Source organism: Candidatus Caldatribacterium saccharofermentans (genome assembly GCF_050267035.1).
In the GTDB taxonomy this organism is placed as follows: domain Bacteria; phylum Atribacterota; class Atribacteria; order Atribacterales; family Caldatribacteriaceae; genus Caldatribacterium; species Caldatribacterium saccharofermentans.
This window is the reverse complement of record NZ_CP187957.1, coordinates 1635005-1691705: the sequence shown is the minus strand read 5'-3', so window position 1 is coordinate 1691705 and position 56701 is coordinate 1635005. Positions and strand designations below refer to the sequence as shown.

Sequence of the window (56701 nt, the reverse complement as noted above, 5' to 3'; positions counted from 1 at the left end):
ACCCGGAGCCCATCTTCAAGAGAAGGTGTGGGCGCAGTACCAGCAAGGACCGCGCGAATGAAGGCCTTGAGTTCCTCAAGGTACCCATCTTTGAAACGGAGTGCCCATCCCGCCTGGGTGTCCCGGATGGCTTTCTTCTCAGGCGTATAGAGGACGGGACCTCTCCCCTCCGTCTCCCCAACCCGAATCATGCCCTTTGTCCCCAGAATCTCCATCCGGGCGTCATAGGCATACCCTACAGGGCATCCTCCGTCAACCACCCCGAAGGGACCGTCAAGAAAGGCCATGGTGAGAAGGTAGTGGTCGTAGAAATCGGGGAACTGTGTTCTGGCCTCCGGGGACTTGAAGTTCTTCGCCTCCATGAAAACCCGCTCTGGTTTTTTCTGGACAAACCACAGAACGGCATCGATATCATGGGAGGAGACTTCAGCAAGCATCCCACCGCTTCTTGCCCGATCCCAGATCCAGGCCGGCGGAAGACCAGGACCTCTCCCTGTGGACTTCACAAGGACCAGGTCGCCAATGAGTCCCTCCTGAACCATCTCCCAGGCCCTCCGGATCTCCGGGTCATACCGGCGCATGAAGCCAATCTGGAACTTCACCCCCGCCGCTTCCACTGCCCTCTTCATGGCCAGGGCCTCTTCGAGATTCTGCGCTAGAGGCTTCTCGCAGAAAATGTGTTTTTTCGCCCCTGCAGCCTTCTCAACGATATCCCGGTGGGTGAAGGTGAGAGAGGCAATGCACACCGCATCGAAGTTCTCCTTTTCAAGAGCTTCGTCAAAAGACGTGTACCAGCGAACCCCAAGTTCTCCGGCCGCTTCTTGAGCTTTCGCCGCATCCACGTCCACCACCGCTTTCAGCTCCCCTTCGGGGATGTAGTGGACGAGGTTGCGCCCGTGAACCATTCCCGCCCGTCCTGCACCGACAAGAACAAAGGTGACCTTCTCCATGCTCTTCCTCCACCTCTAATCTCTCGTAACTCTTCGCCGCCACTGGTCAAAGACCACAACCGCCACGATGAGGAGTCCGTTCACCACTCTCTGCCAGAAAGGCTCAACGTTAAGGAGATTGAGGCCATTTGAGAGAACTCCCATGAGGATAGCACCGATCAAGGTTCCGAAAACCGACCCCTTACCCCCAAAGAGATTCGTCCCTCCGATGACCACTGCAGCAATGGTCTGGAGTTCCAGGCCCTCAGCCATCAGGGCATTGGCCGAATTCATCCGGCCCACAAGCACAAGACCGGCAAGACCACAGTAGAGCCCTGAGACTCCATAGACAAGGATTTTGATCCGATCCACATTGATCCCTGCCGCACGGGCCGCCTCCCGGTTCCCACCCACCGCATAGAGCGAACGTCCAAAGGTGGTCCGGTTCAGGATAAACCAGGTAATGGCCACAACAAGAAGGGCAAACACCATGGGAACCGGAATGCCCTTGATGTCCCCGCTCCCCAGCCAGACAATGCTTTGCGGGAGATATCCCGCAAGCTTCGTCGCCGTGAAATGGGAGGGAACGGGAAGACCACCGGTGATAAGGAGCGCAATGCCCCGTATGGCGCCAAGCATACCAAGGGTGGCGATGAAGTCAGGAATTCTCCCCTTGGCAATGATGACACCGCTGGCCAGCCCCGCCAGGGTGGCAAAGAAAACTCCAAGGAGCGCACCACTTACAAAGGGCCACCCCCAGTAACTCATGGCCACTGCCGCAAGACAGCCTCCCAGGGCAAGTACTGAGCCAACGGAGAGGTCGATCCCAGCGGTGATGATGACCATCGTCTGTGCCGAAGCCGCAATGAGCACCACAGCCACCTGTCGGAAAATGTTCAGCCAGTTGCCCAGGGTGAAGAAGTGTGGCGAAAGGATGGCAAAAGCCGTACTCAGCACCACAAGCCCAACCAGTGACCCACCCTTCAGAAGAAGGCTCACCAGAGCTCGGGACAGGCTCTCTCCCTCCCGCCATGCAGGAATTGCTCTATTTTGAGGCAACGCAGGCACCTCCTTCAGGAAACTCCACTGGCCACAGCAAGGAGCACGGTTTTATCGATACCATCCGTGCGCTCAAAAATCCGCACAATTCTGCCACCTCGCATAACCGCAATCCGGTCTGCCACCTCGAGAGCCTCCACCGGTTCGGAAGTGATGTAGAGAATGGTCAGTCCCTGGCGGGCAAGGTCCCGCACCATGGCGCGGATTTCAAACTTGGCCCCTACGTCAATCCCCCGGGTGGGTTCGTCCATGATGAGGAGCTTTGGTTTTCGGGCCAGCCACCGGGCAAGGAGCACCTTCTGCTGGTTCCCTCCACTCAGGTACAGAACCTCCCGAAAAACATTTGGGGTTTTGATCCGGAGAGAGCGGACGAAGTCTTCCGCAAGACCCACCTCTTCCCGAAGGCGGAGAATACCCCTTCGGGAAACCCGGGAGAGAATGGCCAGGGTGATATTGGCGAAAACAGGGAGCTCATACACCAGAGCCCGCCGGCGGTCCTCAGGAAGGTACCCGATACCAAGGGCAATAGCCTCCTGAGGGCTCTTGGGTTGTACGACTTTGTCCTCAAGCGTCATTTTTCCTGCCGTTCGCTCAAGGCCGAAAAGCCCTCGTGCCAGGGTTGTCCGACCCGAACCGATAAGACCAAAGAGGACAAAAACCTCTCCCTTCCGGACTTTCAGATTCACATCTCTGACAAAACCCCCTGACGAGAAGCCTTCGAGGGCAAGCATCACCGCTTCAGTGTGGTCTCCTCCATGACCTGTCTCAAGCACCTCCACTGACTTCCCCGTCAGGTACTCAAAGAGCATCCGCTCGTCAAGGCGACGAGCCTCTTCGGTGACGACCTTTCGACCATCTCGAAGGACCGTCACCCGATCGGCAATGCGCAGGGCCTCGTGCAGTTTATGAGAAATAAAAATAATGCCGATGCCGGTCTTTTTAATCTCGGCAACCAGCTCAAAAAGGCGGTTGACCTCGTCCTCGCTGAGGGCCGAGGTCGGCTCATCTAGAAGAAGAATTCGCAAATTCGGTCGGCTTACAGCTTTGAGAATCTCCACCGTTTGCTGCTCGGCAACACTCAAAGACCCAACAGGGGTGCGGGGATCCTCCCGGATACCGAAGCGCTCGAGGAGATGAGCGGTTTCGGAGAAAATCGTGTTCCAGTCGACTTGAACACCCCGCCTGGGCCATCTCCCCAAGAAGATGTTCTCGGCGATACTCAGGTCAGGAACAAGGGAAAGTTCCTGTTGCACCAGGACAACACCGGCATTCAGGGCATCCCGGGGGGAGAGAAAATGCACTGACTTTCCGTCAAGGAAAATCTCTCCGGCATCTCTGGGAATAATACCGCTTATGATTTTCATCAACGTGCTTTTCCCGGCGCCGTTTTCCCCCAAAAGGGCATGAACCTCCCCCGGAAGCACATCCATGCTCACCGTATCGAGTGCTTTCACCCCGGGGAAGGATTTGCTGACGTTGCGGACCTCAAGAATCGGCGTTTGCGGCATCACCATACCGTGTATCCCCCATCAACACTCAAAACCGCACCGGTGGCATAACCAAGAAGAGGAGAAGCGAGAAAGAGAATAGCCGCAGCAATCTCTTCGGGCTTGCCGAGCCTTTTGAGAGGCCGAGAATCCTCAAGACTTTTTCGCACTTTCTCCGGATCTCTTTCCTTCCTGAGCGCTTCCTCTACAAGAGGAGTGTACGTCGTTCCCGGACAGACGCAGTTCACTCGCACGCCATAGCTGGCAAAGTCCACCGCGCAACTCCTCGTGATGGAGATGACTGCAGCCTTGGTGAGGTTGTACACCATCTGGTTCGGGATGGCTACAAGGCCAGCCTCAGAAGCCACATTCACGATAACGCCGCTTCTTCTCTCCACCATTCGCCTCCCCACACTTTGGGTGCAGAGGATCACCCCTTTGACGTTCACGTCAACAAGCCTTGCAAAATCCTCCTCGGTGAAGACCAGAGCGTCGCCCTTGGCGTAGACCCCGGCGTTATTCACCAGGATGTCGATTTGGCCAAAGCGGTGCAGCACCTTTTCGACCATCTGGTCCACGCTGTCTTTTTGAGATACGTCCACCTCGACAAACTCGGCGACAAAGCCCTGCTTTTTGAGGTCCTCCTCCAGGGCTTTCCCCCTCTCCGGGTTCGCCTCAGCGATAACAACCTGAGCTCCTTCCTGGGCAAAAAGCCGAACCGTAGCCTCACCGATCCCTGCGCCGCCACCGGTAACGATGGCCACTTTCCCGCCGAATCCAAGGTCCAAGGGGTTTCACCTCCTGAGGAAAGGGCCCCCAAAGGGGGCCCGATCTCTTACTTTTCGAGGTATGCCTTCTTGATGGCTTCCCAGTCAATGGGCTCAAGATAGGGATTCGGGTAGAACATGTCGGCGTTACCCTGCCATTCAATCCGTGGACGGATATCCACAAACTGCGGTACCTGATCCTTCAGGCCCAGAGCAAGCATAACCGCGTATTTTGTTCCGTACCAGCCCCACTCAGGGAAGCCGTGCCAGGTCTCAGCAATGAGCCGTCCTTCGCGGATTCGCTCCACGGACTCAGGTGTTCCGTCGTTAGTGAAGACCTTGACTTCAGTTCTTCCTAAGCGCTCGCAGGTAAGCATGGCACCGAGACCCATTTCATTTGAAGCTGCCCAGATGAAATCCAGCGTCCCTTTTGGATTGGCCGAGAGGATGTCCTCGGTAACCTTAATGGCCTTTTCCCTGTTCCAGTCTGCAGGGAGAGTGGTGACGATTTTGATTCCCGGGAACTGGTCGATGACGGAGTGGAATCCCCGAAGCCGCGCGGTGGAGAAGAACCCTCCAGCAATGCCCTCGATGATGGCACCGGTAGCCTGGATTTTGTCCTTGAGGTTCTCGATGACCTCCGGGGTGTAGAGCTTCTGCCAGAACTCAAGGTCAAGGAAGGTTTCCGGTGCAACGTCCACTTTTTCTCCCTCACCCAGGACTCCCGGTCCGCCAAAGTAATCCACCACGGCGTAGGCGGAAATCGTTCCTGCCACCGTGTTGTCAAAACCAATATAGCAGTCAACATCTACACCTTCAATAGGTTCTAAGAGGTTGACCACAATGACCGGGATGCCGGCTTTCTTGGCCTCCTGGAGGGCCGGCTTCACAACCTCGACCTCAATTGGTGAAATGGCGATAACATTGACTTTACGCTGGATGAAATCCTCGATGATAGCTATCTGGTCTGCAAAGGCCGTGTGTGCAGCAGGAGCACGGGTGACAATCTCGACGTTGATACCGTGGTTTCGGGCATCCGCTGCGGCTTTCTCAAAGAAGTCGGTGGCCGTCTTGAACACTCCGGTAATGTCTGGCGGAGTCCAGCCGATGGTGATTTTGGGGATATCCTTACCCCACACTCCAAGGGCCAACCCAAGCACGAACACCAGCACGAATACAACGCCCAAGCTTCTCCGCATACCAAAACCCCCTTTGTGCGTTTATTTTTTGCCCCCAGAAGGGGCAAAATGCCGCTTCTCCAGTGCTTTCAAGAACGCCAGACCTTCTCTGAGGAGCACATCGCTTGAGGGAACCATTTTCCGCCAGACACAGGTTCCGGCCCGCATGGAATCGGAGACCTCTGCAAAAGATTCCATCCCCACAACACCCCGGTAGTCCCCCTCGGCAAGAGCCCGAAAGATGCCTTCCCAGTCAACGGTCCCGGTCCCGGGAATCCCCCGGTGGCTCTCGCTCAGGTGGTAGTGGCAGAGGTACGGAATTGCCTTCTTCGTGGGAGTATAAAAATCGTTCTCCTCGATGTTCATGTGGTACGAATCAAGGTGAATCCTCATATTGGGCTCGTCGATCATCCTGAGGAGCTCAAGCGCCTGGTCACAGGTGTTGATGAGAAAGGTCTCATACCGGTTCACAGGTTCAATCCCCACAAGAAGCTGAGCATCCTGAGCCCACTGGGCCACCTTCTTCAGGGCTTCCGCAGCACGTTCCAGATATTCCCGACCGGGGATGGTCGCAATGCGCTTTCCCAAAGCTGAGTAGATCACCCCCGAAAAGCTCAAAGCCCCCATCTCCGCCGAGACATCCACGCACCGCTTGAGGTATTCAAGACCCTTTCTGCGTACCGCCGCATCAGGAGAAGAAACGTCGGTCTCCTCAGAGAGCACCGTGGAGGTCACGATTCGCAAGCCAAGCCGTTCTGCTTCTTTTCGAATGCTCTGGGGGTGAACAGACTCGATATCCATGAGGGGGATTTCAATGGCATCAAAACCGAGTTCCCGGGCCCTGGAAAGAAGAGGAAGGGACTCTTCGGTCCATCGAGACGTCCAGGCATAGGCATGAACCGCGTACAGTAATCTTCCCACAGGCATCAGCTCCTCAGCACCCTCACCCGCACTCTCCCCTTGTCTCCCCGGAAACGGGAGATGAAGAGGTCAATGGGGCGGTCGTTGACATCGTAGGTGATGTTCTCCATAAGAAGGACCGGAGCCTTGGGTTCAAGGCCCAAAAGCTCGGCATCCCGGTCGGTGGCAAGGACTGGTTCCAGACTCACCTCTGCCCACTGGGGCTTGAGGTTGTAGCGTTCAGTGAGGAGACGGTACAGCGAGCGGTCGGTGAGGTCTTCCTCCAAAAGCCCGGGGCAGAGGTGGTGGGGGATGTGGTTCTGAACCCAGACCACAGGTTCATCCTCCACGAAGCGGAGGCGCTCGATGAAGATGACCTTCTCTCCTTCTTTGAGCTGCAGTGCCCTGGCAATGCGTTTGGGAGGATCCTGGAGTTCTTTGCGGAGGACTTTGGTCTTCAAGGTGTAGCCTCGCTGGGCCATGTCCTCGTAGAAGGTGACAAAGTGCTGGATGAACCCGTACTCGAGCTTGGGCTTGGCCACAAAGGTCCCCCGACCCTTCTCCCGGGTGAGGAGCCCTTCATAGACCAGTTCCTTCAGGGCCTGACGGACGGTGGGACGGCTGATGCCGTACTTTTCCGAGAGCTCCCGCTCAGAGGGGAGCAAATCCCCGGGGGCAAGGACGCCTTCCTCAATTTGCTCCCGGATGATCTCCTTGAGCTGGTAGTAGAGAGGAATGGGGACTTTTCGGTTGAGGGTAGACACGCCTCCACTCCTTCTGTCGATACGTTCGTATGCTAAAAGGTTAAATGGTATTTACCGAAAGAGATTATACCCTTCACGCTCTCCTTCGTCAACCTCTCCTCCCTTATTCGGGAAGGCGAAAAACGGTTTCCTCAATGGTTTTCAAAAAGTGAATCCCCCGCAGAGCAATCTCGTCGGGCTCGGCGAATTTCTTCTCTTCAGAGCCCGGAATATCCCCACCCAATCGATATGGTCATCTCCAGGAATACCCCTTGGCTGGCACGGCAATGGCAATGGAAGAGGAGGTCGGGGAGTCAGGGTGATTTCAACGCCCTCAAAACCCATTCCCCGAAGACGGGGCAAAAGCGAGAAGACACACTCTTCTTGCACTTCGGGAAACCACATGTGGGAAAAGGCTCCGTACTTCATGGCTTCACTTCACCACTCGAATCCTTTTTCGGTCCATGGTGGCAACGGCCACCCCAACAGCAATGAGGCCAAAAATCACCATCTGGATGTCCCGGCCCAGGGCCAGCATCAACATGCCGCTTTGAATCCAGGTGATAATGATGACCCCAAGGAGCGTGCGATGTGGACCTCCCATCCCTCCGGAAAGCGCCGTGCCCCCGGCGACAACACTGGCAAAGAGAGGAATGGACATGTCAGAGCCAATCAGCATGGATCCCCCACCAAGCTGAGCCATGTAGAGAACCCCAGAAAGGCCAGCGAGGAACCCGCTGAGCATAAAAACATAGACCCGCTGACGCTCAACGTTGATCCCCGAAAGCCGCGCCGCGGTGAGATTCCCTCCAATAGCATACGTTCTCCTCCCAAAAGGCGTGCAGAGGGCAACAAAGGTGCACAGAGCCCAGATCCCCATGGCCCAGTAGAAAATCGAGGGTAATCCAAAAATAAAGGTTGTGGCCAGTGCCCGAAAGCGCTCATTGTACATGATATGGAGAAAGCCTTTCGAGAGATAGAGACCAATCCCCTCAACAACAATGGAAACCCCCAAGGTGGCCATAAAGGAGGGGACGTTGAGATAGGCAAGAAGAACACCGTTGAGCAAACCAAGACCTGTACTCACAAGGAGCGCAAAAGGAATGGCCCAGAAACCGAGCTTTTCAATGTACATGACACAGAGGAGTGCGGCAAGCTTCAGCACGCTCGGTACCGAGAAATCAAACGACCCCATCATGATGACAAAAGTCAGGCCACAGGCGGCAATGAGAAAATACGACATGGCATACACCAGAGTCACAAGGCCTTCGTACCTCAGGAAAGTCGGGTTCACCGCCTGGAATCCCAGAATGATGATGCTGGCAACAAGAAGCGGCCATAGCGTCCCGGCGTTCTTTTTCATCCATTCCCGGGAGAATGTTGCAATCACTGTTCTCCGCCTCCTCAGGTGATTTCAACACCCCTGAGACCCCGTGCTCCCACGATAATCGACACGATGAGGAGGATACCTACAAGGAGCTGAAGAATCTCTGGATGCAGAAGGGAAAGGTACAGCCCCCGGTAGAAAACGCTGAAGGTCAGAGCCCCAAGAAGGGTTCGCTGTGGTCCCCCGCTCCCCCCAACAAGAGGTGTTCCCCCAAGGACAATGGCTACAAGAGGCCAGACGACGTTTTTGAGGTTGAGCTCCACCGGAACCGAGCCCCCAAGGTGCTGGAAGAGCACAATGGTTCCAAGTCCGGTGAAAAACCCACTTAAGGTGAAGGCGAGGATTTTGTACTTCTCAACCGGTATCCCCGCAAGCTTTGCCCCTTCTTCATTCGAACCAATGGCGTAAAGGTAAAGCCCCACGCGAGTTCGGACCATGAGGTAGATGGCGGCTCCAATGAGGGGAAGGGACCAGAGGAATGCCGTGGGAATGTAGGGCACAAGGGAAGCAGTGATGAATTCGTACCCCTTGACGGTCCGCGAATATCCCCCAGAGAGCACCGCGGTAAGCCCCCAGTAGACCACAAGGAGACACAGGGTCAGAATGAAGGAGGGGACCTTTCCCCTGGCATGAACCACTCCTACCAGGAATCCGGTTCCAAGGCCAAGAAGAGGAAAAACGCAGATGGCAAAAAGCCCAAGAACTGGAGTCAGAAGCCAGACAAGCACTCCTCCAAGCATCCAGATTCCCACGTACGAGAGATCCAGAGATCCCGTCACCACCACCATTGAGGGACCCAAGGCAAAGAGCACAAGCGTCACGAACTGCTTAAGAATCGTGGTGAGATTAAGGGTAGTGAGGAATCGCTGGGGATAGAGGAGGGAGAAAAGCACCACAAGCCCCACAAGGACAATGGCTACCGGATGACGCACAAGAAGGAGAAAGGGATACCACACCCGCCTAGTCTTCACCATCTCACCCCACCGTCACTTCCTGGAGTTCCTCCGCGCTCACGGTCCTCTGCACCCTCCCACCCCGCATCACCAGGACCCGGTCGCAGAGGAGGGCGTACTCTTTGGGGTCATCGCTCACGAGAATGAACGAAATCCCCTTCTGCTTCATCTCAAGGAGCACTTCGTAGATATCCTCCCGGGCCCCCACATCAATACCAATCGTGGGGTCTTCAAGAAGAAGGATGTCGGGGCTTCGCTCCAGCCATTTCCCGACCGACACCTTCTGCTTGTTCCCACCGCTCAGAGAGTAACATTCTGCGTGCACACCGGGAGCCTTGATTTCCAATTTTCCCATCACCCCTTCGGCAATGCTCCTCTCCACCCCAAAACGAATCACAGGGAAAAACTTCCCGAGAACCTTCTTGAGATTCACGATGGAGATATTCTTGGCAATGGACCAGTGGAAGAAGAGTTCCTTCCCCGCTTCTCCTGAACAGTAGCCTACACCCCGCTCAAGGCGGACATGGGGAGGTTCACCGGAGAAAGCCTCCTGCCCTTTGATGACCAGTTTCCCACCATCGAATCCAAGAATCCCGGCGATAGTCCGCAGAACCTCGCTTTTCCCGGAACCCGCAGGCCCAAAGAGACCAAGGCACTCTCCTCTGCAAAGCTCAAAGGAAACGTCGTAGTAGCATCCGCGCCTTGTCAGTCCCTCTACTCGCAGGACCACCTCAGAAGACACCGTCTTCTTCCGGGCCTCAAAGGTGTACGCCAGCGATTCTCGTCCCACGATGGCTCGGAAAAGGTCCTCTTCGGTCACAGCGTCTTGAGCAAGGTCGTAATGGGCGACGAGCTTCCCATCCCGGAGGACGTACACCCGGTCAACGAATTCCATGACCTCGGGGATAATATGGGAGACGAAAATGAAAGAACAGGTCTCCTTCATTCGGAGAATGTTCTGGAAAAGTTCCCTCCGTTCCTCAAGGGTTAAAGGAGCAGTGGGCTCGTCGAGGATAATGACCGGAGCTACATCTTTCCCCCGGCTTTCAAGGCGCACCCCAAGAACCGCCCGGGCAATCTCCACCATTTTCTGGGTCGCCAGAGGGAGTTCATACATAAAGTCCTCAACGTCGCAGACAACGTGGAATTCGTCAAGGATGTCCCTTGCCTCCCGTTTCATCCGCTCGCTCTGCAATCCCCACGGTCCCCGGTACTGCTCCTCGTGCCCCAGGAAGAGGAACTGGTACACCCGAAGGTGAGGGATAACCCCCCGCTCCTGGTAAACTATGGAAATTCCCCGCTGTGCCGCCTCTTTGGGATTCCGGGGAAAAGGAACCTCTTTCCCCCCAAGGAGGAGTATACCCTGGTCCGGAGCATGGACCCCCACGAGAATCTTCATGAGGGTGGATTTTCCCGCACCGTTCTCTCCCACCACGCCGACAATTTCGCCCCGGTACACCGCGATGCTCACTTCATCCAGAGCCCGCACCACGGTATCGAAGGTTTTAGAGACATTCCGGACCTCAAGAACAGGAGTGTCGTTTCGCCTCATCGTGCAACCTCGACTGGAGAAAAAGGAAATGGAGAAAAAGGAAAGAAAGCCCCTGCCTGCTTGCAAGCAGGCAGGGGGGTGAACTTCACTTCCAGATAGGATCCCACTTGAGCTCTGGTGGAAACTTCTCGATGTACTTCTGTGCCTCTTCCCAGGTATCGGCCCAGCTGAAATCGAGGAAGAAATCGTAGAGGGCGGCAACGTGTTTCCGGAAGGCTTCCATGCTTCCGAATTTCTCAAGCTTTGCCGGGAAGTAGTAGTCGTGCTGGCCAAGGCGTATGTCTGCACCTGCGTGGCGGTCATAGGAGAGGCCGAGTTCCTGACACTTGGCAATGGAAAGGAGACGGAAATCATACGGGTACTCGGGCTTGGGCTCTTTCATCTGCCGCAGGATTTTTTCCAGGTTCTCCTGAGTTGGTGCAAGGTAGAAGTTCGGGTGCCAGATGAGACGGGCATCCCGGGCGAGCTTCTCTACTTCACCAGGTCTTCCATAGGTATTGATTCGCGGTGCCTGCAACATCTCTTCAGGGAACGGGTACCAAGCACCCACACACATATCGTAGAGCATGGGAACCATCCGTCCTGCAAAGTAGGGAATGTCAAAACCAGCAGTAACCAGGAAATTCCCCTTGAGGATTTCCTCAGCTGTGGTCATTTCCATGTCTCGAGAAGCCGTGAAAGGACCAATGGCGATGCCACGATCCTCCAAAGCCCGCAGAGCTCCCATGGTCTGGGAATCATTGGCACCCCACAGACCCTCATAGTCCTGGCGCACAGCAAGCGCTGCTTCGGCTGCTTTCCGGCCCCCTTCATACCACCATTCACCGTACTGGTGTCCCAAAAGCTGCATTTCAGGATAGAAGCTCCAGGCCATGAACACTCCAAGGTTAATGTAGACGGTGGAGACAGTGGCCACCGTTTTGTGAGCCTGGTGGTGGAGGAGCTTAGTCCTTCCGTTCTGGCGCATCTTCTCAAAGAGAATCATGAGGGGGAAGAAGGTCTGCTCATCCGAGAGGGGCGTATTGTCAATAACCCAGCGGGGACCGAGGTCTCCCGGATACATCTCACCGGTATACCCGAAGAACGTGGCCATGAACACGTTGTGCTCGTTGCAGATTCTGGCAAGCTCGGGCATCACCGCAGCTGAAGGGCAGTTGTAGATGATGGCCTTGGCCCCTGCGGCGATCATGCTTTCTGTGGTCTCAATCCAGGCGGCATCAGTTTCTGCCACCGCACCGATGAACTCAAGGCCAAGCTGCCGGCATGCCTGCTCAACCGCCTGGTAACATATCATGAGGTACTCCTGAGCAAGGCCCCAGGTGATGTATCCTATGGCGAACTTCTCTCCCGGCTCGGCGTTTTTGTACCGCTGGGCGAGCTCCATGCGCTTCTCATCGAGTCGCAATTCTTCCTGGGCAAGAGCACAATGCACAACGCTTATACCCACGCTAACGACCACAAGGAGCACCAGAAACCGCGTCCACCGTCGCACTTTCAAACCCTCCTTTCAAAAAATGGATTCACAAGGTGAGGGATCATTTTGATCCATCATCCAGGTCCTGCACCCACCTCCTTCTCGCAAAAACAGGAGACTCAATAATGACAACAGCAACCTTTTTCCGGAAATACTTTATCGCGAACAGGCGAAATTGTCAATAAGATGTATTAACCTTAAAACCAGAAAGGGGCTTTCGTCTACCTGCGTATTTGCACTACTGTCTCTGGAAAGGCGTTACTTTATTTATGAAGCGCAAGAGAGAGGAAACCACAGAACTTGGAAAAGCACAAAAAACCCGGATGTTTTAAAAGAAAAGAGAAGGAAGGACCTTTGGGTTTTCCCAAGCCATGCAGCCACCACAGGCCCGAATTCCGCTTTCAGCTCCTCAGCACCCTCACCCGCACTCTCCCCTTGTCTCCCCGGAAACGGGAGATGAAGAGGTCAATGGGGCGGTCGTTGACATCGTAGGTGATGTTCTCCATAAGAAGGACCGGAGCCTTGGGTTCAAGGCCCAAAAGCTCGGCATCCCGGTCGGTGGCAAGGACTGGTTCCAGACTCACCTCTGCCCACTGGGGCTTGAGGTTGTAGCGTTCAGTGAGGAGACGGTACAGCGAGCGGTCGGTGAGGTCTTCCTCCAAAAGCCCGGGGCAGAGGTGGTGGGGGATGTGGTTCTGAACCCAGACCACAGGTTCATCCTCCACGAAGCGGAGGCGCTCGATGAAGATGACCTTCTCTCCTTCTTTGAGCTGCAGTGCTCTGGCAATGCGTTTGGGAGGATCCTGGAGTTCTTTGCGGAGGACTTTGGTCTTCAAGGTGTAGCCTCGCTGGGCCATGTCCTCGTAGAAGGTGACAAAGTGCTGGATGAACCCGTACTCGAGCTTGGGCTTGGCCACAAAGGTCCCTCGACCCTTCTCCCGGGTGAGGAGCCCTTCATAGACCAGTTCCTTCAGGGCCTGACGGACGGTGGGACGGCTGATGCCGTACTTTTCCGAGAGCTCCCGCTCAGAGGGGAGCAAATCCCCGGGGGCAAGGATGCCTTCCTCAATTTGCTCCCGGATGATCTCCTTGAGCTGGTAGTAGAGAGGAATGGGGACTTTTCGGTTGAGGGTAGACACGGTCAACCCCCTTTACATTTTGAATATTTTTGCAGTATTGTAGCAGAATCTCTCATATCGTGCACTTAAGCCACCCACCATCCACGTAGTACGTGGAGCCCACACAGTAGCTTGCAAGAGGAGAACACAAAAACACGTAGAAGTGGGCAAGTTCCTCCGGAGTGGCAAAACGCCCGATGGGGGCATTGTCCTTCGCAATCCGGTCAAGGTACTCTTCCGGAGTCATGCCCTTTTCTCTGCTCACAATCTGGGCCGTTTTATCCCAGTCAGGAGTGCGGATGAGACCAGGATTGACGCAGTTCACCCGAATGTTGTATTTGATGACCTCATTGGCCAGACATTTCGAAAACATAACGAGTGCAGCCTTCGTCACATTATAGATTGGCTCATAATCCAGGGGTTGCCGTGCACAGATGGAGGCGGTATTGATAATTACTCCCCCACCCCGTTCGATCATGAAGGGGATGATCTTACGGGACATCCGGACCGCGGCCATGACGTGCAAACCCCAGTAGTACTGCCACCGCTCATCAGGAGCATCCATGATTTTCTCGGCACTTCCTGTTCCGGCGTTGTTGATGAGGATGTCCGCACCCCCGAAGGTCTTCCGGATTTCCTCCACGAAGGCATCGATGTCCTCCGGACGGGTCACATCGGCCCGAACACCAATTGCTCGCACACTGTATCGCTCTTCGAGAGTCTTTGCCGCTTTCTTCACCCGCTCTTCATTTCGGGCACAGAGCGCACAGTGTACACCTTCTCTTGCCAGCGCTTCTGCCACGGCAAAGCCAATGCCGATACTTCCCCCGGTAATGACGGCAACTTTTCCAGAAAGACCAAGGTCCATGGGAATACCTCCTCTGTGGAAGAAATTTCAAGGCCATTGTACGCCTAAAGAAGAGAAGGAACAACCTGTCCCGGCTCAGGATACCGCCACGCAAGAGGTTCTTCGCTTCTCCCTAAACCCTCTTCGGATGCCCGGACACCGTCCTTCCAGCACTTTTTCCGGGAAAATCCCCAGATCACCCTGCGGACATCTCCACTGAAACACTCAGGTATAATGAGGAAAAACGGGAGAGGAGGAAGCGCCGTGAGCCTTAAAGGACGGGCGGCAATCGTGCAGTACATCGAGGAGGAAAAAATCATCGCCATCATCCGTGCCCAGAGCTCTCAGGCCCTCATGGAGGTTGTGGAAGCACTGAAGCGGGGAGGCATCCACTGCATCGAGGTCACCATGACGACTCCGGGGGCTCTTGAAATCCTTGAAGAAGTCCGAAAGCACATGGATGACGTCCTCTTTGGAGCAGGGACAGTTCTTGATCCCGAGACAGCAAGGCTCTGCATCGCAAGCGGCGCCCAGTTCCTGGTCACCCCTTCGCTGAACGAGCGAGTCATCGAGATGGCTCACCGGTACGATGTCCCCATCATCCCCGGGGCACTGACCCCAACAGAAATCCTCAGGGCCTGGGAAAGCGGTGCGGAAGTGGTGAAGGTCTTCCCGGCGTCAAGTCTTGGACCCTCGTACATCCGGGAGCTCAAGGGGCCCTTCCCCCACATCAAACTCTGTCCCACAGGAGGGGTAAACCTGGAAAACGTCGCCGATTTCCTGAAGGCCGGGGCTTCCTGCGTGGGGGTTGGCGGGTCGCTCGTGCGCAAAGACCTCATCGAAGGGAAGCAATGGGAAGAATTGACGGACCTTGCCCGCCGCTTTAAGGAAGCGGTGAAGCTCCTCTAAAGAGGAGCCTCCTTTTCTCCTATGGTTTCCCCCAGAGGCCAATTTTCAGGCGGCGGGCCTCCGCTTCAAGTTTTCGGAACCTCTCGGCGTACCTGACGTTTGGGGGGAAGGTGGCCACCTGGGCGTAACCGTTGGCCACAAGCCACTCGTTCACCATAATATCGTCAACGTACACATAGGCGAGCAGTCTCCCGTAGCGGTCACGCTTCTCAACGTCGAACTCAAGACGGACCCTCTTCCCCTCCACCATGCGGCGGTTCGCCTCATAGGCCTCCCGGGCGAAATACTCCACCCCCTTCTGGGGATGGTGAAGCTCAGGGGCGTTGATGCCAATGTAGCGGACTTTTTCACCGGTATTGAGCTCAATGGTATCCCCATCAATTACCCGGACGACGATGTACTCTCCCGGGGTTCTCTGAGAGACAGCGTAATAGAAGAGCAGGAGGAGAAGGAAAAAGAGGATTGAACCCCAGGAGAGCCGCTGTGGCATTCTTCGCACGTCACACCACCCGGAACAATGGTTCCTCACCCCTGAGGACCCGGACGACATTGAGCGCCGCAATTTTCCCCATTTTGATATTCGCTTCTTTCGTGTGTGCTGCAACGTGCGGGGTTACGATGACGTTCGGGAGGGTAAGGAGCGGGCTCTCGAAAGGTGGCTCAAAGGAGAGGACATCAAGACCCGCTCCGGCAATGCGGCCTTCTTTAAGGGCACGGAAGAGGGCTTCCTCGTCAACGAGCTCCCCCCGGGCAGTGTTGATGAGAAAGGCGTCCTTTTTCATGAGCGAAAGAAGCCGCTCGTTCACGAGGTGTTTTGTTTCCGGTGTCAGAGGGGCATGGAGAGAGACAAAGTCGGCAATCGAAAAGAGGTCCTCAAGGGAGACACGCCGAAAGGCTTCATCTTCGACAAGGGGGTCGTAGTACACCACCTGCATCCCAAAACCCAGAGCCCTCCGGGCGACGCTTCTCCCGATACGTCCAAGGCCGACAATACCAAGCACTTTCTCTTCGAGTTCCACCCCGAGGGTTTGCGAACCCCAGACTTTCTTGCGAACGTTCTCCATAAGGAGCGGTAGGTTCCGGGCGCAGGAGAGGATGAGGAGAAACGCCATATCCGCCACCGATTCAGTGTTTGTCCCGGGAGCGTTAGCCACAACAACGCCATGTTCTTTTGCCGCCTCAAGGTCGATGTTGTCCACTCCCACCCCGTGCTTGGCGATGACCCGGAGATTCGGACACCGTTCAAGAACCACCCTTCCAACACGGTCGACACCAACGATAACTCCTTCAGCATCTCCGATGAGTCCGGCCACGACTTCTTCGTTCTCCGGCTCAGGATTTGCCTTTCGTTCCACCTCAAGGTGGGCTTCCTGGAGGATCTCCAGGGGCTCTGAAGAGGCACGGGCAAAAGAGCGGGCAAGCACAACAACCTTTGCCATGTCCACCACCTCTGTTCTGCTATCCTATGTACAGTACAAGGATACCACAAGGGGAGAAGCGAGATGGTTCTTCTGCAGAAAATCGTCGGTGCCTTTGTGGATTTCCCCGGCGTTATCCTCACGGTGTGCCTGCTTTTGGGCATACGGGCAGGAGTCCGCCGACAGCGGGTGTGGGGATACATGCTCTTTGCGCTCTTCCTCTACCTCTTCTCTGCAGGGTGGGTACTCCTCCTTCTTCCCCGTCCCCCCTTTGCGCCTGCTCTTTCTCCTCCTCAGGCCATCGTCGTTTTAGGTGGAGGAGTGGTCAAAGACCCGGGAACGGGGAATCTCCTCCTGAGCCCTGTGAGCCTTGCCAGGGTGTACCGGGCCTTCCTCCTCTACCGGGAAAGGCCCCTTCCCATCATCGTGAGCGGAGGAAAGCTCCATGAGGAACAACCACTTACCGAGGCAGAGGTAGCCTTTGAGGTTCTCAGAACATTTGGGGTTTCCCCTGAAGACATCATACTCGAAGCGTACTCCCGCACAACCTGGGAAAACGCCCAGTACACAACAGCGCTTCTCAAAGTCCTGGGCATTCGCAGTTTCTACCTTGTGACCTCTGAAGTGCACCTTCCCAGAGCACTCCTTGCCTTTCGCAAATTCTACCTCGAAGCTGACATTACTCCCTGTCCTGCCCATCCCCTGCTCAGCGCGGGAGTAGCGCTCTCCTTTGAGCGATTTCTCCCCAGAGCCGAGGTCCTCTCGGCCTGGGGGGACATTATCCACGAAGGAGTGGGATACCTCCTATACCTCCTGAAGTGGAGCTTTCCACTGAGCGAGGAGAAGTCCCAGACTGATCAGGGCCATGCTGACAAAAAGGCGCAGGCTCAGAGGGTCGCGGAAAATCAGCCAGGCACCAATGACACCGAAAATCTGGGTCACATACTGGAAGGCCGTGGTCCTGGAAGCACCAAGCTGCTGAATCCCCCACATCCAGAGCACATAGGCCACAAGAGAGGAAAGAACGATCCCATAGAGGAAGACAAAAAGCAGCGCCGGTGTAAAGTGACTGCGAAGAGCAACCTGGAAGACATCCCGGGCACATACCGGAAACATCGCGAGTACCCCAAAGAGCATGCTCCAGGCACTGCTTTTTAAGGGGGAGTACTTTCGAAGGAGGAGTTTTCCAAAGTAACAGTACAGTCCCCACAGGAGAGCTGCCCCAAGAGTGAGAAGGTCCCCAAGGAGCACCGCCTGCCCTTCTTGTCCTTTACCCTGGAAAGCAACGAGGACCGCAACCCCCAGAAATCCAAGGAGAGTCCCAGCGAAATTCACTCCCCGGAAACCCTCTTCGCCCCGCAAAAGAACCACAACTGCCACGATGACCGGGGTTAGAGAAAGCAGAAGTGCCGAGTGCGACGCCAGGCTCAGGCGAAGCCCAAAGCTCCAGAGGGGCTGATACAGTCCGAACCCTATGGTCCCGAGGAGGAAAAAGAGTGGCACATCCTGCAGCGCGATACCCACCGAGCCTTCGGTCTTCCAGAGTACCAGAAAGAAAAGCGGTGTGCTCAGGAGGAACCGGAGAAACGGAAAAGCCAGAGGCCCCAGGGCGAGGACCCCAAGGCGCATGATGCCGAAGTTCAGACCCCAGATAAGGGAGACAAGAAAAAGCGAAGCGTAAAGGCGAAGGAGGAATTTCCCGGGCATAGGAAAAGGCCGCCCCGAAGGGCGGCGCTCTCTTTACTTGATTTCCACCTCAGCACCCACAGCCTCGAGCTTTGCTTTGATTTCCTCGGCCTCTTTCTTGCTGACGCCTTCCTTGATGGGCTTTGGCGGGTTGTCCACAAGGTCTTTGGCCTCCTTGAGGCCAAGGCCGGTGATTGCCCGGACTTCCTTGATCACCTGGAGTTTCTGAGGACCAGCACTCTTCAAAATAACATCGAACTCTGTCTTTTCCTCTTCCTCAGCGGGAGCCGCAGCCTGAGGTCCAGCAACCGGAGCAGCGACCTGAGCCACCGGCATGGCCGCAGAAACTCCAAACTTCTCTTCGAGAGCCTTCACGAGTTCTGCAAGTTCAAGAACCGTCATTTTCTCGATTGCTTCGATAATTTCCTCTTTGGTCATGGGTCATGCCTCCTTTTCAGTGCGCTTTTTCTCTTCAATGGCCTTCAGCACCCACACAAAGTTCCGCAAAACCCCCTGGAGCACACCAAGAAGCCCCACAAGCGGTGCAGCAACACCACCAACCACCCGGGCAAGGAGTTCCTCCCGGGAGGGAAGCTCTGCCAGACGCTGCACATCCTGGGCAGTGAGGAGCCTCATCCCCAGGAAGCCACCTCTCACCTCAAGCTGTGGGAACTTCCTCGCAAAGTCGGCCAGGGCCTTTGCCACCTGAACCACGTCACGATAGGAGAAGACAAAGGCATTCTGACCTCTAAGGAGGTGGTCTTCCCCCGAAAAGCCAGCCTGTCCCAGAGCAAGGCGCATGAGGGTGTTTTTGGCAACCTTGAGTTCTCCCTCAACACCCCGCAGATTCCGCCGCAGCTGCTCCATAGCGGGGACATCCATGCCATGGTAGCCTACGACGAAAACCGCCTGGCTCTTCTTCAACCGCTCAAGGAGCTCTCCAACAATTTTCTCCTTTTCGCTTCTTTCCAAACACCATCAACCTCCCTTCCGCACAAAAAAGAGAAGACTCCCCCTGAGGAGTCTTCTCGCATCTTCGCCTCCCCAGGATTTTTAAGCTTGCGCCCCTGGTTCTCAGGCACCTCTTTTACCCTTTGAAGATCAGGGTCTTCGTTCTCTTCACCTCTCAGGCTGCCCTCTTCTCCATCCGGGCAAGGGCAGTGTTGACGTCAACAGGAATACCAGGACTCATGGTGAGGGAGAGAACGATTTTCTTGATGTACCGGCCCTTCGCCGCAGGAGGCTTCAGACGAACCACGGCATCCAGAGCAGCATAGAAGTTGTCGAGAATCTGCTCCTCAGTAAACGACGCCTTCCCGATGGGAAGGTGGACATTGCCGAACTTATCATTCCGGATTTCAATCCGCCCACCTTTGATCTCCCGCACAGCCTGGGCGACGTCAAACGTCACGGTTCCTGTCTTGGCATTGGGCATAAGTCCCCGGGGACCGAGGATTTTCCCAAGGCGACTCACGATGCGCATCATGTCTGGTGTAGCCACCGCCGCATCGAACTCAAACCACCCTTTCTGGATTTTCTCCACAAGCTCTTCTCCACCAACGTAATCCGCTCCTGCTTCCTGGGCCTCCCTCGCTTTCTCGCCCTGCGCAAAGACCAGAACCCGGACCGTTTTCCCCGTCCCGTGAGGCAAAACGACCGTCCCCCGAACCTGCTGGTCTGATTGTCTCGGGTCAATACCGAGGTTCAACGCCATTTCCACCGTCTCGTTGAAACGGGTGCTGGCCATTTCCTTCAAAAGGCGGACGGCACTTTCGGGGTCATAGAGCTTTCCGGGTTCAATCTTTGCCTTGAGCGCGAGGTATCTCTTGCTCCGCTCGGCCATACCTACTCCTCCCTTTATCCTTCCACGACCTCAACACCCATGCTCCGGGCTGTGCCCTCGATAATGCGCATGGCCGCCTCGATATCGGTAGTATTGAGGTCGGGCATCTTCTTCTCCGCAATCTCCCGCAGCTTTGACCGCGGAATTTTCCCCACTTTGACACGGTTGGGTTCGCCGGAACCCTTCTCAATGCCCAGAGCCTGACGAATGAGGAACGACGCAGGGGGCGTTTTGCACACAAAGGTGAAGGAACGGTCCGAATAAATGGTAATCTCCACCGGGATGAGAACCCCCCGGTCCTTCTCTGTCTGGGCATTGAAGGCCTTACAGAACTCCATGATGTTCACGCCGTGCTGCCCCAGGGCTGGTCCAACCGGAGGCGCAGGGGTAGCCATTCCCCCGGGGATCTGCAGCTTTACCATTGCCACGACTTTCTTTGCCATAACCCGTCCACCTCGTCAGAGTTTTTCGACATCAGAAAACTCGAGTTCTACAGGGGTCTCCCGGCCGAAAATGGAGAGAAGCACCGTGACTTTTCCCCGTTCATGGTCGACGTGCTCCACCGTTCCGGTGTAGTTCAGGAATGGCCCGGAGATGACTTTAACAACCTCACCCTTTTCAATGTCCAGGCGCGGCTTCTTTTCGATTCCCGTCTGACGGAGAATAACCTTCACCTCTTCATCACTCAGAGGCTCAGGCCGCATCCCTGAACCAACGAACCCTGTGACTCCTGGAGTGTTCCGCACCACATACCAGGAACGATCGTTCATGATCATCTCGACCATGACGTATCCTGGAAAAATCTTCCGCTTGGTGAAACGCTTCTTCCCGCGTCGAACTTCAATCGTCTCCTCCATGGGAACAACAACCCGAAAAATCTGGTCCTGCATCCCCATGGAGGCGATGCGGCGCTCGAGATTCGCCTTGACCTTATGTTCACTTCCCGCCAGAGTATGGATGACGTACCACCGAGGCTGCATGAGTTCCTAAACCCTCCACCGTTACCGGAGATAGAGCCCCATGATAAAGGTTAAAAGCAGGTCCACAACCCCCAGGAAAATTCCCACAAGGATGATGACCACAAGGACTGTAATAGTACTGTTCCACAGCTCTTTCCGGCTGGGCCAGGTGACCTTTCGCAGTTCTCCCCACGCCTCAATGAAATAACTCTTCAGCGAACGAAACCAGCGGACCAAAACTTTCACCCATCCTTTACCCCAAGATAAATTCACCGGGATTATAAATGCTTTTTCATCCTCTGTCAATGAGCCCGGGGTACAGAGACTTCTTAGCCTTTTCCGAAAGATACACCATTGGCAAGTCGGTTGCAAGAGAATGTATAGGTCCACATCATGTGGGACATTCGGAAAGTCCAGTATCTCTCAGCTTTTCCCAGGGCTCCTCTCCCCAAGTTCCAGTGTGGTCTTTTCCGATTGTACACCTTTTCAGTCCACCTTTTGAGGTGGAAATTCATGGTTGCAAGATCTACCTCATCCTCATAGTGCGGAGAGAACCCTCCCGGAAGGTTCGGTTGCACCGTTCCACCACTCCACGGATATGGGAGACCTTGGAGGAAGGACGAAGAGCTTGATGCCGTATTCCTTGCGAGGACCCTCAAACTCCCCGTAGCATGCACTCCCTCCAGTATCTCCTGGTTTGAGCGGGAAAGGGGTGCCTTTCGGAGTTCCTCGAGGAACACCCTGGAAAGATTCTCGTGGCTTGAGCATGGAGGGAGGAGTAGGCCCACCGCAAGATGAGGTCTTTCGCAGGAATTCCCCCTACACCTTTCCAGGAAGGGGGTGACTTTTGAGGTATCGATGGCGGCAAGATCCCGGGAGATGCCACCTCGGAGTCTTGAGGTTTTCTCTGGGCATGGGGTCTTTGATTCCCCCGTGGGCTTTTTGTGGCAGAAACCCTCCTCGGTTTCTCTTCCTCTCTCAAAAGACCCCGGGTTTTGAGATACCTGAGGATCCTCCCCACGGTGGAGGAAGAAGCAGTGAAACCCTCTCTCCTGAGGAGGACGGTGAGCTTCCCTTTCCCCAGGAAGGGGAATTCCTCCCGGAGTCTTTGAATTCCCTCCACAAGCTCTGAGGTCCACTGGGGCTTCCGAACCTTTTTGGGTCTTCTGGATTTATCCTTCCGGGCTTTTTCGAAAGTCCATGGACTTGAGCGAGCTTCCCGATGGCATTCCTCGTGGGGAAGCTCGAAAGGTGAGGATCTCCAGAATATGCCTGAAGCATCCTTGTTCCCTTTGTGCTCCCCTTATACAGGTGCAGGGCCTTGCTTCTCTTGAGGTTTTCGACACTGAGTCAGGATACAGGTCTCCCTCCCTTTTTGTCTACCTTACCCACCGCAGATCTCTGTGAACCTATCCAGAGAAAGCACCAGCTTGCGCCTTGAAGATTCCCAAAACGGTGGTATAATTTCTCTTGGGGATGAAGCCCCCCTTTAAGTGCCCTTGAAGGGCTGATGGCTTCTACGGAAAATGTAGAGCCATCAGCCCTTTTTTTATGCAGGTGGGCCGGGACAGGTCTTCGGGGGCAGTGTTCCTGGACAGGAGGTTTTTTGCGACATGGGGGTTATCAGCGTCCTCTTTCCTGAAGGGTCAAAGAGGGAGCTATTGCAGAAAGTACCTCCTTCTGAACCTGATTTCTTTGTCGACCTCGGTCTTGACCAAATTGTCAACACCCTGACCGCCAGTCGGGAAGAAGAGTACCGTCTTCGGGTTTTCTTCTTTCTCCCCTTGCAGGACATTGAAGCCATTCGTTACCGTCAGGAGGTCATGCGTGACCTCGAAAACGAAAACCTCGCAGAGAGCATCAGGACCTTTTCTCAGGGGATGCATGCCGTACGCACACAGCTTGCACTGAGCAAAAAGCTCTATTACAAGCATAACAAAGAGGGGTGGTTTCTTGAAGCGGTGGCAACATACTGCGAGACAGTTGAAAAGCTCGTACATTCCCTCTCATCCTCAGCGATACAGTCCCATGGTCTTTGTGCTTTTCGGGAATACCTCCTTAGGTATATTCGCTCCAGCCGCTTCGTGACTCTCAAGGAGGCCACGGAGAAGTTACGACACGATCTGGCAGATGTAGAGTACTGTCTTATCATCGATGGGGGTCGCGTAAAGGTCCGAAGGTACGAGCAGGAAGCGGATTACAGCAAAGAAATTGAAAAGACTTTCGCGAAATTCAGACAGGATGCGGCTAAAGACTACAGGATTCAGTATCCACAGCGTGTGGAGATGAATCATGTTGAAGCGAAAATTGCAGAGCTTGTGGCCAGGCTCTTCCCGGAGGTGTTCTCCTCCCTTGAAGCATACTGCGCAGAGAACGCCGACTTTCTCGACGAGACTGTTGCAACCTTTGACCGAGAAATCCAGTTCTACCTGGCCTATCTTGAGTACATCGCACCTCTTCGAAGAAAGGGCCTCCAGTTCTGCTACCCCGAGGTATCTGACACCTGCAAGGACATCTGTGCCCATGAGACCTTTGATCTTGCACTGGCCTACCGATTGATGAGTGAGGGGAAAACGGTTGTCACGAATGACTTCTTCCTGCAGGGAAAGGAGCGGGTATTTGTGGTATCCGGTCCCAATCAGGGAGGGAAAACAACCTTTGCCCGGACCTTTGGACAACTTCACTACCTGGCCAGCCTGGGATGCCCGGTACCTGGAAAGGCCGCACGCCTCTTCCTCTTCGATCGGATATTCACCCATTTTGAGAGAGAAGAGGATATCAAGAACCTCCACGGCAAACTTGAGGACGACCTGGTTCGAATGCACACCATCCTCACCCAGGCAACCTCAAAGAGCATCATAATCATCAACGAAATCTTCAATTCCACCACCCTGCACGATGCCCTGCTGCTCAGCCGAGAAATCATGGAACGAATCCTCCAGCTCGACGCCCTGTGCGTCTGGGTAACGTTTGTTGTGGAACTGGCCTCTTTGAGCGATAGGATTGTCAGCATGGTCAGTACTGTCTCCCCGGACAACCCCAGCGTGCGGACGTACAAGATCCTTCGAAAACCCGCCGACGGTCTGGCCTTTGCCCTGCTCATTGCGGAAAAATACCGGCTCACCAGAGATCAAATAAAGGAGCGGATCAAACCATGAAGGTCTTCCTCATGTTCCGCGATCACAATTTCACCCTAAAGAAGCAACGTTCACCTCTTGCGGAAGAACTCGTGAAAGACCTGGAACTTGCCGTTCTCTGGGAAGCCATGGCACTTGGAGACGACTATCTCTATGAGGTTGCGCGGGAAGCCTTCCTTGCAAGCTGCAGAGACATCGAGACCATCCTCTATCGTCAGAAGGTCCTTGAGGACTGTATCCGCAACGCTTCTATCGTCAGGGACATGTATGCCCTGGTGGTGAAGGCCATAGAGATGAGGAAAAGGGCGTACCTCTCGGGTATTTTTTCCCGTTACCCGTCCTCCATTCTTTCTGGCGCTGTGGGGCTTCTTGAAGTTTTCATCGAAATGCTCAAAGAGCTCAGAAGTTTTGCCGACCGGTATGCCCACCGATTCACGTCAGAAGGTTTCACAAGGTTTTTCGCCATGTTGCAGGAAGAGCTCGACGACGCTTACCTTGCGATAGTCAAGGAGCACCTGAGGGAGCTGAGGTTGAAAAGGGGAGCGCTCATCAGTGCCCGGCTGGGAAGGGGCAATGTGGGCGAGGAGTACACTCTTCGGAAACCCCAGGACTCCAGAGGTTGGAGAGCACCGTGGCAGAGGAGATCCCCGGTGTATTCCTTCTCTATCGACCCCCGAGATGAAAGCGGAGCAAGAGCCCTGTCAGAGTTGAGAGACCGAGGAGTCAACATTGCAGCAAATGCCCTGGCCCAGTCGGCAGACCACGTGGTGAACTTCTTTGAGTCTCTCCGCCTGGAACTGGCCTTTTACGTCAGCTGTCTCAACCTTTACGACCAGCTCACCGCCCTTGGCGAACCGGTGACGTTCCCCGTGCCTTTCCCCAAAGAAGAAAGGAAACACCTCGCCTCCGGACTGTACGACCCCTGTCTTGCTCTGGTGACAAAGAAGAAAGTGGTGGGGAACAACCTCGATGCCTGTGGAAAAGACCTTATCATTATTACCGGAGCGAACCAGGGTGGGAAATCAACCTTTTTGCGCAGTATAGGCATTGCACAACTTATGATGCAATGTGGCATGTTTGTCCCCGCCGAATCCTTCGGTGTTAACCTCTGTGAGAGGCTTTTCACCCACTTTCGACGGAGAGAGGACACGACCCTGAAAAGCGGGAAACTTGACGAGGAACTCAAGAGAATGAGCGATATCGTCGATGAACTCACCCCGAATTCCATGGTGCTGTGCAACGAGTCCTTTGCTTCGACAAATGAGCGGGAAGGTTCAGAAATCGCCCGCCAAATCGTCAGCGCGTTTCTTGACAGACGTATCAAAGTGGTCTTTGTAACACACCAGTACGAGTTCGCCCGCAGTTTCCTCGTCCTGAAAATGGACAACGTCCTCTTCCTGCGTGCCGAGCGAGAAAGCAACGGAAAACGAACGTTCAAAATCGTTGAAGGTGAACCCCTGCAAACAAGCTACGGAGAGGACGTATACAGGAAAGTTTTCGAAACATCAGAAAATGAACTTCCCGAAAAAAGCTCTCTACAGCTTTCCTGGAGGTGAAGTGATGAGGCATCTGCGCTCTTTTAAAGAGGGTACGGCAGTCAGCCTCTGTAGGTCCTGGAGCGGGGATTGGAACCTTTGAGTAACGGAGGGATTCCCATGCGTCAGCAGGAAGAACTGGTACCTAAAAAGGCAAAGGACCTTTCTGTTCTCTTTGAAGAAGCCATCAAGGAACTCGAGGCCCTGGGATCCGAGTTTGAGAACGAGCGAAAGGCCCTGAGCAATCTGAAAGAAAGGCTGCTTCAAGAACGCTTTCACCTGGCGGTTCTTGGGCAGTTCAAGCGGGGAAAGAGCACGTTCATCAATGCCCTTCTTGGAGAAGAAATACTCCCCACGGCAGTGCTTCCCCTAACGGCTGTGCCCACCTTCGTTCTCTTTGGCCCCAGGGCTCGAGTGCGAGTCCTCTTTGAGGAGGGGAAGGAGGAAACGTGGGAGGGAGAAGACCCGGAAGAACTCCTGCGTTTTCTCTCCCAGTTCGTCACCGAAGCAAGAAATCCGGAAAATACGAGGAGTGTGTCCCAGGTCGAGGTATCGTACCCCTCTCCACTCCTTGAGGCCGGGGTGGTGCTCATTGATACCCCTGGGATTGGGTCAACTCTCCGTCACAACACTGAGGCCACACTGAACTTCCTGCCCCAGTGCGATGCAGCAGTCTTTCTCCTTTCCACCGACCCCCCGGTGACCGAAGCGGAGGTCGAGTTTCTGCAGTCCGTACGTTCCAAGGTTGCCCATCTCTTCTTCGTCCTCAACAAAGTGGATTACCTTAAAGAGGAAGAGGTGACCTCCCTTTTCTCCTTCATTAAGGACGTGCTGCGAAAGGAAGCAGGAATAGAGGGCGAACTCCCCATCTTCCCTGTTTCGGCCCGGCTGGCCCTCGAGGGGAAGAAAAAGAACGACCCGGACCTCCTCCACCGAAGCGGTATCCCCAAAGTCGTACAGTACCTCCTGACTTTTCTTGCTCAAGAGAAACGCGATACCCTTCAGGTTGCCCTGGCAAAAAAGGCCGTCGACATCCTGGACAATCTTGTAATGCACCTGCGCCTTGTGCTCCGTTCTTTAGAGATGCCACTTCGCGACCTCGACGAGCGCTTGCGAATTTTCACCGAGAAAATTCGGGAGGCAGAACGTCAACGCGTTCAGCTTGGAGACCTTCTCTCCGGCGAGAGAAAACGAATGGTAGCACTGCTTGAAGAACAGGCAGAACACCTTCGACAAAAAGCCAGAACCCACCTCTTCACAGTTGTCGAACAGTGCCTGGCCACGCAGCACACTCACCCCGAAGAGGCAATTCGGACCACCCTCGCCGAAGCCATCCCCGCCTTCTTCGAGCGCGAGCTGAGCGAAATCGCCAGCGCATTTGCGAAGAGGGTCGCTGAAGTTCTCGAGCCTTACGAACAAAAAGTCCAGGAACTCGTTGAAACCGTTCGACGAACGGCGAGTGAGCTCTTCGACATTCCCTACACTTCACCAAAAAGCTCGGAGACCTTTGCCATGTATCGACGGCCCTACTGGATAACCCACAAATGGTATACTCACTTTAGCTTCCTCCCTGAAGGAGTGCTCTCGGCACTGCTTCCGGCAAAGGTCCGTCAGGCAAAAATCGTTCGCCGGATCCAGCAGGAAATCGAGGAACTGGTGACCAGTAACGTGGAAAATTTGCGCTGGGCAACGCTGCAGAACCTCAATCAGACCTTCCACCAGTTCTCTGAAGCCCTGGAAGAACAGCTCGAAAAGACCATCGCCGCAACCTACGGCGCCATCGAAAAAGCCCACCTCAGGAGAGTGGAAAAAAGCCAGAACCTCCAGGCAGAGATCGCCAGTCTCAGCGCCGCCTCTCGGGTATTCACGGAACTCCAGGCCGAATTTGCTTCCTTCACACAGTACCGGAACCTTTAGGCTCTGACTCGCCTTTCACGTAGAGGAAAAGGCGCAGATCCCGGTCAATCTCTTTCGGCGTCCATCCCCGAAAGGTCCAGACGTACGACACAATACGGGTTCCATCTCTGAGTTCCCGGAGGAATTTCTCCTTCAGGGCTTCGTTCACGTGCTCAAAAAGAAAAAGCGTGATGACATCCGCCCGGGAAAGATCAACGGAAAAAATATTCCCAAAAACCACCCGAACCCTTGACCGGAACCCCGAAAGGAACACCCGGAACCAGGCAAGGAGAAAAAGCCAGGGGTTGAGCTCCACTCCTACAGCGCAGGCACCGTACTCCCGGGCAGCACAGAGGAGAATTCTCCCGTCTCCACACCCAAGATCGTACAGGACCTCTCCCGGTCTGATTCTGCTCATCTCAAGCATCCTCCGCACCCGTCGCATGTCCGTGGGTTGCCAGGGGATACCCCGGAAGAACAGCGGGAAAAGCCAGAAAAAGAAGAGCGCGAGAAAAACGGAAAGCAAGACAAAAACCAGGCTCATCCTTTTACGAACTCCTCGGCCCGGTACGAACTCCGCACAAAGGGACCGCTGGCTACACCCCGGAACCCAAGACGAAGCGCATACTCCCGGTAGTGCGCGAAAACCTCGGGAGGCACATACGCAGCCACAGGGAGATGCCAGGCAGTCGGTCGGAGGTACTGGCCAATGGTGACGACATCACACCCTGCCTCTTTAAGGTCCCAGAGGACGGCTTCAACCTCCTTTTGGGTCTCCCCAAGACCAACCATAAGCCCTGATTTCACGAGAATCCCGGGGTAGCGCGCCCTGGTCCTTCGCAGAAGCTCAAGGGATCTGGCATAGTCTGCCTGAGGACGCACCAGGGGATAGAGACGGGGTACCGTCTCCACATTGTGGTTGAGCACATCAGGGCGGGCGGCAAGGACGACCTCCAGGGCTTCTGCACTCCCCTGGAAATCGGGAACAAGCACCTCCACCGTGGCCTGCGGAAGACACTCCCGTATCGCCTGAATGGTCTTCGCAAAGTGTTCTGCTCCTCCATCGGGAAGGTCATCCCTGGTCACGGAAGTGACCACCACGTGGTGCAGACTCAAGGTTCTGGCCGCCTCAGCCACCCTCCGGGGTTCCTCAGGATCAGGAGGAAGGGGTATGCCCTTCTTCACCGCGCAGAAGCGACAACTCCTCGTACAGGTATCCCCAAGAATGAGAAAGGTTGCCGTCCCCCGGCGGAAACACTCCCCGAGGTTGGGGCAGCGGGCGCTCTCGCAGACCGTATGGAGGGAAAGACTGCGAAGGAGCCTCTCGACCCTTTCCCACTCTTCCTGCGGCGGAAACCGACGTCGAATCCAGGGAGGAAGACTACCCATAACTCTCCTCCATGGCAAAACCAAAGACTTCTCCGAACTTTTGGGCAAGAAGGTACTTCATCTTCCGGAAATCGTCCTGCCCGAAATTTCTCCCCAGAACTTCCTGAAGGGCTGTCACCCCGAAACCCCGTATGCCACAGGGAACGATGTACCCGAAAGGCGCAAGGTCCGGGGCAATGTTCAGCGCAAATCCATGATACGTCACCCAGCGCCGCACGGCAACCCCAATGGCGGCAATTTTTCTCGGTCCATCCCTTTCCACCCACACCCCCGTGTACGGAGGGAAACGAAAGGCCGGAACCCCAAAATGAGCGAGAAACCGGATGAGCACCTCCTCCAGGGACCGCAAGAAAGCGTGAACGTCCTTCTTCCAGAACCGGAGGTTCACCAGAGGGTACCCCACAATCTGCCCCGGACCGTGGTAGGTCACATCACCCCCCCGTTCAACCTCGTACACCTCAATGCCCCGTTTTTTGAGGGCCTCCTCCGAAAGGAGAAGGTGTTCCTTTTTCGCACCCCGTCCCAGGGTCACCACCGGGGGGTGTTCGAGAAGAAGAAAAACCCCGGGACGGTTTTCCTCGGCAATCCTCTCCACCAGGGCCCTCTGGAGAAGAAGGACCTCCCCATAGGGCATCTCAGCAAACACCTGATAAGGAAAACGAACGCTTTTCACGGGAATATTCCTCACGCTCTCTGGTTTTCACAGGTAGAAAGGAGGGAGAGGCATGCGCACCAAAGAGGAAATTGCCCGGGCACTCCAGAATTTCTCATACCTCAAGGAACCCATTATGACCTTCTTTGTCACCTGCGATCTCTGCGGCAGAGATGCCGACTGGCACATTTCTCTTGGTCTTGACCACGAGTTCAATCTCTGTTACCTCTGCATGAGGGCCATCGAAGAGCACATCCAGTCCCTTGCCCAGTACCAGCGCGTGTAGTTCATGTCCTCTTGAGCACGCTCTGACGATACCGCTCAGCCTCAAGCCCGAGGAGTTCCTCCTGTTCTTCCTGACTCAGAACCCGGGGACTTCCGAAAAGCCGGGCGATGGTTGTAATTTTTGCCGCCTCTTCAAGGATCTGTGCCCGGTAAAAGGCTTCTTTCAAGGTCGCACCCACCGTAATGGCCCCGTGGTTCACCAAAACCACGGCTTCGGCATTCTGTACTGCCTCTTTCACTGCCTGGGCAAGCCGTTCCGTACAGGGGAGGATGTACGGGAGAGTTGCTACTCGCTTGATGAGCGCGACAAAATCCGGGAACATCGGTTCAATACTCCCCCCACCACTCGTCACCCCGATGACGAAGGGCGGGTGCACGTGCACTACCGCATTCACGTCCTCCCGGACAAGGTAAATTGCCCGGTGCATGGCTACTTCAGACGACGGTCGACCCTCACTAAGGACCGCTCCGCTTCCAAGGTCCACAGCCACATAGTCTTCGGGCGACACCTCTTCAAAAGAGAGACCACTCGGGGAAATGAGCATTTTCTCTGCACAGCGAGCGCTGATGTTCCCACCCGGGCCCACAGCCAGGCCACTTTCAAGGATTCGTCGACCGAAGTTTGTAAGTTCTTCCCGGAGTCTTTTTTCGTCCATAGCCTTCCCTTCTCTCTGAGCCTTTTTATTATACCGCAAAAACCGGGGCTCAGATGCGCCGTGCTCCGTTTTCTGAAGGGTGTTCCCGAACCATGGTCAGGAATTCCCGGACAAGTAAGGGGTCAAACACCCGGCCACTCTCCCTCTGAATGTGCGCCACAGCCTGAGCAAAAGGTTGCTCCAGGAAGGCCGTGCAGAGGGCAACAATCCTTGAGAGCAGGGGGATTTCCTCTCCCCGGAGCCCCCGGGGAACACCCTCCCCATTCCACCACTCGTGGTGTGCGAGAATAGCCTCAGAAAGAGGGGCAAGACGGGGGATGTTGCTTGCGATGAAGTACCCGGACTCCGTATGACGGCGAAGAAAGGCCTCCTGGTCAAGTCCTGGCCATTCTCCCCGGCGGGCAAGGGGAATCACGCCGATCTCGTGGAAGCGGGCAAGAAGGATGAGCTGCTCCCTCTGGGATTCGGAAAGGCGGAGTCTTCTGGCAAAGTGAAGCGCGAGTTTCTCCATTTCCTCGAGATAGCGTTTTCCAAGGAGTTCCTCAAGGAACGTCTCAAAGGATTGAAGAACCCTTTCGTAGAAGCGTTCCCGTCCAGCAAGCTTTGCCTGGTACATACGTTCCTCGGCTTCCCGAACAACGTCCTCAAGGCTTCGGGAAAGGTCTTCTCTTGTTGCCCATCCCAGAGCAATGCCCACGGGGAGAACCGAGGTTTTCTCTTTGAGCTTCTCTTGAATCCTCGCACATATCTCCGAGGCCACCGTGGCATCCGCCTTTGGCAGAATCACCGCAAACTCGTCTCCGCCCCAGCGAGCCACAACGTCCTCCTTCCGGCAACTTGCGCGGAAAGCCTCGGCCACCATCTGCAAAAGACGATCTCCCTCGGTGTGCCCAAAGGCGTCATTGACAATCTTCAGACCGTTAACGTCACCCACGATGAGGCTTAAGGGAAGGACGCGGGTGGTGTTCAGACGGACGAGTTCTTCCTCAAAGTACGCCCGGTTGTAGAGGCCGGTAAGGACATCCCGGAAGCTCGCAAGACGTGCTGCCTCTTCGGCCCGTTTTCGTTCGGTCACATCCCGGACCGTCACCACAATACCCTGGACGAGGGGGTGCGCAAGAAGCACCCGGCCAATGGCCTCCATCACCCGCCACTCGCCGCTACGGTGTTTCAGGCGGAATTCCACCCGCCGCACTTCACCCTCTTCCCCTTGGAGGAAGAGGTGCTGGACCTGTCTTGCATCCTCAGGATGGAGGAAGGAAAGGGCCAGAGCGCCATGGAGCTCTTCGGGAGTATACCCGGTGACGTTCTCCACCGAAGAGGTGGCGAAACGAATCCTCCCATCTCGCTCAAGAACGAGCACTGCATCGGAGCTATACTCAAGGAGAACCCGGTAGTACATCTCGCTTTTCCGGACGCTTTCCCGGGCAAGGATTTCCTCTGTCACATCTTCGAGCGTTCCCTCATACACTTCATCCCTCACAAGGTGAGCATTCTCCCGCAAAAAGCGCAACGTCCCTGTCTTCGTCCTCCAGGTGGTCACCACACCCCGAATGGCTCTGTCTCGCTTCAGGAGTTCCTCAAAAGAGGAGAGGGTGAGGATGGCATCCTGGCGGAAGAAAGCAAGACCGAGTTTCCGCAGCTCTTCAAGCGTCTGGCATTCCACAATCTCAAGCATGCGGGGATTGGCCTGGAGCACTTCCCCACCGAGGCGCGCCTGGTACACTCCCACCGGGACTCCCTCAAAAAGCCTCCGGAAGCGGGCCTCGCTCTCCTCAAGGCTCCTACTCCGGGCAGCGACTTCCTCAAGGAGGGTATTGACCGCGCCCCCAAGAAGGGTCACCTCGTCTTTTCCCTGCGTCTCTACCCGAAGGGTGAAATCCCTGCTCTCCCACACCTTCCGGAGAAACGCAGCAAGGCGGAGAATCCGCCGAACCACAACCCCTTCAAGGAGAAAAAGAAGAAGTACAAGAACAGCGACGCTCCCTGCCACATGAGCCCGCCTAAGAAAGGCTGCCACCCTCTGCCCTCGCTCTGCAAAACTCTGGAAATACGGAAAAGTCAGACTCGTTCCCCCGTTCCCGATAACGTAAGGAATGGGGACACTCACCAGCACCCGGAACGGCGCAACCTCCTGCACCGTGAAGGTCTCCGGGAGAGACGAGTCCAGGGCACTGAGCTTCACCGAAGACCCAAAAAGATCCGAGAGGTGCGCGAGGAAATGCTCGTCGACCTTTCGAGCCATGACGAGGAACCCCCGGGGAGGGCCGGAGAGGTTACTCCGGAGGATCCAGGAAAGGGCGAAAAACCAGGTTTCCTTCCCCACGGAAAAGAACCCGCTCTTCCGGTCGAGGAGATACCCCCGGGATAGAAGCCCTCCAAGAGATCGCACGGAAGAGATGAACCCCTGGGGAAGGGCAAAAGGTCGCTGGGTATACGGGTCAAGGCTTTTCCCATAAACCAGGGTTCCGTCCTCTCTGAAAAACCCCAAAAAATGAATGCCCAGGTTCGGGAAAACATCGTCGGTGCAATTCACCTCCACGTACTCCGGATATTCCCCTCCCACGAATCGGTAGGTATCGTCCCAGAAAGCCCAATCGACAACGATGCGCTCAAGATTCCTCTTCTCCCCTTCCACAAGGTGGAGGAGCTGTTCCACCCTTCTTGCGAGGTTCTCCCTCTCCAGGGCGAGGAACTCCCGGACAAGGATGTGGCGGAGGGCAAAGGCGGTCAAAAAGAAAGAAACGAGGGACACAACACCCACAATGGCGACAACTCTGTACCGTAATGACACTTCTCCCCCTCCTCAAAACCAAAAACCCAAAACCTACCGGGATTGTAGAAAAAGGAGGAAAACATGTCAATACCAGAACCCGGGGCCCTCAGGAAGAGCCCCGGGATGCTTCAGCGAACTTCCTGGAGATGGGGGAGGATGAGGTTCTCGAAAATCTCCTTCAGATTCTCTTCTCCCACACCGGACACAATCTCCTCGTTGATCCGGATGTTGGGCCCTTTGGCGCAACGCTCAAGGCAGAACGTGGCTCCGATGCTTATCCGATCCTCAACGCCGTACTCCTTTGCCATCTTGAGGAGCCGCTGGAGGATATTGTAGGAGCCCTTGAGGTAACAGCTTGTGCCGACGCAGACTGCAACATCCACTTTCCGGGAGCTTTTGGCCTCCTGGATGCGGATAACTTCATCGGAAATCCTCCGGCGAGAGTAGTAGTGGGTGTGGAGGTACCGCTCGGCAAGTTCACTCCCCGGGTGCTTGAGCCACCGCTCATAGAGGAACTTCACCGCCGGGTTGTCCTGGGCCTTACGTACCGGGCTTAAGCGGTCGGCGTTATAGAGGCCTTCAGCACGTTTCTTGAGCACCGTCTGGTAGTCGGGGTAGGCAAGAGGCATACCACCACCCCCGATGCATCCTCCAGGGCAGTTCATGACCTCGATGAAGTCGTAGGAACGTTTCCCTTCCCGGACTTCCTGGATGAGCCGCTGGGCATGGGCCAGACCGTGGACGATGGCCACCCGCACAGGTCTCCCGTCGAAATCGACCTCCGCTTCCCGGACGGTCTCAAAGCCCCGAACAGCTCTGAACTCCAATTCCTTGAGCTCTTTCCCGGTGAGGCGCTCATAAGCATAGCGCAGAACCGCCTCGGTCACGCCTCCGGTAACCCCAAAGAGAACACCGGCACCACTTCCTGCACTGAGAGGGGTATCAAAGGGGATGGGGTCGAGCTCCCGGAAATCAATATTGGCCATTTTAATCATCTTGATGGTCTCCTGGGCGGAGAGGACGATATCCACATCAGGAACTCCATCGTGGACGTACTCAGGCCTCCGGGCCTCGAATTTCTTCGCCACGCAGGGCATGATGGAGACCGAAACAAGGCGCTCATTGGGCACGTCCTCCATCCGGGAGACGAAATTCCGGATGACTGAGCCAAAGACCTGCTGCGGCGAACGGACCGAAGAGAGGTGCTCGAGGTAGAAGGGATAGTTCCGTTCGGCGAAGACCACCCAGGATGGGCAACAGGAGGTGAACTGTGGGAGGCGGGAATTACTCTGGAGCCTCCGGAAAAACTCTTCGGCTTCCTCAATGACCACAAGATCCGCACTGAATGAAGTATCATAGACCCGGTCAAAACCGATTTTCTTCAAAGCAGCAACGATTTTCCCGGTGGTGATTTCCCCGGGAGGAAGGCCGAAGGCTTCACCAATGGCCACCCGGACTGCCGGGGCAATCTGCGCCACCACGAACTTCCCAGGATCGAGCACCGCCTTCCAGGCGGCGTCAACCTCTGATCTCACGACGAGTGCCGCCGTCGGACAGCGAATGGCGCACTGCCCGCAGTACACGCATTCGACCTCAGAGAGCTTCTTCCCGAAGGCCGGCTCCACCCGTGCCCGGGCACCCCGATGGGTGAAATCGTAAATCCCGATGCCCTCGATTTCCCGACAGGCCCGCACGCAATCACCGCAGAGGATGCAGCGGTTGGGGTCCCGCACAAGGGAAAAAGTGGAGTCGTCCTTGGGGTCTTTTTCAGTCCTCTCGCCGAAGCGGACCTTCGTGATACCCATGCGGGAGGCCATTTCCTGCAGGCGGCAGTTCAAATTCCGCTCACAGACCGTGCAGTCCCGGTCGTGATTGGCAAGGTACAGCTCCACAATCATCTTTCGGGCCTCGAGCACCCGGGGAGTATTCGTGCGGATGACCATGCCAGGCTCAGGGGGTGTGGAGCACGAAGGCATGAGACCCCTTCCTTCCACCTCCACAAGGCACATCCGGCAGGCTCCATACACGCTCAAATCCGAGTGGTAGCAGAAGGTGGGGATATCGATATTGACCTTCTTTGCTACCTCAAGGATGTTCTTCTCTCCCTCAAGGGGGATTTCCTGGCCATCGACGATAACGACCTTCTTCTCTGCATCACGCATTGCCCTTCCTCCTCCACTTGATGACAATGGCATCAAAGGGACAGGCCTCAAAACACGAGCCACACTTGATGCATTTTGCCTGGTCGATCACGTAGGGTACTTTAGGACGACCCGAAATGCACGAGACCGGGCAGACCCGGGCACATTTGCCACAGGTACGGCACTTCTCCGGGTCAATCCAGAATTCCCGCATTGCCTGGCACACCTGGGCCGGGCAGATTCTGTGCACCACGTGATCGATGTACTCGTCACGGAAGTACCGCAGCGTCGTGAGTACTGGGTTCGGCGCCGTTTTCCCAAGGCCGCAGAGCGAGGCATCCTTCACCACGAGAGCCGTCTCCTCAAGGAGGGCGAGGTCTTCCAGCGTGGCTTTCCCATCCACAATCTTCTGGAGAATGTTGAGCATGTGCTTTGTTCCCTCCCGGCAGGGGACGCACTTCCCGCAGGACTCACTCTGGGTGAAGCTCATGAAGAAGCGGGCGACCTCCACAATGCAGGTGTCCTCATCAAGGACAACAAGACCTCCAGAACCCATGATCGCCCCGGCACTGCAGAGGGAGTCGTAATCCACCGGAAGGTCGAGAAAGGCCTCCGGAAGACACCCTCCCGACGGCCCACCAATCTGCACAGCCTTGAAGCGCTTACCGTTCTGAATACCTCCGCCAACATCAAAGATGAGCTCTCGCAGAGTGATGCCCATCGGAACTTCAACAAGACCAGTGTTCTTCACCTTTCCCGTGAGGGCAAAGGTCTTGGTACCGGGACTCGTTGCAGTACCAAAAGATCGGAACCATTCTGCTCCGTGGAGGATGATGGCTGGAACATTAGCCAGGGTTTCCACGTTGTTGATGACCGTGGGTTTGCCGAAAAGACCTTTCTGGGCCGGATATGGGGGTCGGGGATTGGGCATGCCTCGCTTCCCCTCAATAGAAGCAATGAGGGCGGTTTCTTCCCCACAAACGAAGGCCCCTGCACCTTCTTTAATGCGGATGTCAAAACAAAACCCCGTCCCGAGAATATTCTCCCCCAAAAGACCTGCCTGGTATGCATCCTGGATGGCCTTGCGCAACCGTTTCACTGCCAGAGGGTATTCAGCTCGAACGTAAATGTACCCTTCCTGAGCTCCTATGGCATACCCGGCAATAACGAGACCCTCAAGAACTGCATGGGGGTCGCCTTCCATGAGACAGCGGTTCATGAAAGCTCCTGGATCCCCTTCGTCTCCGTTACAGATAACGTACTTCTTATCGGCCTTGACCATGCGGGCAAACTGCCATTTCCTCCCCGTGGGAAACCCTCCGCCTCCCCGGCCTCGAAGACCGGATTTCATGATTTCCCCAATCACATCTTCAGGAGTCATCTCCGTCAGAACTTTAGCCAGGGCAAGGTACCCGTCCCGGGCGAGGTACTCATCAAGGTTCTCCGGATCGATGGTTCCACAGTTCCGAAGCACCAGCCGAACCTGCTTCCGATAGAAGGGGTCGTCTTTCATCAAGGGCCAGTGTTGTACTCGGCCATCGGGCAACACTTCGCTTTGAACCAGGCGATAAACAATGCTTCCTTTTTTCAGGGTCTCTTCGACAATCTCCTCAACATCTTCCGGCCTTACGCGCAGATATTGTATTCCATGGGGTTCCACACGAACCCTCGGGCCTGTCTCGCAGATCCCCATGCACCCTGTAGGACAGAGAGCAAAATGCTGCTCGGCAGCATCTTCCCTGTCCAAAACCAGAGAGACATCGAGGCCCTCCCGGGCGAGAACTTCTGCAAAACGCCTGTACACTGCCTCAGCACCTTTGGCAAGACACCCTGTGCCCATGCACACGAGAACCCGCTGTTTTTGCTGTTGCTTCTTCAAAGACCCAATGTACTCTTCGAGGTCGCTCCGCGTGGCAAACCTCACGAGACCTCACTCCTCTTTTCGATCTCTTCGATGATCTGTCGCGCTCTCTCCTCATCCATAGGGCCAAACACTTCATTATCGACAGCCATCACCGGAGCGAGAGCACACGCTCCGATACAGGCCACCGTTTCCACGGTGAAAAGGAGGTCCGGAGTGGTATTCTCCCCTTCCCGAAGGCCCAGGTACTCCCGTATCGCTCTCAGGACCTTTTCCGAACCCTTCACGTGGCATGCCGTGCCATCGCAGACCCTGATGATGTGTTTTCCCTTTGGTTTCAGTGAGAACTGGGCATAGAACGTGGCCACTCCGTAGACGTACGCCGGAGAAACCCGCAGGGCTGTGGCCACATAGGTGAGGATTTCTTCCGGCAGGTACCGGTATTCCTCCTGGATTTCCTGGAGGATGGCAATGAGGTTTGTAGAATCATAACCGTGTTTCTCGAGGATTGCGTTGACCTTTTCGAAGCTTCGGCCCAGGGCAACCTCTGGTCCAAGCTTTTCCACAGGTCTCACCTCCGCTAACAGTACTCAAGGTGCACCATCTTTCCACGCTTGCGCAGCTCCTCGGCAATCTCCTCAAGAATCCTGGCTTTGAGAGAAAGCTCTCCTGAGAGCCTGGGGTTCTGATGTGCAGGGTTAATGGCCCGCCCGCCGATAATGGTGACCTCATCGGCCTCGAAAAGGAGCGCAAGGAGCCGGCTTGCGCCGTCTTTTTCATACCGCACGTCCTCCTCTCTGACTCCCTGACGCAAGCGCCGGAGAACCAGAGAAAGCGTGAGCACTCCTTCGGTCACAAGGTCCACACCCTCAAGAATCCCCACAGGAGGCACATCCTCTCGCAAGGAAGCGAGATCCACCCGGATTTCCCTCCCCAGAAACCGGGCTAGAATATTCCCCGTGGTTCCCCCACAAACCGCCTTCTTGCCAGAGAACGCAAGAACCCGTTGCGCAATCTCTGTATCTTTCTCAGGATTCTCCGGTGGCCCTGCCCAGAGAATCAGGCGTCGGGGAAGGCGGATTTTTGCCACCACACAGGTGGCATCATCCCCGGGTCTTCCCTGGTAGAGCTTCTTCGTGGTCTCAATGATGCGCAAGGCCAGTGTCGCCGCGTCCATGTGTTCGTTCACCGTGCTTTCGAGGAACGAGGCGATTTTCTCCCACCTCCACCCCAGGTTCCAGAGCCCACCAATGCCGGCGTGCACCACTCCATCGGTGACACCCACAATCCAGTCATTGCGCTGGAGGCGGATATTCGCCTCAAGAACGGCACGCTTCCCGATTTCTCGCTTTCGCCGCTCCAGGTACATGACCCTCCCATTCCGGATCCAGAACAAAGGAGGGTTATCGAACTCGGCGATATAGGTCTCCCCATCGGGGAAAATCTGCACCACCGAAAAGGTGCTGTACGCGATTTTCCGCACCCGGCACACCGGGAGCGTCTCAGCCAGCGTCTCCACCACATCCTCAAGGGAAGAGTTCCGCCGGAGCATCGAAACGATAATCCGGGAGGTGAGGGTGGAGAGAATGTTTGCCTTCACCCCACTCCCCAGGCCATCAGACCAGGCAAGGACAGTCATGTTGCCGTCCTTCTCGTAGCACACGCTGTCCCCACAGAGTTCCTCGCCCCATTTCGCCACCTGGGCGCAGGCAATTTCAACAAAAAGGTCTCTCATTCTTCCAGCGTCTCTCCCCGGAGGATGCGCATGAGCTTGTTCAAAAGAACCTTGGTTTCCGCCGTCGTTTCCCCAAGGAGACTGGCAATCTCCTGGGCCACCCGCATCTGGTTGGTAATGACCTGCTGGGCCTTCTCAATGGTCTTCTCCCGGATGGTAGCCATCATGGCTTCCTGTTCTTTTTCCTTCGTGAGGTCCACGAAAATCCCCATGAGGAGGCGCGACTTCTCCAGGAAAAAGACCGAAAGCCGCACGAAGAGGTTATGGTACTGGGGATAGGTCACCTCACAGGTCGTGGCCTTTTTCGTTCGCAAAACCTCCACAAAGGGCGAGGGATCCAGAAACTCATCAATCCTCTTCCCGATCACCAGTTTCCCCGCAAGCCCAAGCATCCGCCGCAGAGCGGGGTTCATCTCCACAATGCGAAGGTCCTCATCCACAAGGACAATGCCATTGGGGGTCACGGTCATGAGGAAACTCGAGAAAGACTCTGCCCGCATCCGCATGAAGGGGATGCACATCTCTGCTTCGGCCATGCCCTGGTACACAGCCCTTGCCTTCTCCCGGCAGGTATTGTACCCACAGGCGCCGCAGTTCAATTCATCCTGAGGGGTAAATTTCCCAGTAAGAGCAAGGATTTTTCGGAGCTCCTCTTCCGGAACCTCAGGACTGGGCACCGGAGCCGGAACAAAGGCTCGCCGGAAACTCGGCGGATCAACACACACCAGGGACTCTTCAGGCTCCAAGGATTCCTCGGTATAGAGGAGCACCCGTTCCCGTCGTTCATAGGGAGAGAGGGAGGAAGAAAGCATCGGTCCATCGATGCACCCGCCCTCACAAGACATCATCTCAATGATTCGAAATTTGTAACGCTCTGGGGAAAAACTCTCCAAGAATTCCTTGCACCGGTCAATTCCCGTAATGGTCACAACGTCCCGGGAAAGAAGATGCACCTCGAAAGAAGCACTCTGCAAAAGGCCCCCCTCAACAGGAAAGGCCCGGGCCCACCGGATTCGTCTCCGGGAGAATGGCGCTTCAGGGAGTGTCGCAAGGTCGAGATGGGCTTCCTGAAACCACTCCCGAAGCTCCTCAAAGGTGAGCACCACATCCACGTCCCCTCGGACCTCTTCCTCTTCAGCCTCAGCCTTCTTGGCGATACAGGGGCCGATGAACACCACCCGGTAAATGAGGATCCTCCTTTTTAAGGAGTCGACCGTGTGCTACCATGGGAGAAACCACCGGAGCGAGATACTCGATGCACTTTGGGAAGTACCGGGTGATGAGGAAGTTCACCGCTGGGCAAGAACTCGAAATCACATTGGTGCGCCCCTCTGCAAGAAGCAGGGCGTGTTCTTTTGCCACCCACTCAGCACCCTCTGCAGTCTCCCGAACTTCCGAAAATCCCAGCATCTTCAGCCCCTGGACAACCTGACCCGGCGTAGCCTCAGGGAAGGCCGCCACAAAAGATGGAGCGATACTGGCCACAACTCGCCCTCCTTTTCCCAGCAAAGCCCTGGCCTCCTCCAGGTCGGAACGCACTTTTTTGGCTTTCTGAGGGCACACCAGCACGCACCGGCCGTCCTTCACACATCGCTCATCCACCACTTCCGCATGCCCCGAGCTTATGCGGATGGCTTTCACCGGACAGTGACGGATGCACTTGTAGCAATCCCGACAGCTCGTGCGGATCGTGCTAATGACGCTCACGGGAACCCTCCTGGATTCGGGGGAGCACCTTGCGCTCGAAGATTTCCCGAAAATTCTCCGGAGAAACCCCGCTCAGGATTTCGTCATCCACAACCACCGTGACACCATCCTCCGTGCATCGTCCAAGGCAGAACGTCCCTCGAAGTTCCACCTGAGACTTGAGACCAAGCTCCTCAATGAGGCGCTCACACTGGTGGATGATGTCGTACGCCCCTTTCAAGTGGCAGGAACTCCCCACGCAGACAGATATCGTGACCATTTTCACGCTCCTTGCCGAAGAAAGAGAAAGGGGAGCAACCGCTCCCCCTCCTCCACAGGGTTCGCATTATACCACACTTCTCAGATCTCGAGAACCCACACCTCAGGAAGTGACGGGAGGCTTTTTGCCGTCACCGTAAAAGACGAGCTTCTCAGGAACTTCACCCGTTCAAAGGGCTTCAGGAAATGTTCTACTGGATTCAGGCTGAAGGAGAGAAATCGTGTTTTGTAATGCATGGGGACCGTGATGGATGGGGAGAGTTTGCTCACGAGTTCCTGGGCTCCTCTCGCGTCGATGGTGTAGACACCCCCGACGGGAACAAAGAGGAGATGCACCGGTTTCCAAGAAGCGATGTCCTGATCAGGAGGAACCATGCCAAGGTCTCCAACGTGCATGAGGACAAGGTCATCAGCCTCAACCCGGAAGACATTGTTTCGTCCCCGCTTTTTTCCCTCCTCCTCATCGTGGAAGGTGGAAAATGCCTGAATCTTCACACCATCCTTCACGTACTCTCCAGGCTGGCGGATAACCTCCCGGTACCCCCGCACCAGAGCAACGTTGTTGTGGTCAAAATGCTCATGGCTCACCAGGACAAAATCGGCCTCAACCTCAGGGAGAGGATATCCAACACTCTGGTCAAAAGGGTCAAAGGCAAGGCGCACTCCGCGCTCCGTCGCCACAAGGAAGAACGAGTGCCCAAACCACCTCACTTCCATGTTACCACACCTCCACAACCATTATCTAACACTTCCCCTTCCCCTGCAACCTTTCATAGAGTTTGCTCCACCCGCGCCGGTAGAGAAAGGCGATTTTGTTGTGCCAGAGGGGTTCCTCTTCATGGGAAAAGAAAGTCTCGTAGTCTTTCGTTCCCGGCGTTGGGGCATAGAGGGCAAGGCGGGGCACGAGACCAAGGCTCCGCACATACAAAACCGAGGCCACAACATCGCCTTCTTCCTCCACCGGCCAGCCGAAAAGCAGGTACACTTCGATGTCCTGGGGAGAAAATCCAGCCTCCTGCAGAGCGCGTACTGCTTCTTCGAAGAGTTCGTTGGTGACCTTTCCACCACTCTGCTTTTGCCGGGGAGACACAGCAGTTTCAAGGCTCAGCCGGACGGTGGAAAAGTTTGCTCTCTTGAGGAAACGGGCAACCTCCCTGGTCACATACCGGGCGTGAAGCCCGTTGGGGAGATGGAAGGAAACCGGAAGGTTGAGGCGCACAAGGTACTCCGCCAGGGGAAGAAAGTGAGATTCTGTCCGGAAAAGAAGGGCGTCATCGTAAAACGCAATGTGGCGAACACCGAAGCGCTCGAAAAGGTAGCGGATTTCCTCAGCTACATCCTGCGGAGGGCGCTGGAAAAACGACGGAGCAAGGATTCGGGAGGCACAATACGTGCAGGAAAAGGGGCACCCAAGGGAAGAGAGGACAACCCCGTAGGAAAGCCTCGGGTAGAGCTCAAAAGCCGGTGGTACAGCAAAGAAGTCCTCATACGTCCGGATGCCGAGGCTTGTGCCCAGAAGTCCCTCAAGGTGCCTGGAGACACTCAGGGGGTCAGCCACGGAAACCACGGCGTCGAACCCAAGACGTTCTGCGTGATCCGGGCAGAGCGTCGGGTACACACCTCCAAGGACGAGGAATGCCCTGGGGAATGCGCGCCGCAGGATTTCCGCAAAAACCGAAGCGCCCGGGTACCAGTAGGTGAAGCCGCAGGTCACCAAAACCACATCCGGGGGGTCGAGATTCCAAAGACGAGCGAGAACCTTCTCCCTGGGCATCCCGAAGCGCTTGAAGCGCCGGGGAATGGAGGAGAAAAAGACAGGTTTTGGGAGGATTTCTCTGAAGTACCCTCCACACCCGGCCTCCCGGAGCTTCCGCGGTCCCTCGTTTTTCGGTGCACAGGAATCCGGGTCTCCCCGGTCCAGGCAATCGAGGAGTGTTACCTTGAAACCTCTCCTTTTGAGGTGTGCCCCCAGGTACAGAAGCCCCAGGGGCTTGCTCCACAAATCAAAAGCGGTGAAATCATACGCCCAGGGATTAATAAGGAGAACATGCGCCATCTACACTTGAGTCGCCGCCAGAGTCCCCTCATAAACTGCGTGGAAAATTTTTCGGGGTTCCCGAGCATCACCGATGAGGAAGAGCTCCTGAACTTTCCCGGAGAGCGCGTCGAAGAGCGCTCGATTGGGTTGCGTTCCCATGGCAAAAACGATGTACTCTGGATGGAGTTCTGAAGTTCTCGGATCGGCATCACACAGGTACACGACCCTCCGCCCTTCGACGTCCATGCACCGGGTACTTGTCATGACATGGACGCTCGAGGCACCCAGGGCCTTCAAAAGCTCGATTCTTGTGATGACCTCTGCATCCACGGCAAGGTGGGAGAGCATCTCCACAAGGGTGACCCTGTTGCCTCGCTCGGCAAGGAAAAGGGCAACCTCGCACCCCACAACGCCCCCACCCACGACAACGACATCCTTTTCTTCAAGCACCACACTCCCCCGCAGAACATCCCAGGCCGTGCAGGCAAAGGAAGGATCAAGGGAGGAGAACTCAGGAATAACAGGAGTTCCTCCACTCGCCACAATAACAGCCTGAGGCTTGAGGGCAAGTACTGTTTCTGGAGTCGCCTCACTTCCAAGGTGCACTGAGACTCCAGTTTTCGGAAGCATTTCCTCAAAGTACTCCACAAACCACAGGAGTTTCTCCTTGTGGGGAGCCCGGGCAGCAAAACGGAGCTGTCCTCCTAAGGCTTTCTCCTTCTCGAAAAGATGCACCTCGTGTCCCCGCTGCGCGGCAACAAGCGCTGCAGTCATGCCTCCCGGCCCACCACCAACGACAACCACCCGTTTTCTCTCCGGGGCCCTCGCACGCTCGTCAAAGAAGAGCTCCCGTCCAGCCCAGGGGTTCACCGCGCAGCGGACCTTCCCGTTGGCAAAGAGCTCCCCGATGCAACCGACATTGCAGCTGATACAGTGATTGATTTCTCGTTCTCTCCCCCAGGCGGCCTTCTTCGCCCAGTCCGGGTCGGCGATGAGTCCTCGCCCGATGGCCACAAAGTCAGCATGTCCTTCGGCAAGGATGCGCTCGGCAACCTCGGGATGCCGAATAACCCCCACCGCGATGACCGGGCAGGAAACGACCTCCTTGATACCCCGTGCAAGATGTGCCCTCCAGCCCTCTGCAAAGTTCATGGGCTCGATGATGGTGCTCACCGATTCGTAGATGCCACAGCTTGCGCTGATGTAGTCCACCCCACTGGCTTCAAGCGCCCGGGCAATCTCCTGAGATTCCGCAAGGGTGAGCCCTCCGGGGACGAACTCCTCAACGCTTAGGCGAACCCCAACAACAAAGTCCTCTCCCACGAGCTCCTTGATGCGCGCAAGAATCTCAAGGAGAAACCGCAGGCGGTTCTCAAAGCTTCCGCCGTACTCATCATCCCGCTTGTTAGTGTACGGGGAGAGGAACTCGTTCAGGAGATACCCATGGGCCGCATGAACCTCAACGCCGTCAAAACCGGCAAGCTTTGCCCGGAGCGCCGCCTGAGCGAATTTCTCCATAAGCTCACGGATTTCTTCTTTCGTCAGTGCTCGAGGCATGACCCCGAGGAACTTGCAGGGCACAGGAGATGGAGCAACCGGTTGCAATCCATCCGTCGTCGAAGGCGTGCACTGCCGTCCACCGTGCTGAATCTGGAGGAAGGTCTTTGCCCCCTCAGCATGGATAACCTCAGCAAGAGCACGAAGGCCCGGGAGGAACTTGTCGCTATCAACGGCAATCTGCGCGGTGAGGCTTCGGCCCTGGAACATGTCAACCTGCGCATTCTCTACAATAATGAGCCCCACTCCTCCCTGGGCCCGCCTCCTGTAATAGGCCAGAAGCTCGGGAGTCACCTCACCAAAAGCACTTCCCAGGTTCGTCGCCATGGGAGGCATGACGACCCGGTTCCGTATGCTGCACTTCCCGATTTTCCCCGGTGCAAAGAGATGTGGGTACTGCACATTCCCCCTCCTCTCTCTATACGTACTCTGCGAGCTTCCGGGCCGAACCCTGAATCTCGTAGTACGTCACGATGAGCTCTTCAACCTTCTCCGTCACCGCTTTTTGCGCCTCTTCTATCTTCCCGTGGGTTCTCAGCGCCTGCTCATAGGCCTGGCGGATTTCGGTGCCCACGTTGATTTTGGTGATGCCGTGGCGAATGGCCTCAAGGACGTACTCTTTCCGGATTCCCGAACCACCGTGGAGGACAAGGGGAATGCCGGTGCGCTCCACAATCTTCTTGAGGTGCTCAATATTCAGCCGGGCCTCAACCTTCTTCTGGTCCTTTGCCACGCCACTTATTGCCCCGTGGATATTGCCGATAGCCACCGAGAGCCAGTCGACCCCCGTTTCCTGCACAAACCTCCCCGCATCCTCCGGATCCGTGAAGCCTTTGCCGCTTGCAAAAATCTCCTCGTACGGCGGCAGGGGCCCCGACTCATGCCCCAGAACGGCCCCGAGTTCCGCCTCAACGCATACCCCCAGAGGATGAGCCCGGGAAACCACCTCCCGGGTTACCCGGATGTTCTCCTCAAGGGGAAGGCGTGACCCGTCAATCATCACCGAGTGGTACCCGAGCCTCAAGGCCTCATCGATGAGGGAGCTCCAGTCCACGAGCTGCCCCTCCTCGTCAATCACCGGCACATGGTCCTGGTGAAGCCGGGAGAGCGAGAGGTCCCCAAAGCGGTCGAAAGCCTCTTTCACCGCCCGGAAACTCCCGGCCCCAAACCGGGTGATATCGGGGCGGGAGACCTCAAGAAGGGCAAAGGTTTCGGTACGGTGCAGGGCCTCAACAATCGCCGGAACCATAGGGAGATACGCAACGTTAAACGCAGGAACGAGAATCCGGTGCACGAACGCAGCCTTCATGATGTCAGCAAGCGAGGCTTTCGCCAGCTTCTTCCTCCAGTCTGCCACGGCATCCTACCCCTTTCTTCGAAAAAACTTTACTCCACTTTACTCCAAATACCTTTTCGAAGCAACCAGAATTGCATACAATGGAAGTATGAAGGGAAGAGTCCTTGTCATCGGCGGAACAGGGCACACCGGGAGTTACCTTGTTCCGAGGCTTGTGAGCTCCGGGTACCAGGTCTTCGTGTACGCTCGGGGGACGACACAACCCTATCCCTATTCCCCCCTCTGGAAGCGAGTTACCTTTATCTCCGGAAATCGGGAAGAAGATGAGGGGAAGGGGATACTCCAGGAGCACATTCGCGCCGTAAAACCCGATGCCATTGTTGACCTCATCGCTTTCGAGCCCGAGAGTGCCCAGGCACTTTTAGAGGTGCTCCGGGGAAGCGATGTGCACTTGCTCGTGTGCACCACTGCCTGGGTCTATGGAAAAACACGCATCATTCCCACCCCAGAAGACGCTCCCCGCTTCCCCGAAAATGACTATGCCCGGAAAAAGGTCGAGATTGAGGATATTCTCTTTGCTGCCTGGAAAGCAGGAAAAATCCGGATTACCGTAATCCGCCCCACCCATATTACCGGGCCGGGGAAAACCTTCGTCACGCCCTTTGGCGACCACGACCCGGGGTGTCTCCAACGTATCCTGAACGGGGAGGAAATTATCCTCCTCGATGGGGGCTTCAGCACGCTCCACCATGTCCATCCCCAGGATGTAGCCGAGCTCTTCTTCGCTGCCCTTGAAAATCCCAGAGCCTCTGTGGGAGAAGCCTTCAACTGTGGTGCCCGGTACGCGATGACCTTCTTTGGCCTTGGAGAGTTCATCGCCACTTCCTTTGGGAAACCCTTCCGATTCAGGTCGATGCCCCTTGAGGAGTACACCGAGCGATTTGGGTATCCCGAAGAGGCCGCCCTTCATGTTCGCCAGGGGTGCTGCGTCCTGATGCAAAAGGCCTGGGAACTCCTTGGGTTTGTCCCTCGCTACACTCCGGAAGGGGCGGTTCTCGAAGCCATGTACGACCTCATTGCCCGGGGTATCCTTGAGGTGAAGTGACCGTGGGCATCTTTAAAGATTGCGACATCCGTGGCACAGTCCCTGAAGAACTGAACCCAGAGGTTGCTTATCTCATCGGCCGGGCTTTCGCCTCCTCTTTCCCTGAGGGGACCTCTTTCGCTGTGGGCGGGGATGTCCGCACCCACACTCCTTCCCTCAAGGAGGCGCTCATTGAGGGGCTTCGAGACAGTGGAGGAAACGTAGTTGACCTGGGTACTGTCCCTACACCCCTCTTCTACTTCGCCATCGACCATCTCCGTACCCCGGCAGGGGTTATGGTTACTGCCTCCCACAACCCTCCCCAGTACAACGGCCTCAAAATCGGTTTTGCTCACCGTCCTCCCTTCCCCGAAGACTTCACCGCTTTGGCCCGGCAAGTGGAAGAACGGGCGTTTCGCAAGAGTGTAAGAGGTCGCCTCCTGAGCATGAATCTCACAGAGGAGTACCTGACTTTCCTCACCTCCCGGGTTCTTCTTCCTCAGCGTGTCCTGCGGGTTGTCGTGGATTGCGGGAATGGATGCTACTCTGAACTCGCTCCGAGGTTCCTCCACTCTCTGGGACACGAAGTCGTTCCTCTCTTCTGCACCCCAGACGGTACTTTCCCCAACCGTCCTCCCAATCCTGCGCAGGCGAAAAACCTTAAAGCCTTGAGGGAAAAAGTTCTGGAAACGAGATCCGATGTTGGCATTGCTTTTGACGGTGACGGAGACAGGGTGGTCTTTGTGGCCGACGATGGGACGGTGCTTGAGGGAGAAAAGGGGATGATCTTCTTCATCCGCCAGCACTTCGCCCCTATTCCTGGGGAGAAGAAGTTCGTCTATGATCTCAAGTGTTCCTCTGTCGTCCCCGAAGAGGTGCGCCGCGCCGGAGGCATCCCCATTCCGGAGCGCTCAGGCCACGCCTATATCAAGCGGAGGCTCCTTGAGGAAAACGCTGTGATGGCCGGAGAAATCAGCGGCCACTACTTCTTCCGAGAACTCGGACGAGACGATGGGCTCTACGCTGCCTCGCTCTTCCTCACCCTCCTGAGCAAAAACAGCGAACCTCTTTCGTCCATCATCGCCGCTTTCCCCCAGAGTTTCGTAACCCCGGATATCCGTATCCCTCAGAAAGGGCGGGAAAACCTCCTTCCCCTCCTTGAGAGCACTCTGCAAAGCGGCAACATCCTGAAACTCGACGGCCTGCGGGTGGAGTGGGAAGAGGGCTGGGCGCTCATCAGGAAATCCGTGACCGAGCCCGTGTACACCCTTCGCTTTGAGGGGAAAGACAGAGAAGCCATCCCCTCCCTTGTGCACCGCCTCCTTGCGGCCTTTCCAGAAATTGCAAGGGAGGTCCTGGAGAAACTCTCCTCAGATTCGGCGGATTATGGCCCTCGCAATTCTCTGGAGAGCTAAGACAACAAGGGGGCCGATCGCCACCGCACTCCCAGCCTGGATGAAGTTCCCCGGAAGTTCGGCCAGGGCTGCTCCAACCCCGTAGAGGACGACTTCGGTGAGGAAGTACCCGAAAACCATGACAAGGCCTGCAAGAAGGCCCACAAGAACCCGAACGGGATAGCTCTTTTCTCCTGAGGCCAAAAGGCCCACAAGAAGCCCTTCAATCCCCTTAATGACAAGCGTAAAAGGTGCCCAGTGCGCGTATCCTGTGAGGAGGTCGGCCAGCGCCGACCCTACACCCCCAGCGAGCGCTCCAATCCGGGCTCCAAAGAGCATGGCAAAAACAAAAATCACCGTGTCCCCCAGGTTGATGTACCCCCGGGTCTGGGGTACCGGAATCTGGATGCTCATTGTGGCCAAAGCCACAAGGGCAATACCTAAAGCCCCATATACCAGAATTTTCACCCTGTCCTCCATCGCTCCACCCCCACAGGGACCGAGTCATTCCCCAAAGGTATCCTCATCGACCAGAACTTCCATGAGATTCGCAAGGAGGCGGTCCACCTGGTCCTCCTGAAGACCTAAAAGCTCCGCCGCCTTTGGGGAAATGCGGTAGAGGAAACCGTCAACCCCCACCCCCATGCCAAGGCTCACGCTCATGCAGTCCGCAATGTGAGCAATAGCGGTGAGTTTGGGGTTTTCCTGAGCTCGCTCCGGTTCGTGGTGGAACCCAATGGCCTCAACGAGCTCCGGGGGAAGATTCCACTTTTCGGCAACTTTTGCTCCCACAAGGGCATGGTGGAACCCCAGAAGGGCTTCTTCGGCCTCAAGGAACGTCACATTCTCCTTTTCGACCTTCTCAAGCACTGCCTCGTATTCATCCCTCAGATAGGTGTCGAGGACGAGTTTCCCGATGTCGTGGAGCAGGCCCGCCGTATAGGCCACTTCAAGGCGGGAAAATTTCACCTCCCTTGCCAGCATGCGGGCACCCACAGCCGTTGCCTGGGAATGCCTCCAGAGTTCCCCCCGCTCCAGAGCATACCCCTTGAGCTCCTTTTTCATCATCTCGCTGACCGAGGCTGCAAGAACAATGCTCCGGATGGTCTGGAAGCCAAGGAGAATCGTGGCATCGGTGACGGTGGAAATGCGCCGAGGAAAACCATAGAACGCCGAGTTCGCCAGGCGCAGGACCTTGGCTGTGAGCCCCTGGTCCTGTGTGAGCACGTTGTTGATATCCCGGGCGGTAGACCTCGGGTCTTCTGTGAGCGCGATAACCCGCTGCACCACTGCCGGTAAGGCCGGTAAATCCTCAACCGCTCGCACCAGCGCCGGGAGTGTGAGCTTACCCATATCCCCCTCCAGAAATCCTTTTGCTCATTATAGAACACAAAAAGCGCCCTGTCTCTTCCAGAAGGAGAAAAATCGTTGCCAGAAATCCACAAGCGAATGTCCCCAGTTCGAGTTTGAGAACTCTCTCAAGCCGTCTCAGGATTGCCGTATACTCTGCTGGCTCAACCCGTTTTCGCTCACTTTTTGCATCCAGCACTCCACCGTGTCTGGATGCTGATGGTCGATCACCCCGAATTCCCGGTTCAGACGTCCCGCAACGATGGTCGTGCACAGGCGGCGTCTCACGCCGGCTCGGCAGGTCTGTCACCACCCAAAAAACACCCTCAAAGCCAGCCTCAAATCCCCCTTCACCTTCGGCACCACAGCGGCAAACGCGCCCGATACTGTTGCCAGCTCGCTCCCTCGGGCCAACTTTCGCTACAGCTCCTTTCGGTGCGTTCGTACGGCGTAGTCTGGATTCCCTCTGCAACCTGGACCTCAAGAATTCTGGCCGAAGACCTCTTCACAAGCCTGACCGGACCATTTTCAGGGAGGAGCTTTCAGAACCTTGCCATCTACGGTAACCCGATAATGGGCCATTCCCAATCTCTCTGAACAGTGTCTTCTCCTCATTCTCATTTCCCAAAAGGAGGGCGGTCTCCCCCATGTGATGGACACCGTCAAAAACCATATCCATCTGGAATTCCAAAAAGGGGGAAACCACAGGTAGCACTACAGGACCGGGAAACCTTGCAAAAAATGGTATAATACCACCAAAGCCGCAAAAGCAACCGGGAAGAAAGACGATGACCATTCCGGAAATAGGATGTGTTTTCATAGCTCTCCTGGGACTTTCAGGAGTTGTCCTCAGTCGAAATCTTCTCATGAAGATTGTGGGCCTGGACGTCATGAATACCGGCGTAATCAGCCTTTTTGTGGTCCTTTCCTCGCGTTCCGGGGATAACGTCCCCATCCTTACCGAAGGGGCTTCTTCGTACGCTCATCCCGTACCCCAGGCCGTGATCGTCACAGCCATCGTCATCGGTTTTGCCATCCTGGCTATTTCTCTTGTCTACGCCATGATCCTTGTTCAGCGACTGCGGTCAGTAGACACAGAAAGACTCGAAGAGGAAAGCGGAGGATGACGGCGTTTGTCCTCTATAACCTCTGTCTCTTTGCAAGCGCCCTTTTGGGCTTTTCGCGGAAATTCCAAAAGCCCGTGCTCTGGGGCGCCGGTATCATCAATCTCATCATTGTCACCATTCTCTGGCAGAAGAGCGAAAACACAAGATGGTTCCTGAAAAGCGCATTTGGAGTGGAACTCGTCATTGACGAGCTCTCCCGCCTTTTCCTGCTCACCCTCGCGGTGGTGTGGTTCGCCGTAGCCATCTCCCTGGAGAGCAAAAAACAGGACGGCTTCTTTGTTTTTCTACTCCTCCTTTTTCTGGGCGCGGGGAATCTCCTCTTTATTTCCAGTGACCTCTTCAATCTCTACGTTCTTTTGGAGCTCCTCACCATTCTGGTTTTCCTCCTGGCTGGAAAAACCGGAGAAACCAAACCCCTCTGGGCGGGGATGAAGTATTTGCTCCTCGTCGCAAGCGCCATGAATCTCTATCTCCTCGGGGTAGGAATGGTTTTTCTGGCCGAAGGAAGTTTTCGGGTCTCCTCGATAACCATCACAGGAATTCCGGCAGGCTTTCTCATTGCCGGACTTCTGGGGAAAACTGGGCTGTTCCTCTTCAGCATGTGGCTGGTCGATCTCCACTCGAGTGTCTCAAGCGAGGTATCAGCACTTCTTTCCGGTATTGCGGTGAAAACAGGACTTTACGCGCTTTTGCGTCTCCGACCCGCTTTAGGCAACCACTTTGAAGTGGTTCCGTTCTTTGCAGTCATTTCGGCAATTCTGGGGGTAATCTTTGCATTCCACGAAAAACACTACAAACGCATCCTGGCCTACAGCACCCTCTCCCAAATAGGGTACATCCTGACTGCTCCGGAAACCGGTATTTTTTACGTCTTTGCCCACGGCGTTTTCAAGTCATGGCTTTTTCTGGGAGCTGATCTCCTCCCAACCCACGATACCAGAGCGCTGCCTCAACATCGATTGCCGATTGTTACCTGGTCTCTGATCGCCCTTCCTGCCCTGTCCATTGCTGGACTCCCCTGGACCGTTGGCGGTTTCTCGAAAGAAATGCTCATTGTGGGAACTGCATGGTGGCAACGACCTATTCTTTATGGAGTGAGTATTGGAACGGCAGCGGTTTTTGCTCCGTTTTTCTTCTCCCTTCCCAGGCTGGAATGGGGAGAAATACCCAAAAACATCCTCGGCCATGCTTTGCTGGCTTTCTTCACGTTTTTTCCCCTCTTTGGTTGGGGCAGGAAAGACCTCGAATCGACGGGAATACTTCTCCTGGGGGTTCTTGTGGCCCTCCTTGGAGCACGATATCGCAAGCCTCTCCCCCGGGTCCTGGAACGGCTCGAGAATGCCGCCCTTCTCTACCTCATTCTCTTTGCACTGTGCGTGGTGATGAGTGCCTGTAGGTAAATGGCTGTTCTTCCTCTTAGGAATGCTCTTCTGGACGGTACTCTCCGGGTGGCGCAGCCTCTGGCTCCTTGCCTTAGGGGCAGGGGCAAGTTTCATGGGTATTTGCATCGTCACGCCCCACATTACCCCAAAACACATGGTGCTCTTTACATTGAAACTTCCTCTCTTCTTCCTCGAAGCACTCTGGCAGGCCCTTACCCTTCTTGCGCGACTCTACAATCATTCCTCACAATTCTTATGGAAGAGCATACCCACTGGAGAAGAAGAACTGTTCGAAAAGACAGTCCTCATCACGCTCACCCCCTACACCCTGGTGATCAAAGAGGAAAAAGGAGAACTCCTCATTCATTCGATAAAGGAGGAGAAAGGACGTTGATCTACTCTGGTATCTATCTCGCTATCCTCACAATCATTTTTCTCCATTTCATATTCGTCCAGGATCGCTACCAGAAACTCCTTGACGTCGCTAGCCTCTCTTCGAAAATTACCGTTCTGATATTTCTCTATGCCTTTTCTACCAGAGACATTTTTATCCTGGAAGTTTTTTTCTTTTACGCTCTTTTTAGCGCTGTGGAAATGATCTTCATCGGTTACGTGCTTACCAGGAGGGATCTGGAGTGATCTACCATTTCCTCTTTATCATGGGGCTCGTCCTGACTGCTTATGGGAGTGTGGGAATGATTTGCGCGCGGAATAACTTCCAGCGGATTCATTTTTTCGGCATCGCCGATACCTTAGGGGCAGGGCTTATTATGCTCGGAGTAGCTACAAAATGGACGGAGGCTTTCCCCCGGGTCCTTTTCGTTTTTTTCCTGAGCCTCGTTACAGGGTCGATCATGGCGCACGTCTTCGCCAAATCAATGTTTGAGAGGTCAAAACGATGTTGAAAATAGGTATCGTGGTTTTCATGCTGGTTGCAGCGTTCTACACCGTGACCCGAAAACGACCTCTTGAAGCAATCTTTGGCCGGACGATTCTGGGAACTCTGGCTGTAGCGCTTTATGCTGCCTGCAAAGCCCCTGACGTAGCCCTGGCCGAAGGACTTCTGGGTGTGGCACTTTCCACTTTTGTGTACATCACCGCCTTTAAAAGCCTGGGGAGGATCCGCATCGGGTGCCTTGTATCCCAGGATGCAGCTTCTCGAGAGATCCAGAACCTTCTTGAGCAGTACGCCCGAGCCAAAGGATACGAGGTAGAACTGGTAAACTACCAGGCAATCCAGAAGGCTACCGAAGCACTTGAAGAAGGTTACCTTGATCTCATCTACAGCACTGCTTTTCCTCTCTCGCGACCCGATCTGGAAGTTCTCCCCATTAAAGGAAAGACCGAAGCCGTTCTGATCCTCCCCAAAAAGAGTGACCTCATGAAGTTGTTCCAAGCTTTTTCTTGCAACACTGGCGAGGAAGAAGTATGAAGGGCGCATTCCGGACTCTTCTGGTCACAAGCATGATGACCACGGTGGGAGTATTGCTTCTCCTTTTCCAGGAACCGATGATCTTCTCTCGACTTGAGAGCCAGGAACTCGTAACAAGGCTCTTCGAAGAAACCAGGGCTACAAACATCGTTAGCGCAGTGTACCTCTCCACGAGACTTTACGATACCGTGTTCGAGTTTCTGGTTTTCACCGTTGCCGCTGGAGGTGTGGCGTTCTATTCCCGGTTTCTGGGAAAGACAACGCAATTCGTCTGTCTGACCGATCCGGCAACAGCCATCACGCTCAGATTTCTGGCCTTTTTTGCTTTCCTTTCCGGGGTTTATCTTGCCATCTTTGGACACCTTACTCCTGGAGGCGGTTTCGCTGCAGGTGTTGCCGGAGGCACCGCGTTCTTTCTTCTGGCCATCACTGGCAGAATCTTCGTCCTGGAAAAGCAAATCGCCTCTGTCAACCGGAATCACCTTCTGGAGCAAGGGCTGATAACGACATTCCTGTCTCTGGCAATCCTCGACTTATGGGGCATTGAACTACCCCTGGGAAATCCGGGTACATTACTGAGCGCTGGGTACATCCCTCTTTACAACCTCCTCATCTTTCTCAAAGTAACCCTGGGCACCTGGAGCATCGTCTACCACTTTATTCAAAGTCGAGGAATTCTCTGAACCAGCATCTTTCAAAAAGCACCAAACCGGCTATCACCAGCACCAGACAAAAACACGCTATTCTGGGCAAAGATACGCCAGAGGAAGGAGTAAAGAGCTCTGCCAGGCGAGAAACGCCAATCCTGGGGAAAGCCCAGCCCAGAACCTGCCGATTTTGATTCCTTTCTCTTTTCTAAGACCATCCCCACCCTTAGCTGCGAGCACAAGCACCTGAAAAACCTCTGTGTTTCCGAAGGTTTACGGAACTTCCCCTGTTTCATCACATCTTCTGGCGCATCAAGACCACCGGGAACAGGTGAAAGCCTGGTGGTGAAGTGCTGTGCGGCATTCCCAGGCAGAATTTCCCCCTCCATCTCCAGAAAAAACGACCAGGAACCCATGTACGTTGCCCTGTGATCAAGCTCGATGACGAGAAGGAAATGAGAAAGGAATCTTCAAGGACCTCAACCGGCGCGGGACGCTGTTTGGCTCTTTCGCCTCGCACAAACGGCAAAACCTGACGCAGGTAGCTATGGTTCAAGTTCAACTTTCAGTTCGAAGAATTTCATCATGTCTTTAAGACTGATGACGCCCACCAGTCGGTTGCCCTCTGTGACCATAAGACGGCTGGAGCCGGTCCGGTTCATGAGCGCTAAGGCTTCCAAAGCATCGGCTTTCGCATCGATGCTGTTTTGCGGGGAACATGCGACAGCGATTTCTCCAACCGTCTTCGTTTGCCACTCCTGTCTGGGAATATCCTTCACCTGTTTCATGGTGACACAGCCCCGAAGCTGGCCTCCTTCTTCAACGACTGGAAATAGCTTGAACTGATAGCGATAAATGAAATCTTCTACCAGTTCTTCCACAGTCGTGGAGGGCGGTACCGTCACCGGGTCTTTCTTCATGAAACGCTCAACCGGCTCTCCTTCCAGCACCTTACGCACAAGAAGCTGGGTATACGACGTCTGCGCAGCGTTTCGGAGAAACATTCCGATAAAGAACCACCACATTCCGCCAATGAAGTTACCGCCGAAAAACTGGAGAATTCCCATAAAAATGAGGAATAGACCGAATCCGGAGCCAATTCCGGCGGCAACCCGGGTTGCCCATCGCAGATTTTTCTTCCAGCCCCACAACGCGGCACGCAGCATGCGGCCTCCATCAAGTGGGAAGGCAGGAATGAGGTTGAAGGCAGCCAGAATTGCATTGATCCAGGCCAGGTATCTGATTACCCCATAGACGGGCTCGGGCCATCCGGCGTTTTTAGCAATTTGGGAGAGCCCATAAAAGACCGCTGCCAGGATGATGCTGGAAAGAGGTCCAGCCAGGGCCATCACGAACTCCGCCTTAGCGCTGGGAGGCTCTCCTTTCATCTCCGCAACTCCACCAAAAAGAAAAAGGGTAATCCCTTTGATCGGCACTCCGAACCGCCGAGCAACAAGAGAATGGGCCATTTCATGGAAGACAATGGAAAGAAATAGCCCTATGGCACCTACGGTTCCCATGATCCAGTAGATTTGCATCAAAAGGCCCTCATAACGGAATGGAAAGAGCCCCGTCGAAAGGGACCAGGCAACGAGAACTACCAGGAGCACCCAGCTCAGGTCAATGCGAATCTCAAATCCAAAAAGTCTGAACAAATCGACACGCTTTCCAAACATGTGAGACCTCCAAGCCTATCGGGTAAAATCGAATCCCCCATCGGTACGCACAGGCGCAATGAGCACTATTGTTTCCCGAACATTGTCTTTTTCCCGGGATTTCCATACAGACGCAGCAATTTCCATATTTCGTCTGCTACCCATATTGTGCTTGCTACAAGCATAATGGAAACCCAGTCGCCCAAGGAAAGACTTGTGGTTCTAAAGAGCATCTGCCCAACGGGCAAGTGGACTGCACCCACCTGGAGCATAACGGCAATGCCTATACCCAGGAGAATCCATCGATTGGTGAAAAACCCCACAGAGAAAATCGAGCTAAAAGTGGAACGAGCATTAAAGGCCTGAAACCACTGAAAAGCCGCCATTACGGTGAAAGCCACAGTCCGGGCGTAATCCAGACTGCCATTTTGTCGGGCATACCAGAAGAGTCCTAAAGTTCCTGCAGCCATTACGGGAGTCAGGAGGACCATTCTTAGAAGG

56 protein-coding genes, 1 pseudogene and 1 riboswitch (2 of these 58 cut by a window edge) are annotated in these 56701 nt (G+C 55.3%); of the genes and pseudogenes, 15 read left to right on the top strand and 42 right to left on the bottom strand.

Annotated elements, in window-relative coordinates; all coding sequences use genetic code 11:
* From ACPT9Q_RS08585 to ACPT9Q_RS08525, 13 genes are all read right to left on the bottom strand, one after another.
* Positions 1 to 950, bottom strand: partial view of a Gfo/Idh/MocA family oxidoreductase gene (locus tag ACPT9Q_RS08585; protein ID WP_017873058.1) — the 5' portion only. 70 nt of this gene lie to the left of the window's left edge; only the first 950 of its 1020 coding nucleotides appear in the window; the start codon lies at positions 948 to 950; its stop codon lies beyond the left edge, outside the window.
* A 15-nt stretch (positions 951 to 965) separates the two neighbouring features.
* The gene (locus ACPT9Q_RS08580) at positions 966 to 1988 is read right to left on the bottom strand and encodes an ABC transporter permease subunit (RefSeq protein ID WP_017873059.1); all 1023 of its coding nucleotides are present in this window, start codon (positions 1986 to 1988) and stop codon (positions 966 to 968) included.
* A gap of 14 nt (positions 1989 to 2002) precedes the next feature.
* Positions 2003 to 3502, bottom strand: coding sequence for an ATP-binding cassette domain-containing protein (locus ACPT9Q_RS08575; RefSeq protein ID WP_017873060.1), 1500 nt, complete (start codon positions 3500 to 3502; stop codon positions 2003 to 2005).
* Positions 3496 to 4263: a glucose 1-dehydrogenase gene (locus ACPT9Q_RS08570; protein ID WP_017873061.1), complete on the bottom strand. Its 768-nt coding sequence runs from the start codon at positions 4261 to 4263 to the stop codon at positions 3496 to 3498. Before ACPT9Q_RS08570 ends, ACPT9Q_RS08575 begins: the two co-directional genes overlap by 7 nt.
* Before the next feature lie 47 nt (positions 4264 to 4310).
* Positions 4311 to 5441 carry a substrate-binding domain-containing protein gene (locus tag ACPT9Q_RS08565; protein ID WP_017873062.1) on the bottom strand — a complete coding sequence of 377 codons (1131 nt, stop codon included), beginning with the start codon at positions 5439 to 5441 and terminating at the stop codon, positions 4311 to 4313.
* 21 nt (positions 5442 to 5462) lie between these two features.
* The gene (locus ACPT9Q_RS08560) at positions 5463 to 6347 is read right to left on the bottom strand and encodes a sugar phosphate isomerase/epimerase family protein (protein WP_427365595.1); all 885 of its coding nucleotides are present in this window, start codon (positions 6345 to 6347) and stop codon (positions 5463 to 5465) included.
* On the bottom strand, positions 6347 to 7084 hold the full coding sequence (locus ACPT9Q_RS08555; protein ID WP_427365594.1) for a GntR family transcriptional regulator: 738 nt from the start codon (positions 7082 to 7084) through the stop codon (positions 6347 to 6349). Before ACPT9Q_RS08555 ends, ACPT9Q_RS08560 begins: the two co-directional genes overlap by 1 nt.
* Before the next feature lie 412 nt (positions 7085 to 7496).
* The gene (locus ACPT9Q_RS08550; RefSeq protein WP_427365593.1) at positions 7497 to 8453 is read right to left on the bottom strand and encodes an ABC transporter permease; all 957 of its coding nucleotides are present in this window, start codon (positions 8451 to 8453) and stop codon (positions 7497 to 7499) included.
* A gap of 14 nt (positions 8454 to 8467) precedes the next feature.
* Entirely contained in the window at positions 8468 to 9424 is a 957-nt protein-coding gene (locus ACPT9Q_RS08545; RefSeq protein ID WP_427365592.1) for an ABC transporter permease, read from the bottom strand.
* A 1-nt stretch (position 9425) separates the two neighbouring features.
* Complete coding sequence (locus ACPT9Q_RS08540) at positions 9426 to 10955, bottom strand: sugar ABC transporter ATP-binding protein (protein WP_427365591.1); 1530 nt, start codon at positions 10953 to 10955, stop codon at positions 9426 to 9428.
* Between the two features lie 85 nt (positions 10956 to 11040).
* Positions 11041 to 12447, bottom strand: a complete 1407-nt coding sequence (locus ACPT9Q_RS08535) for a hypothetical protein (protein ID WP_017873947.1) — start codon at positions 12445 to 12447, stop codon at positions 11041 to 11043.
* 383 nt (positions 12448 to 12830) lie between these two features.
* Positions 12831 to 13568, bottom strand: coding sequence for a UTRA domain-containing protein (locus tag ACPT9Q_RS08530; protein ID WP_017873064.1), 738 nt, complete (start codon positions 13566 to 13568; stop codon positions 12831 to 12833).
* Between the two features lie 52 nt (positions 13569 to 13620).
* Positions 13621 to 14415: an SDR family NAD(P)-dependent oxidoreductase gene (locus tag ACPT9Q_RS08525; protein WP_427365590.1), complete on the bottom strand. Its 795-nt coding sequence runs from the start codon at positions 14413 to 14415 to the stop codon at positions 13621 to 13623.
* A gap of 243 nt (positions 14416 to 14658) precedes the next feature.
* Between ACPT9Q_RS08525 and ACPT9Q_RS08520 the strand changes: the two genes are divergently transcribed.
* Positions 14659 to 15303: a bifunctional 4-hydroxy-2-oxoglutarate aldolase/2-dehydro-3-deoxy-phosphogluconate aldolase gene (locus ACPT9Q_RS08520; RefSeq protein ID WP_427365589.1), complete on the top strand. Its 645-nt coding sequence runs from the start codon at positions 14659 to 14661 to the stop codon at positions 15301 to 15303.
* A 19-nt stretch (positions 15304 to 15322) separates the two neighbouring features.
* Here ACPT9Q_RS08520 and ACPT9Q_RS08515 read toward each other — a convergent pair whose 3' ends face one another.
* Both ACPT9Q_RS08515 and ACPT9Q_RS08510 read right to left on the bottom strand, forming a co-directional pair.
* Entirely contained in the window at positions 15323 to 15793 is a 471-nt protein-coding gene (locus ACPT9Q_RS08515) for a thermonuclease family protein (protein WP_038305315.1), read from the bottom strand.
* A gap of 10 nt (positions 15794 to 15803) precedes the next feature.
* Positions 15804 to 16742, bottom strand: a complete 939-nt coding sequence (locus tag ACPT9Q_RS08510) for an NAD(P)-dependent oxidoreductase (protein ID WP_017873853.1) — start codon at positions 16740 to 16742, stop codon at positions 15804 to 15806.
* A 63-nt stretch (positions 16743 to 16805) separates the two neighbouring features.
* Between ACPT9Q_RS08510 and ACPT9Q_RS08505 the strand changes: the two are divergent.
* Positions 16806 to 17459 (top strand): annotated as a pseudogene (locus ACPT9Q_RS08505) (YdcF family protein); the annotation flags it as partial.
* 66 nt (positions 17460 to 17525) lie between these two features.
* Here the strand turns inward: ACPT9Q_RS08505 and ACPT9Q_RS08500 are convergent.
* From ACPT9Q_RS08500 to secE, 7 genes are all read right to left on the bottom strand, one after another.
* A complete protein-coding gene (locus ACPT9Q_RS08500) occupies positions 17526 to 18428 on the bottom strand; it encodes a DMT family transporter (protein ID WP_427365588.1) in 903 nt (300 codons plus the stop codon).
* A 33-nt stretch (positions 18429 to 18461) separates the two neighbouring features.
* Positions 18462 to 18845, bottom strand: a complete 384-nt coding sequence (gene rplL, locus ACPT9Q_RS08495; protein ID WP_017873850.1) for a 50S ribosomal protein L7/L12 — start codon at positions 18843 to 18845, stop codon at positions 18462 to 18464.
* A gap of 3 nt (positions 18846 to 18848) precedes the next feature.
* Positions 18849 to 19379, bottom strand: a complete 531-nt coding sequence (gene rplJ, locus ACPT9Q_RS08490) for a 50S ribosomal protein L10 (RefSeq protein WP_017873849.1) — start codon at positions 19377 to 19379, stop codon at positions 18849 to 18851.
* Positions 19380 to 19533: 154 nt separating this feature from the next.
* Positions 19534 to 20250: a 50S ribosomal protein L1 gene (gene rplA / locus ACPT9Q_RS08485; RefSeq protein ID WP_427365587.1), complete on the bottom strand. Its 717-nt coding sequence runs from the start codon at positions 20248 to 20250 to the stop codon at positions 19534 to 19536.
* 14 nt (positions 20251 to 20264) lie between these two features.
* On the bottom strand, positions 20265 to 20693 hold the full coding sequence (gene rplK / locus ACPT9Q_RS08480; protein WP_427365586.1) for a 50S ribosomal protein L11: 429 nt from the start codon (positions 20691 to 20693) through the stop codon (positions 20265 to 20267).
* Positions 20694 to 20708: 15 nt separating this feature from the next.
* A complete protein-coding gene (gene nusG / locus ACPT9Q_RS08475) occupies positions 20709 to 21230 on the bottom strand; it encodes a transcription termination/antitermination protein NusG (RefSeq protein ID WP_017873846.1) in 522 nt (173 codons plus the stop codon).
* Between the two features lie 21 nt (positions 21231 to 21251).
* Positions 21252 to 21455 (bottom strand): preprotein translocase subunit SecE, encoded by a 204-nt coding sequence (gene secE, locus ACPT9Q_RS08470; RefSeq protein WP_017874324.1) that lies wholly within the window; start codon positions 21453 to 21455, stop codon positions 21252 to 21254.
* A 1217-nt stretch (positions 21456 to 22672) separates the two neighbouring features.
* Positions 22673 to 22736, top strand: a riboswitch (Fluoride riboswitch).
* Between the two features lie 86 nt (positions 22737 to 22822).
* On the opposite strand from secE, the gene ACPT9Q_RS08465 reads away from it, so the two are divergent.
* From ACPT9Q_RS08465 to ACPT9Q_RS08455, 3 genes are all read left to right on the top strand, one after another.
* On the top strand, positions 22823 to 24367 hold the full coding sequence (locus ACPT9Q_RS08465) for a MutS-related protein (RefSeq protein ID WP_017873914.1): 1545 nt from the start codon (positions 22823 to 22825) through the stop codon (positions 24365 to 24367).
* A complete protein-coding gene (locus ACPT9Q_RS08460) occupies positions 24364 to 25902 on the top strand; it encodes a MutS-related protein (RefSeq protein ID WP_427365585.1) in 1539 nt (512 codons plus the stop codon). Before ACPT9Q_RS08465 ends, ACPT9Q_RS08460 begins: the two co-directional genes overlap by 4 nt.
* 99 nt (positions 25903 to 26001) lie before the next feature.
* Positions 26002 to 27798: a dynamin family protein gene (locus ACPT9Q_RS08455; protein WP_427365584.1), complete on the top strand. Its 1797-nt coding sequence runs from the start codon at positions 26002 to 26004 to the stop codon at positions 27796 to 27798.
* On the opposite strand, the gene ACPT9Q_RS08450 is transcribed toward ACPT9Q_RS08455, so the two are convergent.
* Genes ACPT9Q_RS08450 through lipB form a run of 3 tightly spaced genes read right to left on the bottom strand, consistent with a single transcriptional unit; the run spans position 27776 to position 29800 of the window.
* Complete coding sequence (locus ACPT9Q_RS08450; RefSeq protein WP_427365583.1) at positions 27776 to 28321, bottom strand: SAM-dependent methyltransferase; 546 nt, start codon at positions 28319 to 28321, stop codon at positions 27776 to 27778. The two genes, ACPT9Q_RS08455 and ACPT9Q_RS08450, sit on opposite strands and share 23 nt — an antisense overlap.
* Positions 28318 to 29166 (bottom strand): lipoyl synthase, encoded by an 849-nt coding sequence (lipA, locus tag ACPT9Q_RS08445; RefSeq protein WP_427365582.1) that lies wholly within the window; start codon positions 29164 to 29166, stop codon positions 28318 to 28320. Before lipA ends, ACPT9Q_RS08450 begins: the two co-directional genes overlap by 4 nt.
* Positions 29159 to 29800 (bottom strand): lipoyl(octanoyl) transferase LipB, encoded by a 642-nt coding sequence (lipB, locus tag ACPT9Q_RS08440; RefSeq protein WP_427366751.1) that lies wholly within the window; start codon positions 29798 to 29800, stop codon positions 29159 to 29161. Before lipB ends, lipA begins: the two co-directional genes overlap by 8 nt.
* 91 nt (positions 29801 to 29891) lie before the next feature.
* Between lipB and ACPT9Q_RS08435 the strand changes: the two genes are divergently transcribed.
* Positions 29892 to 30104 (top strand): hypothetical protein, encoded by a 213-nt coding sequence (locus ACPT9Q_RS08435; protein ID WP_017874043.1) that lies wholly within the window; start codon positions 29892 to 29894, stop codon positions 30102 to 30104.
* 1 nt (position 30105) lies between these two features.
* Here ACPT9Q_RS08435 and ACPT9Q_RS08430 read toward each other — a convergent pair whose 3' ends face one another.
* The 13 genes from ACPT9Q_RS08430 to ACPT9Q_RS08370 form a co-directional block, all read right to left on the bottom strand.
* Positions 30106 to 30759 carry a class II aldolase/adducin family protein gene (locus ACPT9Q_RS08430; protein ID WP_427365581.1) on the bottom strand — a complete coding sequence of 218 codons (654 nt, stop codon included), beginning with the start codon at positions 30757 to 30759 and terminating at the stop codon, positions 30106 to 30108.
* Positions 30760 to 30808: 49 nt separating this feature from the next.
* Positions 30809 to 33553: a diguanylate cyclase gene (locus ACPT9Q_RS08425; protein WP_427365579.1), complete on the bottom strand. Its 2745-nt coding sequence runs from the start codon at positions 33551 to 33553 to the stop codon at positions 30809 to 30811.
* 110 nt (positions 33554 to 33663) lie between these two features.
* Positions 33664 to 35697, bottom strand: a complete 2034-nt coding sequence (locus ACPT9Q_RS08420) for a [FeFe] hydrogenase, group A (RefSeq protein WP_427365578.1) — start codon at positions 35695 to 35697, stop codon at positions 33664 to 33666.
* A complete protein-coding gene (gene nuoF / locus ACPT9Q_RS08415) occupies positions 35690 to 37600 on the bottom strand; it encodes an NADH-quinone oxidoreductase subunit NuoF (RefSeq protein ID WP_427365577.1) in 1911 nt (636 codons plus the stop codon). The genes ACPT9Q_RS08420 and nuoF overlap by 8 nt, the downstream gene beginning before the upstream one ends.
* Positions 37597 to 38103, bottom strand: a complete 507-nt coding sequence (locus ACPT9Q_RS08410; protein WP_427365576.1) for an NAD(P)H-dependent oxidoreductase subunit E — start codon at positions 38101 to 38103, stop codon at positions 37597 to 37599. The genes nuoF and ACPT9Q_RS08410 overlap by 4 nt, the downstream gene beginning before the upstream one ends.
* Positions 38104 to 38117: 14 nt before the next feature.
* A complete protein-coding gene (locus tag ACPT9Q_RS08405; protein WP_427365575.1) occupies positions 38118 to 39272 on the bottom strand; it encodes a SpoIIE family protein phosphatase in 1155 nt (384 codons plus the stop codon).
* Positions 39269 to 40450 carry a [Fe-Fe] hydrogenase large subunit C-terminal domain-containing protein gene (locus ACPT9Q_RS08400; RefSeq protein WP_427365574.1) on the bottom strand — a complete coding sequence of 394 codons (1182 nt, stop codon included), beginning with the start codon at positions 40448 to 40450 and terminating at the stop codon, positions 39269 to 39271. The genes ACPT9Q_RS08405 and ACPT9Q_RS08400 overlap by 4 nt, the downstream gene beginning before the upstream one ends.
* Complete coding sequence (locus ACPT9Q_RS08395) at positions 40413 to 40979, bottom strand: [Fe-Fe] hydrogenase large subunit C-terminal domain-containing protein (protein ID WP_427365573.1); 567 nt, start codon at positions 40977 to 40979, stop codon at positions 40413 to 40415. The genes ACPT9Q_RS08400 and ACPT9Q_RS08395 overlap by 38 nt, the downstream gene beginning before the upstream one ends.
* The gene (locus tag ACPT9Q_RS08390; protein ID WP_017873316.1) at positions 40966 to 41199 is read right to left on the bottom strand and encodes a hypothetical protein; all 234 of its coding nucleotides are present in this window, start codon (positions 41197 to 41199) and stop codon (positions 40966 to 40968) included. Before ACPT9Q_RS08390 ends, ACPT9Q_RS08395 begins: the two co-directional genes overlap by 14 nt.
* 119 nt (positions 41200 to 41318) lie before the next feature.
* Positions 41319 to 41954: an MBL fold metallo-hydrolase gene (locus ACPT9Q_RS08385; RefSeq protein ID WP_427365572.1), complete on the bottom strand. Its 636-nt coding sequence runs from the start codon at positions 41952 to 41954 to the stop codon at positions 41319 to 41321.
* 25 nt (positions 41955 to 41979) lie between these two features.
* Positions 41980 to 43293 carry a B12-binding domain-containing radical SAM protein gene (locus tag ACPT9Q_RS08380; RefSeq protein ID WP_017873314.1) on the bottom strand — a complete coding sequence of 438 codons (1314 nt, stop codon included), beginning with the start codon at positions 43291 to 43293 and terminating at the stop codon, positions 41980 to 41982.
* Positions 43294 to 45234 (bottom strand): FAD-dependent oxidoreductase, encoded by a 1941-nt coding sequence (locus ACPT9Q_RS08375; protein ID WP_427365571.1) that lies wholly within the window; start codon positions 45232 to 45234, stop codon positions 43294 to 43296.
* Positions 45235 to 45250: 16 nt separating this feature from the next.
* Positions 45251 to 46189: a class II fructose-bisphosphate aldolase gene (locus ACPT9Q_RS08370; protein WP_427365570.1), complete on the bottom strand. Its 939-nt coding sequence runs from the start codon at positions 46187 to 46189 to the stop codon at positions 45251 to 45253.
* An 88-nt stretch (positions 46190 to 46277) separates the two neighbouring features.
* On the opposite strand from ACPT9Q_RS08370, the gene ACPT9Q_RS08365 reads away from it, so the two are divergent.
* Together ACPT9Q_RS08365 and ACPT9Q_RS08360 are read left to right on the top strand one after the other, a co-directional pair.
* Positions 46278 to 47234, top strand: coding sequence for an NAD-dependent epimerase/dehydratase family protein (locus ACPT9Q_RS08365; protein WP_427365569.1), 957 nt, complete (start codon positions 46278 to 46280; stop codon positions 47232 to 47234).
* A gap of 2 nt (positions 47235 to 47236) precedes the next feature.
* Complete coding sequence (locus tag ACPT9Q_RS08360) at positions 47237 to 48628, top strand: phosphomannomutase/phosphoglucomutase (RefSeq protein ID WP_427365568.1); 1392 nt, start codon at positions 47237 to 47239, stop codon at positions 48626 to 48628.
* Here ACPT9Q_RS08360 and ACPT9Q_RS08355 read toward each other — a convergent pair.
* Entirely contained in the window at positions 48584 to 49087 is a 504-nt protein-coding gene (locus ACPT9Q_RS08355) for an ECF transporter S component (RefSeq protein ID WP_051040811.1), read from the bottom strand. The two genes, ACPT9Q_RS08360 and ACPT9Q_RS08355, sit on opposite strands and share 45 nt — an antisense overlap.
* 24 nt (positions 49088 to 49111) lie before the next feature.
* A complete protein-coding gene (locus tag ACPT9Q_RS08350) occupies positions 49112 to 49960 on the bottom strand; it encodes an HDOD domain-containing protein (protein WP_427365567.1) in 849 nt (282 codons plus the stop codon).
* A gap of 785 nt (positions 49961 to 50745) precedes the next feature.
* Between ACPT9Q_RS08350 and ACPT9Q_RS08345 the strand changes: the two genes are divergently transcribed.
* Genes ACPT9Q_RS08345 through ACPT9Q_RS08315 form a run of 7 tightly spaced genes read left to right on the top strand, consistent with a single transcriptional unit; the run spans position 50746 to position 54581 of the window.
* A complete protein-coding gene (locus ACPT9Q_RS08345; RefSeq protein ID WP_017873488.1) occupies positions 50746 to 51084 on the top strand; it encodes an NADH-quinone oxidoreductase subunit K in 339 nt (112 codons plus the stop codon).
* Positions 51081 to 52484, top strand: coding sequence for a proton-conducting transporter membrane subunit (locus tag ACPT9Q_RS08340; protein WP_017873487.1), 1404 nt, complete (start codon positions 51081 to 51083; stop codon positions 52482 to 52484). The genes ACPT9Q_RS08345 and ACPT9Q_RS08340 overlap by 4 nt, the downstream gene beginning before the upstream one ends.
* Positions 52471 to 52860 carry a hypothetical protein gene (locus ACPT9Q_RS08335; RefSeq protein ID WP_427365565.1) on the top strand — a complete coding sequence of 130 codons (390 nt, stop codon included), beginning with the start codon at positions 52471 to 52473 and terminating at the stop codon, positions 52858 to 52860. The genes ACPT9Q_RS08340 and ACPT9Q_RS08335 overlap by 14 nt, the downstream gene beginning before the upstream one ends.
* Entirely contained in the window at positions 52857 to 53105 is a 249-nt protein-coding gene (locus ACPT9Q_RS08330; protein ID WP_017873485.1) for a hypothetical protein, read from the top strand. The genes ACPT9Q_RS08335 and ACPT9Q_RS08330 overlap by 4 nt, the downstream gene beginning before the upstream one ends.
* Positions 53102 to 53371 carry a monovalent cation/H(+) antiporter subunit G gene (locus tag ACPT9Q_RS08325; RefSeq protein WP_017873484.1) on the top strand — a complete coding sequence of 90 codons (270 nt, stop codon included), beginning with the start codon at positions 53102 to 53104 and terminating at the stop codon, positions 53369 to 53371. The genes ACPT9Q_RS08330 and ACPT9Q_RS08325 overlap by 4 nt, the downstream gene beginning before the upstream one ends.
* The gene (locus tag ACPT9Q_RS08320) at positions 53365 to 53898 is read left to right on the top strand and encodes a hydrogenase subunit MbhD domain-containing protein (protein ID WP_017873483.1); all 534 of its coding nucleotides are present in this window, start codon (positions 53365 to 53367) and stop codon (positions 53896 to 53898) included. Before ACPT9Q_RS08325 ends, ACPT9Q_RS08320 begins: the two co-directional genes overlap by 7 nt.
* The gene (locus tag ACPT9Q_RS08315) at positions 53895 to 54581 is read left to right on the top strand and encodes an MnhB domain-containing protein (protein ID WP_017873482.1); all 687 of its coding nucleotides are present in this window, start codon (positions 53895 to 53897) and stop codon (positions 54579 to 54581) included. Before ACPT9Q_RS08320 ends, ACPT9Q_RS08315 begins: the two co-directional genes overlap by 4 nt.
* 509 nt (positions 54582 to 55090) lie before the next feature.
* Here the strand turns inward: ACPT9Q_RS08315 and ACPT9Q_RS08310 are convergent.
* Positions 55091 to 56221, bottom strand: coding sequence for a site-2 protease family protein (locus ACPT9Q_RS08310; RefSeq protein ID WP_427365564.1), 1131 nt, complete (start codon positions 56219 to 56221; stop codon positions 55091 to 55093).
* Between the two features lie 65 nt (positions 56222 to 56286).
* On the bottom strand, positions 56287 to 56701 hold the 3' end of the coding sequence (locus ACPT9Q_RS08305) for a cation-translocating P-type ATPase (RefSeq protein ID WP_427365563.1). It continues 2300 nt past the right edge of the window; the window shows 415 of its 2715 coding nt (coding positions 2301-2715); the start codon falls outside the window, past its right edge — the gene reads right to left on this strand; it ends in the stop codon at positions 56287 to 56289.

Excerpts from the sequence above, each read along its gene's own strand:
- ACPT9Q_RS08575 (WP_017873060.1), bottom strand. The coding sequence starts at position 3,502 with ATGGTGATGCCGCAAACGCCGATTCTTGAGGTCCGCAACGTCAGCAAA.
- ACPT9Q_RS08565 (WP_017873062.1), bottom strand. The coding sequence starts at position 5,441 with ATGCGGAGAAGCTTGGGCGTTGTATTCGTGCTGGTGTTCGTGCTTGGG.
- ACPT9Q_RS08560 (WP_427365595.1), bottom strand. The coding sequence starts at position 6,347 with ATGCCTGTGGGAAGATTACTGTACGCGGTTCATGCCTATGCCTGGACG.
- ACPT9Q_RS08545 (WP_427365592.1), bottom strand. The coding sequence starts at position 9,424 with ATGGTGAAGACTAGGCGGGTGTGGTATCCCTTTCTCCTTCTTGTGCGT.
- ACPT9Q_RS08540 (WP_427365591.1), bottom strand. The coding sequence starts at position 10,955 with ATGAGGCGAAACGACACTCCTGTTCTTGAGGTCCGGAATGTCTCTAAA.
- ACPT9Q_RS08525 (WP_427365590.1), bottom strand. The coding sequence starts at position 14,415 with ATGGACCTTGGTCTTTCTGGAAAAGTTGCCGTCATTACCGGGGGAAGT.
- ACPT9Q_RS08515 (WP_038305315.1), bottom strand. The coding sequence starts at position 15,793 with ATGCCACAGCGGCTCTCCTGGGGTTCAATCCTCTTTTTCCTTCTCCTC.
- ACPT9Q_RS08510 (WP_017873853.1), bottom strand. The coding sequence starts at position 16,742 with ATGGCAAAGGTTGTTGTGCTTGCCCGCTCTTTTGCCCGTGCCTCTTCA.
- ACPT9Q_RS08500 (WP_427365588.1), bottom strand. The coding sequence starts at position 18,428 with ATGCCCGGGAAATTCCTCCTTCGCCTTTACGCTTCGCTTTTTCTTGTC.
- rplL (WP_017873850.1), bottom strand. The coding sequence starts at position 18,845 with ATGACCAAAGAGGAAATTATCGAAGCAATCGAGAAAATGACGGTTCTT.
- rplA (WP_427365587.1), bottom strand. The coding sequence starts at position 20,250 with ATGGCCGAGCGGAGCAAGAGATACCTCGCGCTCAAGGCAAAGATTGAA.
- rplK (WP_427365586.1), bottom strand. The coding sequence starts at position 20,693 with ATGGCAAAGAAAGTCGTGGCAATGGTAAAGCTGCAGATCCCCGGGGGA.
- nusG (WP_017873846.1), bottom strand. The coding sequence starts at position 21,230 with ATGCAGCCTCGGTGGTACGTCATCCATACTCTGGCGGGAAGTGAACAT.
- ACPT9Q_RS08465 (WP_017873914.1), top strand. The coding sequence starts at position 22,823 with ATGGGGGTTATCAGCGTCCTCTTTCCTGAAGGGTCAAAGAGGGAGCTA.
- ACPT9Q_RS08460 (WP_427365585.1), top strand. The coding sequence starts at position 24,364 with ATGAAGGTCTTCCTCATGTTCCGCGATCACAATTTCACCCTAAAGAAG.
- ACPT9Q_RS08455 (WP_427365584.1), top strand. The coding sequence starts at position 26,002 with ATGCGTCAGCAGGAAGAACTGGTACCTAAAAAGGCAAAGGACCTTTCT.
- ACPT9Q_RS08450 (WP_427365583.1), bottom strand. The coding sequence starts at position 28,321 with ATGAGCCTGGTTTTTGTCTTGCTTTCCGTTTTTCTCGCGCTCTTCTTT.
- lipA (WP_427365582.1), bottom strand. The coding sequence starts at position 29,166 with ATGGGTAGTCTTCCTCCCTGGATTCGACGTCGGTTTCCGCCGCAGGAA.
- lipB (WP_427366751.1), bottom strand. The coding sequence starts at position 29,800 with ATGCCCTATGGGGAGGTCCTTCTTCTCCAGAGGGCCCTGGTGGAGAGG.
- ACPT9Q_RS08435 (WP_017874043.1), top strand. The coding sequence starts at position 29,892 with ATGCGCACCAAAGAGGAAATTGCCCGGGCACTCCAGAATTTCTCATAC.
- ACPT9Q_RS08430 (WP_427365581.1), bottom strand. The coding sequence starts at position 30,759 with ATGGACGAAAAAAGACTCCGGGAAGAACTTACAAACTTCGGTCGACGA.
- ACPT9Q_RS08420 (WP_427365578.1), bottom strand. The coding sequence starts at position 35,697 with ATGCGTGATGCAGAGAAGAAGGTCGTTATCGTCGATGGCCAGGAAATC.
- ACPT9Q_RS08405 (WP_427365575.1), bottom strand. The coding sequence starts at position 39,272 with ATGAGAGACCTTTTTGTTGAAATTGCCTGCGCCCAGGTGGCGAAATGG.
- ACPT9Q_RS08385 (WP_427365572.1), bottom strand. The coding sequence starts at position 41,954 with ATGGAAGTGAGGTGGTTTGGGCACTCGTTCTTCCTTGTGGCGACGGAG.
- ACPT9Q_RS08380 (WP_017873314.1), bottom strand. The coding sequence starts at position 43,293 with ATGGCGCATGTTCTCCTTATTAATCCCTGGGCGTATGATTTCACCGCT.
- ACPT9Q_RS08365 (WP_427365569.1), top strand. The coding sequence starts at position 46,278 with ATGAAGGGAAGAGTCCTTGTCATCGGCGGAACAGGGCACACCGGGAGT.
- ACPT9Q_RS08355 (WP_051040811.1), bottom strand. The coding sequence starts at position 49,087 with ATGGAGGACAGGGTGAAAATTCTGGTATATGGGGCTTTAGGTATTGCC.
- ACPT9Q_RS08350 (WP_427365567.1), bottom strand. The coding sequence starts at position 49,960 with ATGGGTAAGCTCACACTCCCGGCGCTGGTGCGAGCGGTTGAGGATTTA.
- ACPT9Q_RS08345 (WP_017873488.1), top strand. The coding sequence starts at position 50,746 with ATGACCATTCCGGAAATAGGATGTGTTTTCATAGCTCTCCTGGGACTT.
- ACPT9Q_RS08340 (WP_017873487.1), top strand. The coding sequence starts at position 51,081 with ATGACGGCGTTTGTCCTCTATAACCTCTGTCTCTTTGCAAGCGCCCTT.
- ACPT9Q_RS08320 (WP_017873483.1), top strand. The coding sequence starts at position 53,365 with ATGTTGAAAATAGGTATCGTGGTTTTCATGCTGGTTGCAGCGTTCTAC.
- ACPT9Q_RS08315 (WP_017873482.1), top strand. The coding sequence starts at position 53,895 with ATGAAGGGCGCATTCCGGACTCTTCTGGTCACAAGCATGATGACCACG.
- ACPT9Q_RS08310 (WP_427365564.1), bottom strand. The coding sequence starts at position 56,221 with ATGTTTGGAAAGCGTGTCGATTTGTTCAGACTTTTTGGATTTGAGATT.